The following is a 55,319-nucleotide window of genomic DNA, read 5'->3' on the forward strand; positions in this document are numbered from 1 at the left end:
TCGAGGTCGAAGTCCGTGCCGGTGGTCGTGCGGACGTCCCAGCCGAGACCCACGGTGACGGCGGACAGGCCCGGAGCCTCCTTGGTGAGCGAGACGTTGCCACCCTTGGACAGGCTTACAGCCATTGTTGGGAGTCCCTTCCCTCGTGTACGTACGGCTACGAAGCTACAGCTACCCCCTTGAACGCGAGAGGGGGACGCGAGGTTCCAGGTCGCTTTACTTTCTTTACCGAGATGACCGGGGTGGCCGGAGCGATCGGGGTGACCGGGATAACCGGGATAACCGGGTGACGTGGACCGGTCAGAGGCGGGAACATGTACGGCATGTCCGGTCCCTATGTCATCCGTGGCTCCGTCTCCCTGCCCGAGGCCGAGCTGATGTGGCGTTTCTCCAGGTCCTCGGGGCCGGGCGGGCAGCATGTGAACACCAGTGACTCGCAGGTGGAGCTCCGCTTCGACCTCGCCGCCACCGACGTGCTGCCCGAGGTGTGGAAGCAGCGGGCACTGGAGCGGCTGGCGGGGCGGCTGTCCGGCGGCGTCGTCACCGTCCGCGCGTCCGAGCACCGCTCCCAGTGGCGCAACCGGGAGGCCGCCGCCGTGCGCCTCGCCGCGCTCCTCGCCGAGGCCACCGCGCCCCCGCCCAGGCCCCGCAAACCGACCCGCGTCCCGCGCGGCATCAACGAACGCCGACTGCGGGAGAAGAAGCAGCGCTCGGAGACGAAACGGGGGCGCTCCGCGCGGGACTGGGGGTGATCCGCGGAACGGGGCCGGGGCCGTCGGCCGTCAGGCCAGGTCCAGTACCCCGACCGTCTCGTCCTCGACGACCTCCCCGTTCTCACGGAAGCCCAGGCCGAGGTAGAAGCCCTCCGGGCCGTGCTCGCCGGGATGCCAGGTGACGTAGAGGTCCTTGCCGCCCCGGGCGCGGATCTCCGCGGCCACCGACTCCACGGCGAAGCGGCCGTAGCCCTTGCCCTGTTCCTCGGCGGCGATGTTCAGCCGCCACAGGCCCGAACGGACGACGCTGCCACCGTCCTCGTGCCAGTCGATGTCGAGGAAGGCCATCAGGAAGCCGACCGCGCGGTCACCGTCCATGATCAGGCGGGGCCAGGCGGAGCCGGAGTGGACGTATGCCTCGGCAAGGGACTTCACGACCGGGGCGACCGCGAACTCCTGGTCGGAACGGACGCGTATGCCGAGGGCGGCGTCGAAATTTTTCGGGGTGATCTCTTCGAGGCGGGGATCTGTGGTCTTCGTCACCCGGGCAGGGTAGGTGCGCGGTTTCCGTTCGGTAAAAGGAGTTTCCGGTCCGGAAAGCGTCCGGGGCGCGCTCAGGCCAGGTGGCGGTAGCGGCCTCGGAAGTAGGTCAGGGGGCCGCCGTCCGCGCTGGGCAGGTTCGCCGCGAGGACGCGGCCGATCACCAAGGTGTGGTCGCCGGCCGGCACCCGCTGTTCGGTGCGGCACTCCAGGGTCGCGAGGGCGCCGCCCACCAACGGGGCCCCGCTGTGCTCGCCCCGTATGTACGGGATGTCGGCGAAGAGGAGGCGGTCGCTGATCCGGCCCTTCATCGAGAAGCGGCCCGCGATGTGCCGCTGGCTCTCGGACAGCACGGAGACCGACCACAGCGGCTGCTCGTCGAGCAGGTCGTCCATGCGGGAGCCCTCGCGCAGGCTGACCAGCACCAGGGGCGGGTCCAGGGACACCGACAGGAACGCCGTCGCCGTCATGCCCACGTCCTCGCCGGCCGGTGCCCGCGGGTCGTCCGGGTCCAGCGACGGCTCCTGCGCGGTCACCAGGACCACACCGGCGGCCAGACGGGACATGGCGGCACGGAACTCGTCGTTGCTCACCCCCTCAGCATGCAGGGCGGCGGGCGGAGCGGCGGGCACGGGCAGGGGCGGCAGGGGTGAGGGGGGTACAGAAGTGTTCGTCACACCGGGAACGCTAATCTCCGCTCCGTACGCGCCGCATCGGGCCCCGGCCCGAGCAGGGGCCTAGGACCAGCGGCGGAGCGGAGTGCGGGTCACGCACAGAGCGAGCCGGGGAAACCCTGTGAAAAGGGTGTGGAATTCGCACTCGGCACCTTCGGTGAATTCGCGGGGAAACTCCGGAAAGGCCTCCCAATTGTTCACGTTTGGTTGTGACTTGAGTCACAAGGGGAGGTAATTGTTGACCCTGTGTACCGAGTGGGCAGCGCGCTGTGATTCAGTGGCGGGGATACTGCCAGGACGATACGTCGATGAGATCGCTTGATCCGCCGCGAGGTCCCGGGGGGAGGGTGAGCATGGAGACCGATTCGGAGCCCTACGTCCGTCTTGCCTCCCTGCGGCAACTGCACCAGGCCATGGCCGCCATGAACACGGCCCGCAGTCTGGCCGACACCCTGCAGACCGTCGCCGACGGCGTCGTCGACGCCCTCGGCTACGAACTGGCCTGCGTCAACCTCGTGCGCCCCGACAACAACCTGGTCGTGGCCGCCTTCTCGGGCAACGCCGCCGCCGAAGCCCTCGTCATCGGCCGGGTCGGCTCACGCGAGTCCTGGGAGCGCCGCCTCGCCATGGGCGAGGCCTGGGGCGACCTGATCTTCATACCGCACACCGAGGGCTGGGTCCTCGACGACGACGACGTCCCGCAGTGGTACACCGACGGCCCCGCCCCCCGCTTCGAGGACGAGTGGCACCCCTCCGACCGGCTCTTCGCCCCGATGTACGCGCCCGCCCCGCAGGGCGGCGGGGGCTGCGGCGAGCTGATCGGCGTGCTCTCCGTGGACCGCCCGCGCAACGGCCGGCTGCCCGGCGCCTGGGGCCGCGAAGCGCTCCAGATGTACGCCTTCCAGGCCGCCATCGCGATCAGCAACGCCCGGCTGCGCTCCAACATGCAGCGCGCCCTGGTCCGCCTGGAGCGCGAGCAGCAGGCCCTGCGCGCCAGTGAGGAAAGCTTCCGGCAGGCCTTCGAGTACGCCCCTTCCGGCATGGCCGTCGCGGAGCTGGGCGGCGACCAGCACGGCCGCATCCTGCGCACCAACGACGCGCTGTGCCGACTGCTCGGCCGCCCCGCCTCCGCGATGCGCCGCTACTCCTTCTCCGACCTCGTGCACCCCGAGGACATCGGCACGCTGCTGCGGACCTCCGCCGAGGGCGGCCGCGCCGAACTGCGGCTGGCCCGCAGGGACGGCACCTACCTCTGGGTGTCCCTGCGCAACTCCGTCGTCGCCGACGCCGCCGACGGGCCGCGATTCCTGCTCACCCACGTCGAGGACATCGAGGAGCGCAAGCGCCGCGAGCTGCACCTCGCCCACCGCGCCTCCCACGACTCCCTCACCGGCCTGCCGAACTCCGCCGAGCTGCGTGCCCGGCTCTCCGCCCGCCTGTGCCGGCAGCGCCCGCAGGGCGCACTGCCCGCCGCCGTCGCCGACTCCCTGGCCGCTTTCGAGTCCTTCGCCCCCTTCGACTCCCAGGACGCCGCCCACGGCCCGCCCGCCTTCGACCGCGGCCACGACTTCGACTTCCCGCCCGAGGCCGGCGCGTTCGAGGGCTACGACCACCACGTGCACGCCGTCGCCCCCGACGAGGACCGCGACGACGGAACCAAGGGCCTCGCCGTGCTCTTCTGCGACCTCGACGGTTTCAAGTCGATCAACGACCGGTTCGGGCACAACGCGGGTGACGCGGTCCTCATCGAGGTCGCCCGCCGGCTCAGCGACGGTGTCCGGGACGGCGACACCGTGGCCCGGCTCGGCGGCGACGAGTTCGTGATCCTCGCCAACGGGCTCGGCCGGGCCGACGCCCAGGACCTCGCCGTACGGCTGCGCAACGAGATCATCCAGCCCATCCGGGCCGAGGGGCGGGCCGTGCGGGTGGGTGCCAGCTTCGGCATCGGATGGGCACACTGCGGCCTGACCGCGGACGAAGTGTTGAAATCCGCTGACGAGCGGATGTACGTCGAGAAACGATCTCGTCCCAAACAGCACCGGCGCGCGGGATGAACCGCAGGTCAGTGAGTTGATGCGGTCGGAGTCACCCGTTCGGGTCACCGGGTGGGGGTAGGCTCGCCTATCTCACCACTCGTACCGCATCCGATCCGCAGCTAGGAGCACCAAGGGATGACGCCCGGCAACAACGGCGCGAGCACGCCCGAGGACGACGACCCGTTCGGCTACCTCTACGCCGACGGGCAGGCCAACGGAGCCCAGCCGCCGTCCGGGGGCTACGGCTACCCCAACTCGGTCAACCGGGTGCGGCCGGTCGGAACCCGCCAGTACGGCCAGCAGGCCCCCGCTCCGCAGGCACCGCCGCAGCAGGGCACCTACGGCCAGTCGGCCGCGCACTACGCGGCACCGGAGACGCTGCCGGGCGGCTCCGGCGCCCAGCAGCCCCGCGGCGGGCACGGCGGGGGCGGCCGGGGCCGCGGACCGAACACCAAGGGCCTGCTCATCGGCGCCGTCGCGGTGGTCGCCGCGGTGGTCGTCGGCATCAGCATCGCCATGATCAGTGGCGACGACGAGGACGGCAAGGACGGCAACCAGGCCGACTCGACGCCGACCCAGTCCCAGGAAAGCTCCGAGCCGAGCCCGTCGGCGAGCAGCGGCGGCGACGAGGAGGAGGAAGCGGCCGAACTGCCGACCATCGACGCGAAGGCGCTCCGCCTGGGCGAGGGGATGGCCACGGCCTCCGACATCAAGGGCGCGAAGGCCGACGGCGGCGTCTATGTGGCGGGCTTCGACAAGGTGGGCGCGAAGGTCACCTGGACCGTCAACGGCATCAAGGAAGGCACCTACCGGTTCTACGTGGGCTACGCCACGCCGGGTGAGGACACCAACGCGACCGTGGTGGTCAACGGCGAGGCCGCGACCCGTCCGCTGAACATGGAGAACTTCGGCGGAACACCCAAGGGTGACTGGGAAAAGGGCTGGAAGGACACCTGGGCCAACGTGAACCTGGCCGACGGCACGAACACCATCGAGCTCGTCTGCAACGAGGGCAACCAGTGCAACGCCATCCTCGACCAGTTCTGGCTGACGGAGGAACCGCCGAGCTGACCACATGGAACAGCTGTGGCCAGCCCGTGGTGGAGAGGGCTGAAAAGGGTGGCGCCGCCGCTTCGCCCGGCATGCCTCAGGCCGCGCTGACCTCCCCTGTGATGGTCACCCGCCCGAGCAGTTCCTCGTAAGCCTCCCGGTCGAACTCGCCCGCAGCCGGCGCCAGTACCGTCGCCGCCGACAACGCGACCGCCCGGGCCAGGCGGTCCGGCCAGGGGAGGCCGGTGACCAGGCCCGAGAGCAGGCCCGCGACGGCCGAGTCGCCGGCACCGGTGGGGTTGCCGTGCAGGGCGGCCGGCGGTGCGGCGCGCCAGTGGCCCTCCGGGGTCACCGCGAGCAGCCCCTGCGGGCCCAGGGAGGTGATCACCGCGCCGGCGCCGCGGCGGCGGGCGTCCCGGGTGGCGCGCGACGGCTCGTGGGAGCCGGTGAGTTCGGCCAGTTCGTCGGCGTTGGGCTTGAGGACGTCGGGGCGGCCGGCGACCCCGCGGCGCAGTGCCGCGCCGCTGGTGTCGAGGAGGGCCGGGACCCCGGCCGCGCGGGCGGTACGGATCAGGCCCGCGTACGCGCCCACCGGGACGCCCGGGGGCAGGCTGCCGCACAGGGCCACCGCCGAGGCGCCGGCCAGCAGGTCCTCGTAGACCTCCTGGAAGGCATTCCACTCGGCGGCGGAGACGGTGGGGCCGGGCTCGTTGAGCTGGGTGGTGGCGCCGGAGCGTTCGTCGACCACGGCGACGGTGCGCCGGGTCGTGCCGGACACCGGGACCAGCGCGTCCACCAGGCCCGGTACGGGGGTGAGCCGGTCCCGCAGGAGCCGTCCGGTGAGGCCGCCCGCGAAGCCGGTGACCGTCACCTCGTGGCCGAGGGCGGCGAGCACCCGGGCCACGTTGACGCCTTTGCCGCCGGGGCGTTCGATCACCTCGGTGACCCGGTGGGAGGCGTGCGGGCGCAGGGCCGGTACGCGGTAGGTGATGTCGAGAGCGGTGTTCAGCGTGACCGTGAGGATCACCGGACCGACCTCCCCCTTGGCTGCGCCTGCCGTCTGCCGTGCGTTCCGGGATTCCGGAACTCCGAAGTCCTGATCATGCCAAACAGACGGCGGCCGGCCCACCCCCGAGACCGTCCGCCGGGTCCTGACCGGCGGACGGATCAGCCCAGTCGGGGATCGACCACCCACTCGCCCCGGCGCATCACGCCCTTGAGGGTGAACTCCGCGTCGAAAACCACCAGGTCGGCGTCCTTGCCGGGTTCCAGGGAGCCGATCCTGTCGTCCATGCCCAGCAGCCGGGCCGGATTGGCGGACAGGGCCGCCACCGCGTGCTCGACGGGCAGTCCGTCGACCGTCACCGCGCGCTTCAGCGCACGGTCCAGGGTGAGCGTCGACCCCGCGATGGAGCCGCCCTCCACCAGGCGGGCCACGCCGTCCGCGACGTCCACCTCCAGCGGGCCGAGCATGTAGCGGCCGTCGCCGAAACCGGCCGCGTCCATCGCGTCGGTGATGAACGCCACCCGTCCGGGGCCCACGTGACGGAACGCCAGCTGAAGGGCGGCCGGGTGCAGATGCGTACCGTCGTTGATCAGCTCGACCGTGACCCGCTCGTCCTCCAGAAGGGCGGCGACCGGGCCGGGGGCGCGGTGGCCGAGCGCCGGCATCGCGTTGAACAGGTGGGTGGCGACCGTGGCGCCCGCGTCGACGGCCGCCACGGTCTGCTCGTACGTCGCGTCGGTGTGGCCGACGGCCGCGATCACGCCGTGCTCGGCCAGCAGGCGTACGGAGTCGAGGCCGCCGGGCAGCTCGGTGGCGAGGGTGACCATCTTCGCGTGGCCGTGCGCCGCGTCGATCAGTTTGCGGACCTCCGCCGGGTCGGGGTCGCGCAGCAGCTCCTCGGAGTGCGCGCCCTTGCGGCACGGTGAGATGAACGGCCCCTCGAAGTGGATGCCGGCGATGTCGCCCTGCGCGGCCAGTTCCGCCAGCAGGCCCGCGCGCCGGGCGAGGAAGTCCAGGTCACCGGTGACGGTCGAGGCGACCAGGGTGGTGGTGCCGTGCAGGCGGTGGGTGTGGATGCCCTTGAGGACGTCGTCGACCGTGCCGGAGGTGAAGGACGCGCCGCCGCCGCCGTGATTGTGGAGGTCGACGAAGCCGGGGACCAGCCAGTGACCGGTCAGGTCGAGCGTCTCGGCGGCGTTCTCAGGGGTTTCGGTGTCGGAGGGGGCGTTCGCGGGGCCCGTGGCGACGATGCGCGTGCCGTCGACGATCACGCGGCCGTCGTCCACGGTCCCGGTGGGCAGTACCACCCGGGCACCGGTGAGAACCTTCGTGGGGGCCATCAGGCGGTTACCTCCGAGGAGTCGTCCGAGGGGGCTGTGGTGGCAGCGGTGGTGGCGGTGGTCTCGAGGAGATCCCAGGCGAGGAGTCCCGCGCCCAGGCATCCGGCGGTGTCCCCGAGGGCGGCCGGGACCAGGGACGGCAGTTTCTGGAAGGTGACCCGTCGCCGGACCGCCTCCCGCAGCGGCGCGAACAAGGTTTCCCCTGCCTCCGCCAGCCCGCCACCGATGATCAGGGTGCGCGGGTCCAGCAGGGTGAGCGCGGTGACCAGCCCGTCGGCGAGGGCGTCGACGGCCTCCTGCCAGACCTCCCGGGCCCGTGCGTCGCCGGACTCCACGGCCTTGGCGCAGTCGGCCGCGTCCGCCCCCGGGTCGCCGCAGGCCGCCGCCCAGGCCTCGCTGACCGCCGCCGCGGACGCGAACCGCTCCAGGCAGCCGCGCTGACCGCACGGGCAGGGGGCGCCCCCGGGCCGTACGACGATGTGGCCGATCTCTCCGGCGAAGCCGTGCGCGCCCGCCTCCACCCGGCCGTCGATGCCGATGGCGCCCGCGATGCCGGTGCCCAGCGGGACGAACAGGAACCGGTCGGCGCCCCGGCCCGCCCCGATGCGGCCCTCGGCGAGCCCGCCGGTGCGGACGTCGTGGCCGAGGGCGACGGGGAGACCGCCGAGCCGCTGGGCGAGCAGTGCGCGCAGCGGGACGTCGCGCCAGCCGAGGTTGGCGGAGTAGACGGCAATGCCCTCCGCCTCGTCGACGATGCCGGGGACGGCGAGGCCTGCGGCGGAGGCGGGCTCGCCGTAGCGCTCGACGCCGTGGGCGCGGAGTTCGGCGGCGAAGCCGAGGACGCCGGTGACGACCGCGTCCGGGCCGCGGTCCCGGCCGGTGGCGCGGCGGGCCTGGTGCAGCAGCTCGCCGTCCGCTCCGACCAGGGCGGCCTTCATCCCGGTGCCGCCCACATCGAGGGCGATGACGTGTTTCACGTGGAACAGTGTGGCCCCGGGACCCGCAAGAGGTCTAGTCCACTTACGTGGTGTAGACCTTGTTCCGACTATCGGACTACCAGAAAACTTTCGAACGGATGGCGCGGGGCGCCGGGTTGGGGAAAGAAGCAGTGCAGCGGCGGGGCTTGGCAAGGACGATCGCGGCGGTGTCCGCACTGGGGCTGACGGGAGTCCTCAGCGGATGCGGTGTCGGCGAAGACTCCTCCGACGTGACGCTGAAACTGGTCGCCGCCGACTACGGCACCGGCGAGGCCGACAGCTCCGAGAAGTACTGGGCCGCCCTGACGAAGCAGTACGAGGCCGAGCACCCGGGCGTGAAGATCGACGTCAGCATCCACTCCTGGAACGACGTCGACCGCGAGGTCAAGAAGATGGTCGACGCGGGCGACCCGCCGGACATGGCCCAGATCGGCGCCTACGCCGACTACGCCGCCGAAGGCCTGCTCTACAAGGCCGACGACGTGCTCTCCATCCCCGTCCAGGCCGACTTCGTCTCGCAGTTGGCCAACGCGGGCCAGGTCAACGGCGTGCAGTACGGCATGCCGTTCGCCTCCTCCACGCGCGTGCTGTTCTACAACAAGACCCTGTTCGAGGACGCGGGCCTCACCCCGCCGAAGACCTGGGACGATCTCGCCGCGAACGCCGAGGCGCTCAAGGCGGAGGGCGTGAAGTACCCCTACGCGCTGCCCCTCGGCCCGGAGGAGGCACAGGCCGAGACCATGCAGTGGCTGCTCAGCGGCAAGGGCGGTTACATCGACTCCCTGGGCTCCTACAGCTTCGACTCCGCGGAGAACACCGCGACCGTCACCTGGCTGAAGGACGAGCTGGTCGGCAAGGGCCTGACCGGCCCGGTGGCGCCCGGCAAGCTCGACCGCGCCGAAGCGTTCGCCGCCTTCGCCGACGGCGACGTCGGCATGCTGAACGGCCACCCCTCGCTGATCGAGATGGCCGAGAAGAAGGGCGTGGAGTTCGGCACCGTGCCGACGCCGGGGATCGACGGCGAGAGCCGGGCCACGCTCGGGGTCGCCGACTGGATGATGGCCTTCAACAAGAACGGCCACGGCGACGAGATCGGCGAGTTCCTCGACTTCGTCTACAGCGAGGAGAACGTGCTCGACTTCTCCCGCGACTACAGCCTGCTGCCGGTCACCAGCTCCGCGTCCCGGGTGATGGAGGGGTCCGAGCGGGACAAGGACCTCAAGCCCTTCCTCGACGAGCTGGCCACCTCGGAGCTCTACCCGGTCGGCAACACCTCCTGGGCCGCGGTCAACGTGGCCATCAAGGAGCAGATCGGCAAGGCGGTCGCCCCGGGCGGCAGCCCCAAGGGCGTGCTGGACGGCCTCCAGGCGACCGCGACGCGCGCGGAGAGCTCACGCTAGGACTCTCCCCGCAGCCCCTGCCGGTGACCGGATGTCCATGGCAGGGGCTACCGTCGGGGCATGGATGAGGAACGGCTGGCCCGGCGCGAGCAGGACATCATCGCGTTGGAGCGCCGCGGCTTCCTCGGCCCCGGCGTGAAGGAACGGGCGATACGCGAGGAGCTGGGCCTGCCCCCGGTGCGCTACTACCAGCTCCTCAACGCCCTGCTCGACGACCCCCGCGCCCTGGCCCACGACCCGGTCACGGTGAACCGGCTCAGACGCATCCGCGAGTCCCGCCGCACGGAACGCTGAACGCGGCCGACCGGGGCACCGGAACGGCACGGGGGCCGGGACGCCGAGGGACGCGCCCATGGGGGGCGGGGTGGGTCAGGCGGCGTGCAGGGACGACGCCAGTGCCCGGAGCAGGCGTACGACTCCGGCGGGGCCGTCGACCACCAGGTCCGCGCGTTCCCTCAGCTCCGGGACCTCGTCGCTGCCGCTGCACACCAGCAGGCCGGGGACGCCGTCGGAGCGGAGCTCCTCGACGGCGGCGTAGGCGGGAAGGTCACCCAGGTCGTCCCCCGCGTAGAGGACGGACCCGGCGCCGATCTCGCGGGCGTACTCCAGCAGCGCCACGCCCTTGTCCGTCCCCGGCGGACGCAGCTCCAGGACCATGCGGCCGGGCTCCACGACCAGGCCGTGCCGGGCCGCCAGATCGGACAGCGGCCCGCGCAGCGCCTCGAACGCGGCCTGGGGGTCGGCGGCCCTGCGGGTGTGGACGGCCACCGCGCGGCCCTTCTCCTCGGTCCGGACGCCCTGGCCGGCACCGACCCGGTCGAGCAGCCCCGGCAGTTCCGCGCGGACGCCGGCGACACCGGGGTGCGGGGCGGGCGCGGTGATGTCGCCGGTGGCGGCGTCCCAGCGTTCGGCGCCGTAGTGGCCGAGGACGACCAGGTGCTCCAGACCGGGGACGCCCGCGAAGCCGCCGTGGTGCACCGCGACCTCGGGCGGCCGGCCCGTGATCACCGCCACGGAGGCCACCTCCGGGGCGAGCGCGGTGAGCGCGGGCACCGCCTCCGGGTGGGCGCGGGCCTGCTCCGGGTCGGGCACGATCGGCGAGAGCGTGCCGTCGAAGTCGAGGCCGATCAGCGCCCTCCCCGGCCGCGCGAGCAACGCGTCGAGCCCCTCCCGCCCGGCCCGCGTGGCGGGCGTCGGCAGGGGCTCCGCGGCGGCCGGGCCGACGGTGTTCGAGTGCGTGGCATTCGGGTCCGTGGAATCCGTATGACTGCCCATACCGCCAACCTATCCACGCCCACCCCGTCGCACGCCACCCCGACCGGCCGTCCAGGGCCGGGCCCCGCCGGGCCTACGACTCCTCGCGGAGGGCGTTCAACTGGTCCAGGAACCACTGCTCCGGTGGCAGCGCGGTCGCCGCCGCGGTCAGGCGCTTGGCGGCTTCGGTCCGTTCCGCCGGGCCCATCGTGAGGGCCTCGTGCAGGGCGCGCGCCGTGCCGACCACGTCGTACGGGTTGACGGTGATCGCGTCCTCGCCCAGCTCCTCGTGCGCGCCCGCCTCCCGGGACAGCACCAGCGCACAGCCCCCCTCGGCGAGGATCGGGATCTCCTTGGCGACCAGGTTCATACCGTCCCGGATGGGGTTGACCAGCGCCACGTCGGCCAGCCGGTACGCGGCCAGCGAGCGCGCGAAGTCGTCCCTGACGTGCAGCACGACCGGACGCCAGCCGGGTGTCCCGTACCGCTCGTTGATCTCCTCGGCGACCCGCCCCACTTCGGCGGTGTAGTCGCGGTACACGGCGAGGTCCTGCCGGGACGGGTAGGCGAAGGCGAGGTGCACCACCCGTTCGCGCCACTCGGGGTGGTCCTCGAGGAGCTGCCGGTACGCCAGCAGACCGCGCACGATGTTCTTCGACAGCTCGGTCCGGTCGACCCGGACGACCGTCCGCCGCGCGGTGCCGTCGGGAGCCGTGCCGATCTCCTTGCGCAGCACGCCGAGCCGCTCCTCGACGTCCGCCTCCCGCGCGCGCCCGCGCAGGAAGTCCGCGTCGGCACCCAGCCCGTGCACACCGATCCGGGTGTCGCCGAGCCCGCCCGCGAACCGTTCGCAGCACGCGGTGAACGCGTCCGCCCAGCGGTGGGTGAGGAAGCCGAGCCGGTCCGCGCCCAGCATGCCGCGCAGCACCTGCCCGGCGATGTCGTCGGGCAGCATCCCGAAGTACTCCGGCGGCGCCCACGGCGTGTGCGAGAAGTGGCCGATGTGCAGGTCGGGGCGGAGCTCCCGGAGCAGCCCCGGGACCAGCGTCAGGTGGTAGTCCTGCACCACCACCGCGGCCCCCTGCGCCGCCTCCTCGGCCAGCGCCTCGGCGAAGGCCCGGTTGTAGGCCTCGTAGGAGGCCCACTGCCGCCGGAACTCCGTGTCGAAGACGGGCTCCACCGGCGTCTGGTACAGCATGTGGTGCACGAACCACAGCACCGAGTTGGCGATGCCGTTGTACGCGTCGGCGTGCACGTCCGCCGGGATGTCCAGCATCTGCACGCCGTCCTCGCCGACCCCGCGCCGCACGGCCTCGCGGTCGCCGTCGGACAGCGCCGAGCACACCCACAGCGACCCCGCGTCCGGCCCGATCGCCGACAGCCCGGACACCAGCCCGCCGCCACCGCGACTGGCCCGCAGCGAACCGTCCTCCTCCACCGTGTACGAAACGGGGCCGCGATTCGACGCGACCAGCACCCGAGCACCCTGCATGGAAGCCATACGCCTCACTCGATCTCCTCGCCCATGCTATTTTTCCCTTTGTCCCATAAGGGATCGGTTCGGGCTGGACCGCAATCCTTGGATTGGAAGCCCCTTCCTTCGGGCAGGGAGCGGAGTCACACGCCTCAACCTAGCCCGTCGCTGATGCGCTCAAACGCACGATGCGACGGTATGAGAGGCGCCCTGGCGTCACGGGCCCTGTGCGGCGTGGCGCACACGTTGACGCCGCGTGGCGGAAGTTCTTGCCACGCGGCGAGTGTGCTCAGGCCACCCGACGGGACCGGTACTCGGCCATCTCCGCCATCGGGGGGCGTTCCTCCGTGTCCACCGAGTAGGTGCGGGGCTCGAAGGTGCCCCCGATCCGTTCGAACTGGGTGAGCGCGGGGCGGATCAGGTGGCCGCGGGCCAGGCGCAGCTGGGCGGTGCGGTAGATCGCGGCGGCCATGCGGCCGAGGGCCTGGCCGTCCTGGTGGCGGTGCCGGCGGACGCCGACGTCGACCTGGGCGAGGGCGTCCAGCCCCACCAGGTGCAGGGCGTCGACCAGCATGCCCAGCTCCACGCCGTAGCCGACGGGGAAGGGCAGCTGCTCCAGGAGCGAGCGCCGGGCCGCGTACTCGCCGCCGAGCGGCTGGACGAAGCCGGCCAGCTGCGGCCAGTGCATGTTGAGCAGCGGGCGCGCCATCAGCTCCGTGACCCTGCCGCCCTGACCGGCCGTGGCGGCGGTGGCTGCGGTGGTGGAGGTGGCTGCGGTGTCGGGGGTACTCCCGTCGGACAGCGTGAAGGGGCGGTCGTACATCGCCTTCACCAGGTGGACGTCCGGCTCGGTGAGCAGCGGGCCGACGATGCCGGAGACGAAGTCGGCGGAGAACTCCCTGAGGTCCGCGTCGACGAAGCAGACGATGTCCCCCCGGGTGACGAGCAGGGAGCGCCACAGCACCTCGCCCTTGCCGGGCACGGCGGGGAGGCGGGGCAGGATCGTGTCCCGGTGCACCACCGTCGCGCCCGCCGCCGCGGCCACCTCGGACGTGCGGTCGGTCGAGCCGGAGTCCACGACCACGATCTCGTCGACCAGCGGGGCCCGGAGCATCAGCTCGTGCCGGACGACCCCGACGATGTCACCGACCGTCGCCTCCTCGTTGAGCGCGGGCAGTACCACGCTCACCGTCCGGCCCGTGGCGCGCTTCGCGGCCAGGACGCGGTGCAGCGGGCGGTCGGCCACGGACCAGGAGCGGTCGGCCAGCCAGCGCTCGACTTCTTCCAGCACGGTCTGCGGCTCCTCGCCTCTGTGATCCATACACCTGACACCCGTTGATCCATCTCGCGGTTCGGACGCGCACTCTCGGTCGTCCTGGCCGTCGGTTACAGTCTTGAGCAACGCGGACGCCCCTTGCACACCGGGGGTCACGACCCTCCTTGCGTCCGCGGTGCACGATCGCACCACCGCATGACACACAACCGAATACAGCTCATCCAGAGGGGCAGAGGGACACGGCCCGATGAAGCCCCGGCAACCCTCCAGCCGGTTCTCGTGGATCACCGTCGATCGACGATCACAGCGGAACACCGAACGCTGATCGCTGATCGTCCACGCGAGGCTCCCGGCTAGGGAAGGTGCCAAATCCGTCTCACGGCGAAACACGTCGTGAGGAAGATGAGGAGAAAGGGCCTCGCCTCACATGGCTGTGCAGACTGTCGCAAGCACCACCGTATCCGCCGCCGGATCCGCCGAGCCCTCCGTCGATCTCGGTCCCGCCGCCGCGCTGTCCTGCCGCGAATGCGGCCACCGCGTCCCCCTCGGCCCCGTCTTCGCGTGCGAGGAGTGTTTCGGTCCGCTGGAGATCGCCTACGACTTCTCGGCCTACGACACCGAGGAACTCCGCCGGCGCATCGAGGCGGGCCCCGCGAACATCTGGCGCTACGCGCCCCTGCTGCCCGTCCCCGCCGACGTGGCGACCAGGCCGAACATCAACCCCGGCTGGACCCAGCTCGTCCAGGCCGACAACCTGGCCCGCGAACTCGGCGTCACCGGCGGCCTGTTCGTGAAGGACGACTCCGGCAACCCGACCCACTCCTTCAAGGACCGGGTCGTCGCCCAGGCCTTGGAGGCCGCCCGCGCCTTCGGCTTCACCACCCTGTCCTGCTCCTCCACGGGCAACCTCGCCGGTGCCGTCGGCGCCGCCGCCGCCCGCGCCGGCCTGCGCTCCTGCGTGTTCATCCCGCACGACCTGGAGCAGGGCAAGGTCGTCATGGCCGCCGTCTACGGCGGTGAACTCGTCGGCATCGAGGGCAACTACGACGACGTGAACCGCTTCTGCTCCGAGCTGATCGGCGACCCGGCCGGCGAGGGCTGGGGCTTCGTCAACGTCAACCTGCGGCCGTACTACGCCGAGGGCTCCAAGACCCTCGCGTACGAGATCTGCGAGCAGCTCGGCTGGCGGCTGCCCGACCAGATCGTCGTCCCCATAGCCTCCGGCTCGCAGCTCACGAAGATCGACAAGGGGCTGCAGGAGCTGATCCGGCTCGGCCTCGTCGAGGACAAGCCGTACAGGATCTTCGGCGCGCAGGCCGAGGGCTGCTCGCCGGTGTCGACCGCGTACAAGGCGGGCCACGACGTCGTCCGGCCGCAGAAGCCGAAGACCATCGCCAAGTCGCTCGCCATCGGCAACCCGGCCGACGGCCCGTACGTCCTGGACATCGCGCGCCGCACCGGCGGCGCGGTGGAGGACGTGACGGACGAGCAGGTCGTGGAGGCCATCCGGCTGCTCGCCCGGACCGAGGGCATCTTCGCCGAGACCGCGGGCGGTGTGACCGTCGGCGTCACGAAGAAGCTGATCGAGAACGGCGTCCTGGACCCGTCCCTGACCACCGTCGTACTCAACACCGGCGACGGTCTCAAGACGCTGGACGCGGTGGCCGACAGCGGCCTCACCGCGACCATCCGTCCCAACCTCGAGTCGTTCCGAGAGGCTGGCCTCGCCTGACCTCCTCCTCGCCGGTCCCGAGGGGGCCGGCGGGCACCCGCCGGGCGTCCTGCTGCACGGCCGGTCGTCCCCGGGACGCACCCGAGTCGAGGTCCTTCACCGGCTCCACGGGCCGAGACCGTCGGCCTGGTGACCGACACGCAAAGTATTCCCATCGTCACTGGAGGTCAAGTCGCATGAGCGTGACCGTTCGCATCCCGACCATCCTGCGCACCTACACCGGCGGCAAGGCCGAGGTGAACGCCGAGGGGGCGACCCTCGGCGACGTCATCGCCGACCTGGAGAAGAACCACACCGGGATCTCCGCCCGGGTCCTGGACGACCAGGGCAAGCTGCGCCGTTTCGTCAACGTCTACGTCAACGACGACGACGTCCGCTTCGAGCAGGGTCTGGAGACGGTGACCCCGGACGGTGCCGGTGTGTCGATCATCCCGGCCGTCGCCGGCGGCTGATCATTACCCTCGGTAATCGATATTGCCGAATGTTTACCGCGTTGCCCCCTCCGTGAGAGAAGCGGAGGGGGCAATTCCATGGGGTTGAGCGCGGTAGGGTTGGGGAACACGGTCCCGACTCCCCGTTCTGGAACCGTCAATTCCTGCCGCACGCCCGACTGGATACAGCCAAACTCTGGGCCACTTCTGCGGCATTTGCGAGCTTTGTCCGGCCTGACTTGACCTGAAATCAGGTGAATTCCCGTCATATTCCGGACCGGTGCCGTCCAGATTTCTCGTCCGATTGACCTGTTGCAGAGGGCAGTTGGACGGATACATTCGGCCGCGGTCGACGCGTTCCGGCGCACGCCCCCGATCGTCGGGGGGTGAGGTCTGACCCGGATCCGCGAAGTGTGGATCTGTGCAAGGGCCAGTAATAGGGGAGTTAGGCATGGCTCAGGGCACCGTCAAGTGGTTCAACGCGGAGAAGGGGTACGGCTTCATCGCGGTCGACGGTGGTGCGGATGTTTTCGTCCACTACAGCGCGATCCAGATGGACGGCTACCGCACCCTTGAAGAGGGTCAGCGGGTCGAGTTCGAGATCTCGCAGGGCCAGAAGGGCCCGCAGGCCGACATGGTTCGCGTCACCGCCTGAACGCGCTACCAACCGCAAGAATTTCCTGCTGGCGAAGGGTCCGCACCCCCGGGGTGCGGGCCCTTCGCCGTGCCGGGGCCCGGGTGGTGGCCGGTGCCCGGGGGTGTTCGCGCGCGGCTGACTCCTCCGGCGATCCCCCGGGGGCGCTTGCACTCGCATGGGTCGAGTGCTAATCATTGGCGTTAGCACTCTGAAGGTGAGAGTGACAACGTAAGGACCGGGTCGGTGAGGCCCGCAGGCCGGTGGGGCAAGGAACCACCGGTTCTGTGAGCCGTCCGTCGCGGGCGCGGGCGCGGTCCGAAGTAATCACCCCCAGTCCTGGAGGGACCACTTCACATGGCCAAGATCATCGCGTTCGACGAGGAGGCGCGGCGCGGCCTCGAGCGCGGCATGAACCAGCTCGCGGACGCCGTCAAGGTGACGCTCGGCCCCAAGGGCCGCAACGTCGTCCTCGAGAAGAAGTGGGGCGCTCCCACGATCACCAACGATGGTGTGTCCATCGCCAAGGAGATCGAGCTCGAGGACCCGTACGAGAAGATCGGCGCCGAGCTGGTCAAGGAAGTCGCCAAGAAGACGGACGACGTCGCCGGTGACGGTACGACCACCGCGACCGTCCTCGCCCAGGCCCTGGTCAAGGAGGGCCTGCGCAACGTAGCCGCCGGCGCCAACCCGATGGCCCTCAAGCGCGGTATCGAGAAGGCCGTCGAGGCCGTCTCCGGTGCCCTGCTGGAGCAGGCGAAGGACGTCGAGACCAAGGAGCAGATCGCCTCCACGGCCTCCATCTCCGCCGCCGACACCCAGATCGGCGAGCTCATCGCCGAGGCCATGGACAAGGTCGGCAAGGAAGGCGTCATCACCGTCGAGGAGTCCCAGACCTTCGGTCTGGAGCTGGAGCTCACCGAGGGTATGCGCTTCGACAAGGGCTACATCTCGGCGTACTTCGCCACCGACATGGAGCGTATGGAGGCGTCGCTCGACGACCCGTACATCCTGATCGCCAACTCCAAGATCGGCAATGTCAAGGACCTGCTGCCGCTCCTGGAGAAGGTCATGCAGTCGGGCAAGCCGCTGCTGATCATCGCCGAGGACGTCGAGGGCGAGGCCCTGTCGACCCTGGTCGTCAACAAGATCCGCGGCACCTTCAAGTCCGTCGCCGTCAAGGCCCCGGGCTTCGGCGACCGCCGCAAGGCCATGCTCAACGACATCGCCATCCTCACGGGCGGCGAGGTCATCTCCGAGGAGGTCGGCCTCAAGCTGGAGAACACCAGCCTCGACCTGCTCGGCAAGGCCCGCAAGGTCGTCATCACCAAGGACGAGACCACCATCGTCGACGGTGCCGGCTCCTCGGAGCAGGTCCAGGGCCGCGTGAACCAGATCCGCGCCGAGATCGAGAACAGCGACTCGGACTACGACCGCGAGAAGCTGCAGGAGCGCCTGGCGAAGCTCGCCGGCGGTGTCGCGGTCATCAAGGCCGGTGCCGCCACCGAGGTCGAGCTCAAGGAGCGCAAGCACCGCATCGAGGACGCCGTTCGCAACGCGAAGGCGGCCGTCGAGGAGGGCATCGTCGCCGGTGGTGGCGTGGCCCTGCTCCAGGCCTCCCAGGTGTTCGAGAAGCTGGAGCTCGAGGGTGACGAGGCGACCGGCGCCAACGCCGTGAAGCTCGCGCTCGAGGCCCCGCTGAAGCAGATCGCCGTCAACGCCGGCCTCGAGGGCGGCGTCGTGGTGGAGAAGGTGCGCAACCTGACCCCGGGTCACGGCCTGAACGCCGCGACCGGCGACTACGTCGACCTGGTCAAGGAAGGCATCATCGACCCGGCCAAGGTGACGCGCTCCGCGCTGCAGAACGCCGCGTCGATCGCCGCGCTGTTCCTCACCACCGAGGCCGTCATCGCCGACAAGCCGGAGAAGGCCGCCGCGGCCGCTCCGGGCGGCATGCCGGGCGGTGACATGGACTTCTGAGCCTGACTCACCTCAGGTTCGGACCCGGTCCGTCAGTACCGAGGGCGGCACCCCCTGTTTCCGACAGGGGGTGCCGCCCTCGGGCGTTTCCGGGTTTCAAAGTTTCCGGGTTTCCGTGTTCCTCGTGTGCGGGATCGGCCCGGTGCCTGAGCTTCAGTGCGGGTGTGGCCGGGGTCACAGGCGGGTGTGCCGGTGGATGGAATGCCCTTCGGGGCTTGGTGGTTGGGGGTGGAGTGCGATTGATGCACGCGCACATACCGACTGGTACATCCAACGAGGAGCCCCCCCATGACCGTCACCGCCTCCACCGCCGCCGCCCGAGCCTCGGGGATCCTGTCCCGCCCGGTCTCCATCAACGGCCTCACCGTGCCGAACCGCATCGCGATGGCGCCGATGACCCGGATGTTCTCGCCGGGCGGTGTTCCCGGTGAGGACGTGGTGTCGTACTACGCCCGGCGGGCCGCCGCCGGTGTCGGACTGATCGTCACCGAGGGCACCTACGTGGGGCACGAGTCGGCCGGGCTGAGCGACCGGGTGCCGCGGTTCCACGGCGAGGAGCAGCTGGCCGGCTGGACGAAGGTCGCCGAGGCGGTGCACGCGGCGGGCGGCACGATCGTGCCGCAGCTGTGGCACATCGGGATGGTCCGCAAGCAGGGGCAGGCGCCGTATCCGCAGGCCCCGGCGGTCGGTCCGTCCGGCGTGCGCACCGACGGCACCGAGGGCACCGGCAAGGCCATGACGCAGGCCGACATCGACGCGGTGGTCGAGGCGTTCGCGCAGGCCGCGGCGGACGCCGAGCGCATCGGCTTCGACGGCGTGGAGCTGCACGGCGCCCATGGCTACCTGATCGACCAGTTCCTGTGGGCGGGCACCAACCGCCGTACCGACGCCTACGGCGGCGACCCGGTGGCGCGGGCGAGGTTCGCGACGGAGATCGTCGCGGCGGTCCGCGAGCGGGTCTCGCCCGGGTTCCCGGTCATCTTCCGGTACTCCCAGTGGAAGCAGGACGCCTACGACTCCCGTCTCGCCGAGACCCCCGAGGAGCTGGAGGCGATCCTCGCCCCGCTCGCGGCGGCCGGTGTCGACGCCTTCCACGCCTCCACCCGCCGTTACTGGCTCCCGGAGTTCGAGGGCTCGGACCTGAACCTGGCCGGCTGGACGAAGAAGCTGACCGGCAGGCCCGCCATCACGGTCGGTTCGGTCGGCCTGAACGGGGACTTCCAGGACGCGTTCCGGGGGAAGGGCGCCGAACTGGGCAGCCTCGACAACCTGCTCGACCGGCTGGAGCGTGACGAGTTCGATCTCGTCGCCGTGGGGCGTGCGGTGCTCCAGGACCCGGACTGGGCGGCGAAGGTCCTCGGCGGACGCTTCGACGAGCTCGAGCCGTACGACGCGGCGTCGCTGCAGACACTGAGCTGAGCTGCGGGCCCCGTCGGCTACGGGCCGCCCAACGGCTCGATGTCGGCCCGGACCGGCGTCCCCCACACGCGCAGCACCTCGTAGTCGGTGAACTCGTGCACGACCCGGTACGCCATGGCGGGCCGGGGCCCGCGCCGCTGCGCCGCGATGTACAGCTCGGCCTCGCGCCGGTCCCGGCGCGGGGTGCCGCACAGCTGCCACGCCTGACCGTTCCACAGCTCCGGCAGCCAGCGCTGCTGCGGCTGGGGGCGGTCGCCGTGCATCCCGTACCGGGACGGGACGGGTTCGGTGGGCGGGTGGTGGGGCGCCGGTCCGTTGAACTCGGCGCGGCGAGCGGTCCGGCGCCGGGTCTCGCACAACAGGCACAGGTCGGGGGCGCTCTCGTCGACCGGCCCGGTCGGGTGCTCGGGGCAGCGGGTGCTGGGCGCGGCCGTCTCGACGCTCTCCTCCAGCCGGTCCAGCGCGCGTTTCAGGTCGGCCCGCACCTCGTGCAGCTTGGCGTCCGGCGTGTCGGCGGCCAGCGCCTCGCCGTGCTCGCCGAGGACGCGCAGGGCGCGGCCCAGGGCGGTGAGCTGCGCGTGGTTCATGTGCTTCGTCTCCGTGTGGGGGTGGGGCCAGTATCCCAGTGTTCACCGGGGACGGTCGCCGTCTTGCGGAGTGGTCGCTCCGGGCGTTCGCGGCCTGGACGAACCGCGGGGATGGTATGGATCCAGCCGTCCGCCGCGTACGCGTTCCGGCATCCGAGGAGCTGGGATATTGCCGGGATCCGGCATGTCGAACGCCTGTGGCCCCCGCTTACCATGCCCGAACACATCCGATGTCGGCACTGGCCGAGACGGATGTCAGGCGAGGGGAGTGGCGCGATGTTCTTGGTGGCCTGGGGGTGTTCGCGACCGCCTTCGGCTGGATCGTCGCGACGGATTTCCGGGGGGCGGCCCGCCGCTTCCACGCGATGTCCCGCGCGGCCACGCCGTTCGGCGGCGCCGGCGCGTCGGTCGTGGGCGTCGGCTTCGTGCGCGCCGTGGCGGGGGTGTTCGGCCTGATCGGTCCGTTCGTCCTGGGGGCAGGGCTCCTGGAACTGTGGCGTGGTGAGGCGGGGCTGGACGGGCTGCCCCCGGTGCCCGCCTGGTTCGTCGTGTGTCAGGCGCTGGTCGCCGGTGTCGCCTTGTGGACGATGTGGCGGCGTTCCGGCGTGCTGCGCCGTGAGTGGGACGCCGGCACCGGACTGCGGCGTGCTGCCGTCGCCGTTCTCACGGCGTCGCTCGTCGCGTTCGTCGTGACGCTGGGCCTCGGCCAGGGCGGATGGGCGGTGGTGAGCTGGCTGGTCGGCGGCCTGTGCGGCCTCACCCTGCTCCCGGGCGGCCGAACCGATCAGCCTTCCGCCGCCGGTCCGGCCTCCGCGGATTCCTGACCGCCCGCCTTCGCCAGCGCCGCGCGCAGGTGACCGTTCGCCTCGGTCAGCAGGCGGGCGGCCGTCGGGCCGTCCACGTCGGCGAGCAGGACCAGGATGGCGTGCTTGACCTCGCCGTCCGTGGCGGCCAGGGCGCGTTCGATGTCGGCGTCCGCCGCGCCGGTGGCGAGGGCGACGATGCGGCGGGAGCGGGCGCGCAGCTTCTCGTTGGAGGCGCGGACGTCGACCATCAGGTTCCCGTACGTCTTGCCCAGTCGGATCATCGTGATCGTCGAGACCATGTTCAGGACGAGTTTCTGGGCGGTGCCGGCCTTGAGGCGGGTGGAGCCGGTGAGGAGTTCCGGGCCGACGACCACCTCGACGCCGTGCTCGGCCGCCGCGGCGAGCGGGCTGCCCGGGTTGCAGGCGAGGCCCACGGTCAGCGCGCCCCGCGCGCGGGCGTGGGTGACGGCGCCGACGGCGTACGGGGTGCGCCCGGAGGCGGAGACGCCGACCACCGAGTCGTCGGGGGTCAGCCCCAGCGCGGCCAGGTCGGACGCGGCCAGCTCCGCCGAGTCCTCGGCGCCCTCGACCGAGGTCACCACGGCGCCGGGGCCGCCCGCGATCAGGCCGACGACCCTGGCGGGGTCGGTGTTGAAGGTCGGCGGGCACTCGGAGGCGTCCAGGATGCCGAGCCGACCGGCGGTGCCCGCGCCCGCGTAGACCAGCCGGCCGCCCCGGGCCATCCGGTCGGCGATGGCGTCGATCGCGGCGGCGATCCGCGGCAGCTGCTCGGCCACGGCACCGGCCACGGTGGCGTCCTCGCCGTTCATCAGCCGGGCGATGTCGAGGGTGGGCAGCCGGTCGACGTCCGCCAGCTCTGGACGGAACGCCTCGGTGGTCAGAGTCTCCAACTCGGCGCGGAGACCACGGGGTTCGGACGTGTGGGTCATGGAACGGTTCTCTCCGGTGGTCTGTGTCCGGTGGTCTGTGTCCGGTGGTCTGTGTCCGGTGGTCTGTGTGCGGTGTCCGTGTCCGGTGTCTCCGGCCGGTGCCGGAACCGTGGTGGGGCGTGCTCGGCCCCGCCGTGTCCCCCGAGCCCCCGTCCGCTACCGCGGACCGCTCCGGTGCCGGTGGGCCAGGGCCTCGTACGACGCGGACAGAGCCGGGGCCGCCGACTCGTAGGTGCGCTGGGCGATGCCGACGAACAGGCAGTCCACCACCAGGAGTTGACTGGTCCGGGACGACATCGCGGCCGGGCGCAGTTCGCTCTCGCGGGCCGTGGACGTGGTCAGTACGTGGTCGGCGTACTGGGTGACGGGACCGTTCGGGCGGCCGGTCACCGCGATCGTCGTCGCCCCGCGCTCGAAGGCCACCCGCAGCGGTTCGATGACGTCCCCCGTCGACCCGGAGTGCGTGATCGCGACGGCCACGTCACCGGCGCGCAGCTGCACCGCGTTGGTGACGGCGAGGTGTGGGTCGCCGGGGGCGTGGGCTATCAGGCCTATGCGCAGCAGCTTCTGGGTGAGGTCCTGGGCGACCAGGCCGGAGGCGCCGATGCCGTACACGTCCGTCCGGCGGGCGCCGGCCAGCGCCGCGACGGCCGCGCCGAGCTGGACGGTGTCCAGTCCGGCCGCGGTGTCGGCGAGGGTCTGCTGTTCGTCGTAGGCGAGCTTGGCGACGACGTCGGCGATGGGGTCGTCCACCGCGATGTCGGTCGTGATGGAGGGCGCGCGGCCGGACTGCTGCTGGGCGGCGAGCCCGGCGAGGGCGAGCCGCAGGTCGCGGTAGCCGGGGTAGCCGAGCAGGCGGGCGGTGCGGACGACGGTGGCCTCGCTGGTGCCGGTGAGCTCGGCGAGGCCGGTGACCGTGAGGGCCGCGCAGCCGGCCGGGTCGCCCGCGACGGCCTCGGCGACCCGTTGCATGGAACGGGTCATCGAGGGAGCCAGCGTGCGCACCTTGGCCGCGAGGGCGGCGGGGGCGGGCGGAGCGAAAATTTCCTTCACGTCCTGGGTCACCCTTGAAAGATATTTTCGTTTCGGTGGTGCGGTCAAGGGTGCGCACAATGGGGGCATGGCCTCCCATGACGATCCCGGCGATCCCGACGACACCCCCGTCGGCCCTGTCAGCTCCCTGGAGCAGGCGTTGCACGCGGCCCGCGCGCTCGTGCTCGCGGACCTGGTCGCGCAGGAGGTCGCCGAGGCGGACGTCGTCTCGCTCGTCGAGGAGTCCGTCGCGCACCGACGCTGGTGGGTCGAGCAGTGGCCGGAGGGCGCCGGGTTCGTCGCCGGTCTGGTCGCCCAGGACGTGCAGGACGCCCTGCTGGAGCGGTACGGCCGCTGGCCGCTGTGCCCGGTGTGCGGCTCCGGCGACCCGCACGCGCTGGAGGTGGAGCCGGAACTCGGCCCCGATCCGCACTGGGTGTGCCACCTGGCGGGCGTGAAGGTCGCGGCGGTCGGCTCGCTGGGCGGGGCGGCCTCGACGTGACCCTGTACATCGACCCGCCCACCTGGCCGGGACACGGCCGACTCTGGTCCCACCTGGTCAGCGACGTCTCCTACGACGAACTGCACGCCTTCGCCGCCGCCCTCGGCGTCCCCCGCCGCGCCTTCGAACGCGACCACTACGACATCCCCCAGCACCGGTACCCGGACGTCGTGCTCGCCGGGGCGGTGGAGGTCAGCAGCCGTGAGGTGGTGCGGCTGCTGTACGGGGCGGGGCTGCGGGTGCGCAAGAGCACGGTGCGTGACGGCGCGGTTCAGCGGCGGATTTCGTAGACGTACTCGCCCGCGTACTCGCCCGCGTTCTCGGTGACCCGGGTGAATCCGGCGCGGGTGACGACGTTCTGCGAGGGCACGTTGGCGCGGTCGATGACGGCGGTGACGGTCCGTGCACCGTCCTGCGCGAGCGCCCACGCCGACAGCGCGCGCAGCGCCTCGGTGGCGTAGCCGTGGCCGCGGGCGCCCTCGACGAGGTCGTAGCCGATCTCCACGCGGCCGTCCCCGTCCGGAGCACGGTGGAACCCCATGGCGCCCAGCGCGAGGTCGTCCTCCCGCCGGACCAGCACGTACATGGTCCACTCCGGGTGGAAGGTCCCTTCCTCGTACTGCTTGACCATCAACCCGGCACCGACCCGGGTCCCGTCGGCGGGAGCGGAGCCGACCCACTCGTAGCCGCCGTCACCGCCCGTACTCAGGTCGGCGACGGTCGCGGGCGTGACGCCCTCCAGGTCGAGCCGCTCGCTGCGGAGCACCGGATTGTTGCTCCAGCGCCACTGGCCGACGGGCTCGCGCCCCGGCAGGTCGCCGCGGCCGGTCGCCCACAGCAGGGTCTGCCAGGGGGTGGGTCCCGGGCGGACGTGGGGGAAGATCCGAGTGAGGACGAACGAGGCAAGTTCGGTGGGTGGTTCGTACCGTACGCCCAGACCTTCGGTGATGTCGTGGGTGTGCAGCAGCACCTCGGCCACGCCCATCGCGGCGAAGCCCTCGCGGTTCGCGTGCCGGAAGGGGTACGGGTGGAAGGCGCGGACCGCGCGTGGGGTGGTGCGGATCGCGGCGGCGAGCAGGGTGCCGGTCGTTCCGATCACGGTCAGGAGACCGGCGTTGTCGGTGCCGTCGTCCGGAGTGATCTCGAAGGGCACGTACGCGTCCTGCGCCCGGCCGGCCAACTGGCCGGCGTACGCGATGAGGTCGGAGGCGATGTGCACCGCCGTCGCACGGCAGTCCCACTCCAGTCGCCCGGCCCGTACCCCCTCCCACTCCCGGACCGCTGCCAGCGCCGCCACGCAGTCCGCGACGGCTTCCTCCACCTGTTCCGCTCCCGAGGCACGCATGCGGGGCAGGCTATGAGGGCGGCGGTGCCGGGGTCGACAGCATTTCCAGCTCGCCGCCGATGTTGTATCGGGCGGTGGCCTCCCAGTGCTCCTGCCCGTAAGAGGTGCGGAACAGGCGGGGAAGAGCCAGGAGTTGACGCAGTACGGCGGCCCGGCCCTCGCGGAAGGCGTCGCCCGGCACGAAGTGGTATTCCGCGCGGACGGCGGCGGTGTAGACGGCGTACGCCGACGGGGGCGAGGCGAGGATCGCCAGGTCGGCGTCGCACAGCACCTGACCGTCCCGGTCGTCATCGGCCGGGTCGTGCGTGACGGTGAGCCGCACCAGCCGCGCCACCTCGGCGACCTTCGCCTCCGGAACCCCGGCCTCGGGCAGTGCCCGCTCGGCGAGCCGGGCCGACCGCTCCTCGTTCTCGGAGCGGTCGGGCAGATACACGGCGTCGTGGAACCAGGCCGCGAGCCGCACGACGTCCGGGTCGTCCGCGTACGCCTCCAGCTCGTCGACGTGATCGAGTACGGCGGTGAGGTGGGCGAGCGTGTGGTAGTGCCGCTGCGGCTCCTGCCAGCGGGCGAGCAGGTTGTCGGCGTAGGGCGCCGGATCGGGCCCGCCCCCGGAACCCCGAGCCCCCTCCAGAGCACGGGCGAAACGGGCGCGCAGGACGTCGGTGTCGGCCATACGGCCATTCTTCCCGACCTCACGGATCGCGGGAACTTTGCCACAGAGCTCCAGCTCGGCCCGTACCGTTTTGCCCGGTCCTCCTTCTTTGCGTGGCTCGACGGACAGCCGGCTCGTCAGGCAGGACACCAGCCAGAGACCGCGGCCCTCCTCCGCCTCAGGATCCTGAGGAGCGCAGGGCCGGGCCGGGAGGAAGCCGTCGTCTCGAGTGTCGGTGACCTCGACGCGAACGAGATCACGCGCGGCGGCCAGTGTCAGGCTCAGACGGAAGTCGCGGCCGGAGACGCGGCCGTGGGTCACCGCGTTGGCGCTGAGCTCGGCCACGACGAGCGTCACGGTCTCGTTCACCTCGGACTCGTACGGGAAGCCCCAGGCATCCAGGCGGTGGGAAGCGAGCCGACGGGCCAGACGGGCGCCTCGCGGGGTGGAGGTGAAGCACATAGAGAACTCTTCGGCGTGTGCGGAGGATTGGCCGGTGCGCTCGATGGGGGGAGTTTCTGTCGTCATGGAAGTGAGCGTGCCGCTGTGTGCATACCGTGACCAGCAACGAATCCCTTACACAGCGTTGCTGTAGGGATGCCGAGAGTGCCTGTCGGTGAGGGAGAGGGGCAGCCCATGGTGCAGGTCGCGGAGCAGGCAGCGCGGAATGAGGATCCTGCCGACGAGTTGCTGCGTTCCTTCGGCAGGCAGGTCAAGATCCTCCGCGAGCGGGCCGGGCTCACTCAGGCCGCACTCGCCCCACGGCTCGGATACAGCGAGGCGCAGATCGCCGCGATCGAGCAGGGGCGCCGGATTCCACGGCCGGAGACCATCGACAACCTCGACAGTCTGCTGGAGGGCGGTGGGTTGCTGCTCGCCATGAAGCGGGCCGTGGCGCTCACGCGGTACCCGGCGTTCTTCCGTGACGCGGCGCGGATCGAGGAGGAGGCCGTCGAGTTCCACGCGTATGCGGTGCTGGCCGTGCCCGGTCTGCTCCAGACGGAGGAGTACGCGCGGACCATGTTCACCGTGTGGAGGCCTCGGCGGCGCGAGGACGAGATCGAGCAGATGGTGGCGGCTCGGATGGCACGCCACAAGCTCTATGAGCGGAAGCCCGCGCCGACGCTCAGCTTCGTCATCGAGGAGTCCGTGCTGGAGCGGCCGTTCGGCGGGGTGGACGTGCTGCGTGGTCAGTTGGAGCACGTGCTGCTCGTCGCCGAGAACCCCCATGTCGAGATTCAGGTCATGCCGACCCGGGTCACCGATCACGCGGGGGCGGACGGGCCGTTCACGATGATGACCCCGGAGGGTGGTGAGCAAGTGGCGTATGTGGAGAGCCAGGCCAACGGGCGCGTGATCACCAAGCGGGAAAGCGTACGTGGGTTCGCCGTGCGGTATGGAATCCTGCGGGCGCAGGCGTTGTCCCCTGACGAATCCGTGCGTCACATCGAGAAGTTGCTGCAAGGAGACCTATGAACACCGAGCAGTCCCAGGCACAGGCGCTCCACTGGTTCAAGTCCAGCTACAGCGGTGGCGCGGGCGGCGAGTGCGTCGAGGTCGCTGCCCTCCCCGCCTCCGTCCACGTCCGAGACTCCAAGGACACCGGCCGGGGCACCCTCACGGTGAACCCCGCCACTTGGTCCGCCTTCGTCGCGCACGCGAGCCACGCTCACTGACCGAAAAGCGACGTCAACATGGCGTGACGTCGGCTTGGCCCGCTTCCGTCGGCCTTGGCAGCATCGGCGGTAGCAAACAAAACACGGTGCATATGGCTGCACCAGGTCCTGGGGCCGTTCCTTCGGGAGCGGCCCGAGTGCTTTCCGGAAAAGATCGCGGGTGCCGCGAGGAAGCAGAAAGTGAGCCGCCAGGTGCAACCGACGTTCGTACTGGTCCACGGAGCCTTCGCGAACTCCTTCTCCTTCGCGCCGCTCCAGGCCGAACTCGGCCTGCTCGGGCACCGTTCGGTCGCCGTCGACCTGCCCGGCCACGGCTTCGCGGCGACCTACACCCGCGCCTACCAGGCGCCGTAGGATCCCGAAGGGCTCGCCACCGCGCCCGGTGCGATCAAGGGCGTCACGCTCGCCGACAACGCCGCGCACCTGATCGGGGTCCTGGAGCGGGCCAAGCGGAACGGCCCGGTGATCCTCGTCGCCCACAGCCGCGGCGGCGTCACGGCCACGGCCGCGGCCAACGCGCGGCCCGACCTGATCGACCGCGTCGTCTACGTCGCGGCCTGGTGCCCGGTCGCGCTCGACGTCGGCGACTACTACGCCGAGCCGGAGATGGCCGCGGTCGACGCCGCCTCCCTGGGCCTGGCGATGGCCGGGAACCCCGCCGAGCTCGGCCTGCTCCGCGTCAACTTCCGCACCGCGGACCCGGCCGCCCTCGCGGCGCTCAAGGCGGCTTTCCTCGCCGACGGCACCGACGAGGAGTTCCTGACCTTCCTGAACACCTTCCAGCCCGACGAGAACCTGGACGTCGGCACCTCCGCCGACCGGGCGCAGGCGGCGACCTGGGGGCGTGTCCCGAAGACCTTCGTCCGCCTGGCCGACGACGCGAGCATGCCGCTCGCCCTGCAGGACCGGCTGATCCGCGAGGGCGACGAGCTGACGCCGGACAACCCGTACGACGTCCGCACGCTCGCGGGCAGCCACCTGAAGTGGCTGGTCGATCCGGCGCCGGCGGCCCGGACCCTGGGCGAACTCGCCGCGCTCCCGGCCCCGGCCCCGGCCACGGAGTGACTCCCGTGCCCGCCCCGCAACGGTTCCCCTCCTGGGGGCGCAGCCGCCACTAGCGTGGGTGGCATGACGACTCCTGCGGATGTGCAGAACGTACGAGACCCGGAGCTGCCCGGACGGCTGCTGACCGTCGAGCGGGACGCGCTGATCCCGTTGCTGCGGAGGAGGCCCGACGCGGACTTCGCGTTGCCGGTGGCGGCGTGTCCGGGGTGGACGGTGCGGGATGTGCTGGCGCACTGCTCGGCCGCGTTCACGCGGGTGCTGGAGCGCCGGTTCGAGGAAGGGGTGTTCTCGCCCGCGTCCAACGACCGGGACATCGCCGAGCGGGCCGAGTGGACCAACGCCCAGGTCGTCGACGAGCTCGAGCGCGGGATGACCGAGGCCGGGCCGGTGATCGCGAAGGCGGACGGAGCGCTGGACGTCCTCGCGCTGGGCGAGTGGGTGCACGCGGGGGACGTGCGCGAGGCGTTCGGGGAGCCCGGCGCGTACGCGGGTGCGGGGCTGCCGTCCGCGTTCTCCCTGCTGGCCTACGTGACCGGTCGGAAGGGGCACCTTCCGCTGCACGCCGACCTCGACGACGTGGACGAGCCCCTGCGGCTGGGCGACACCTCGGGCCGGCGGCCCCCGGCGCGGTACATCGGGGACGGGCCGACGCTCGTACGGCTCTACGCGGGACGGCCGGTGGACGGCGCCGCGTACGAGCTGGCCGGAGCGGAGGCGGCGGAGCTGAACATCTTCGACGAGTGAGGCGCGGCGAGGGCTCCAGGGGCGCGGATCTTCGGGTGGCGGGCGTAGGGTGGATTGGACTAGACCTCTAGTCGCCGCCGATCGATGCCGAGGAATGGGGTCCCATGAGCAAGCGTGCAGTCCTGGAGGTGATCGCCCTCGACGTCGAGGACGCCGTCGCCGCGCAGGCCGGGGGCGCGGACCGGCTCGAGCTGGTCACCGACATGGCCGCCGACGGGCTCACCCCGTCCGCCCGCACCGTCGCCGCCGTGCGCGCGGCCGTCGACATCCCGCCGCGGGTGATGCTGCGGTTGGCGGACGGGTTCGCCGCGGGTGACCTCGGCCGGCTGGTGGACACGGCACGGGAGATGCGGGACGCGGGGGCGGAGGAGTTCGTCCTCGGGTTCCTGGACGCGGACGGCGGTGTGGATCTGGGCGCGGTGGAGCGGGTGGTCGACGCGCTGGACGGCTGCCGCTGGACCTTCCACCGCGCCATCGACCGCGCCGCCGACCGCGCCGCCCTGCGCAAGCAGCTCGACGGACTGCCGGGCCTCGACGCCTACCTCACGGCCGGCGCGCCCGGCGGTGTGGCCGACGGGCTGCCGACGCTGCTCGCCGAGGCCCGGCGAGGGGGACAGGGCGAACCCGGGTACGAGCAGCAGCTGCTCGTGGGCGGCGGGCTGCGGCTGGAGCAGGTGCCCACGCTGCTCGGCGCCGGGATCCGTGCCTTCCACATCGGTGGCGCGGCCCGGCCGGACGGGTGGAACGGGCCCGTCTCGGCGGAGGCCGTGGCCGAGTGGCGTCGGGTGGTGGACGGGGGCTGACACCGGCTCCACGGACCGGATCAGTTCAGCAACTGCTCCGGCAGTGGGGCCGCGTGGGTCACGATCAGGCCCGAGACCGCTCGGGTCAGGGCGACGTACAGGCGGCGCAGGCCGGTGCGTTCGTCGGGCTCGGCGTCGACGACCGCGCGTGGCTCGTCCAGGACCACGTAGTCGTACTCCAGGCCCTTCGCCAGTGACGCCGGGACCAGGGTGAGCCGGGTGTCGTACGTCGTCTCCTGGCCGGGCGCGACGTGCCCGAGGCCCGCCGCGGTGAGTTCCCGGGCCAGTTCCGGGACGCGGGCGTCCGCGGCGATCAGGCCGACCGAGCCCTCGTGGCCCAGCAACTCGCGGCAGGCCGAAACCACTTCGCCGCTCCCGGTGATCGGGCGGACCTCGAAGAAGCCCGGGTTGTCACGGATCGACGCCACCGGCTTCAGCCCGGGCGCGATGTGCGGGAGCAGCCGGGAGGCGTACGCGATCACGTCCGTCGGGACGCGGAAACCCGCGGTCAACTCCTCGACCACCGCCTCCCGTTTGCCCAGGTGGGCCAGTGCCTCCTGCCAACTCCGGGTCGCCCACGGCGTGGTGCCCTGTGCCAGGTCGCCGAGGACGGTCGCCGAGCCGGTGGTGCAGCGCCGGCCCACCGCCCGGTACTGCATGGGGGAGAGGTCCTGCGCCTCGTCGAGCACCACGTGCCCGAGGGAGGGGGTGCGCCGGATCAGGTCGGTGGCCTCGTCGATCAGGACCGCGTCGGCCGCCGACCACTTCGCGGACCGCACCGACCGCGCCGGCTTCGTCCACAGGACCGCCTTCTGCTCGTCCTCGTCCAGCAGTCCGGCCGCGTGCTCGGCCAGGAAGTCCGGGTCCGCCAGCAGGCGCAGGACGAGTTTCGCCGGGTCGACGGCCGGCCAGACCGTCTTCACCGCCGCCTTCACCGCGCTGTTGCGGGCCACCGTGTCCTGCACCCTGTCGTCCGGCGCCTCCCCGGCACGCTCCATCCGCACCAGCACGGCGTGCGCGACGCGCTGCGGCAGGGCCTCGCGGGCGGCGCCGTAGCGGATGTCGCGGTCGAGCAACTGGCGGACGATCTCCTCCAGTTCGTACGCCGGTACCCGCCAGTGACGTGAGCCGCGTACGACGACGACCGGTTCGGTGGGCATCGTCACGTGCGCGTAGAGGGCCCGGCGCAGGACCTCGGCCATCCTCGCGTCGCCCTTGACGAGCGCGGCCCGCGCGTCGTCCGTCCCGCGCACCTCGACATGGGCCACCAGGTCGTCCACCGTCGCCTGCCCGACCGCCAGTTCGCCCAGCGCGGGCAGCACCTGCTCGATGTAGTGCAGGAAGGACCGGTTCGGCCCGACGACCAGCGTGCCCGTGCGGGCCAGCCGCTCGCGGTGGGCGTACAGGAGGTACGCCACCCGGTGCAGGCCGACGGCGGTCTTCCCGGTGCCGGGGCCGCCCTGCACGCAGACGCTGCCCGACAGGCCGGACCGCACGATCTCGTCCTGCTCGGGCTGGATGGTGGCGACGATGTCCCGCATCGGGCCGACGCGCGGGCGCTCGATCTCCTGCTGAAGCAGCTTGCTGGTGACGGCCCCCTCGGTCGGGTCGGACAGGTGCTCGTCCTCGTACGCCGTGAGGTCGCCACCGGTGTAGCCGAAACGGCGGCGCAGCGCGATGTCCATCGGGTCCTTCCTGGACGCCCGGTAGAACGGCTGCGAGACCGGCGCCCGCCAGTCGATCACCATCGGGTCGCCGTCGGCGTCGTGCACATGGCGGCGACCCACGTAGAAGACCTCGCCCTCGGCCCCCTCCGCCCCTTCGGCGCCCGGGGCGTGCAGGTAGTCGAGCCGGCCGAAGAACAGCGGGGTGTCGCTGAGGTCGGCCAGTGCCTTGACGCGCTCCGCCATCTGGCGTTCCAGGATCTGCGCGTTGACCCAGTTCGCGGTGACGTCGCGGAGGTCGAGGGCCTCGACGTCCGCGCGCATGGCCCGCAGGGCGGTACGGGACGCGGCGAGGTGCGCACGTTCGCGGTCCAGTGGGCCGGCATCGGCGGGCGAGGGCGCGGACGCGGGCGTGGGGGCGGGTTCGGGGACGTGCGCGGGCACGGGGCTGCCTCCGGCTGGTGCTGACGGTGATGCCGTGTGATCACGGCATGGCTGACCGGCCGGTTTCCGTCCGGGCGGTGGCGCTCCGGCGAGGGAGGCGGGACCCCCGGACGACGCGGACGACGCGGACAGCGCGGACAGCGCGGCCGGGGCGAGCGGGAGATTCTAGTCGGCCGCAGGCCCCGGGAGCGAACGGTTTCCCTCCCGGCCGTGCCCCTCAGGGATTCTCGGGGTTCCGGGTCCTCCTCGCAGGGGAGGCCGGCCGCCTCAGGGGGGACCGGGTGGGGACCCGAAGTCGGGCCCGAGGGCTGACGCTCCGAACGGGTGATCCGGCGCACTCTGGACACATGAGCGCAGCGACCTTCATCCCGGGCGACCGGGCCGGTGACCAGGGCCCTCCGCGCCGCGGTGCCACTGCCACCCGCTCCGTCCACCACCCCCCGCACCGTGTCGGCAACGCCTTGCGCGCCGTCAGGGTCTTCGCCGAGGCATTCTTCTCGGTCACCGTCCTCGGCGAGTACGAGGAGGAGGCCGGCGTCCGCCGCCGCTGATCACGTACGCGGCGGAAGCAGGCCCTCGACGACCTCCAGGGGCCAGGCGCCGTACGACGACGGCAGTGGCCCGCCCGGGGTCGCGGCCCGCGGCAGGCCTCCGGCAGGCGTCCCGGGCTGCGCCCGCACCGTTTCCGACACCGACGGCGCCTCGGCCGGCGGGGCGAACGGCGGGAGGTCCTGCGTGCACCGCGCGCCCTTCGGCGGCAGCGCGCCGGTGAGGAAGTACCGCACCACGTGCCGTCCCACGCACGCACTCGGGTTGTCCAGCGCGGTGTGCCCGTAACCGTCCAGGGTCAGCAGCCGCGCGTCACCCAGTTCCTCGACCATGTCCTGGGCCGCCCGGTACGGGGTGGAGGGGTCGTGGGTCGTGTTCACCACCAGCACCGGGTGGGCGGTCGCCCGGTCCCACGGGCCGGTGTACGGGTCGGCCGCCCGGGCCGGCCACGTGGCGCACGGCTCGTTGGCCCACACCCACCAGCGGGCCAGCTCCCCGGACTCCGCCACCGCCCGCCGCTCCAGCTCGGGGTAGCGCAGCGGTGACCGCGGGTTGGGGCTCTCCGCGCACAGCACCGCGAGCGGCTGCTCGAAGCCCGGGTAGCGCGCCGGGCCACCCGGCGGGACGCCCGGTGCCAGGAGGGGCCGGCCGGACCACAGCGCCTCCAGCAGGTCCGCGACACCGGTCCAGCCGGGGTGCACGGTGTAGAGCCCGCCGCGCACCTCGCTCACGGCCCTCGCGTACGTCCAGTCACCGGCCGGCCGTGCGGCGAGGCGCCGCATCAGAGTGTCGTACTTTTCGCGGGTGGCCGCCGGGGTGCCCGCCGAGAAGACGCAACCGGTCACGGGTGCGCGCCCGCAGTGGTCGAGGAACTGTGCCAGCGTGTCGGCCGAACCGAGGTGGGAGCCGAGCCGCAGGAACGTGTTCACCTCTTCGGCCTCGCCCGTCGTGCCGCCCTCGCCCAGCCAGGCGAGCGGGTCCACGTTCCCGTCCAGGACGAGCCGCCCGACCCGCTCGGGGAACAGGTTCGCGTAGGTCGCGCCGAGCAGTGTTCCGTACGAGACGCCCCAGTACCGCAGTTGCTCCTCGCCCACCGCGGCGCGCAGCAGGTCCAGATCGCGGGCGGTGTCGGCGGTCGAGACATGGCGCAGCAGTTGCGGATCGCGCTGCTCGCACTGCTTCGCGAGGTCGGCGTACGCGGCGGCGAACGCCTGCTGCTCGCGCACGCCCACCGGGAACGGCGGGACCTTCGTCTGCCAGGCGGCGGCCTCCTCGGCGGTGTCGAAGCAGCGTACGGCCGTGCTCTCGCCGACCCCGCGCGGATCCCAGCTGACGATGTCGTAGCGGTCCCGCAGTTCCTCCGGGAACCTGTCGTACAGCTGCGGCAGTCCCACGGTGCCGGGGCTGCCCGGGCCGCCGGGGTTGAAGAACAGCGTGCCGACCCGCCGGTCCGGCGCGGCGGCGCGGTGCCTGATCACCGCCAGCTCGATGGTGCGGTCCCCGGGGCGGGTGTGGTCCAGGGGCACGTTCGCCGTCGCGCACTCGAACCCGGTCTGCGTGATGTCCGGGCAGTCCCGCCACCGCAGCACCACGCCGTCGCCGCCGCCCGGTCCGCCCGCGGACGCCGGGCCGACCGCCCCGAGCAGCAGCGCCAGTGCTCCGGCCGCCGCGCCGGCGGCTCGGGTGAGGGGTATCCGTGTGGCGGTGGCGGTCCGTGGCATGGGCAGGCCCTTCCCTCGCGGCGACCGGGAGTCGGGCCCGCGGCAGCGGACCCGCTGTCATACCATCGGCGGTCCGCCGGCCGGGCAACCGACACGCGTCCGTTCGGGTGTTGAAGTGGGTGACCCGCCCCCGTCCGTCCGAGTACGTACGCCGATGCGCGGGCACCGGCCACGCGGCTTGACCGCCCTCATGAGCCACGACCCCTTCGCCCCCTGAGGCGCCCGGTGCCCCGCCCGGCCGACCGGGACCGCTGGGCCTGGACGGCGTCCACCGTCGCGGCCGTGCTCCCGGCGGTCCCGGGACCGGTGGTGCTGCCGGTGGGAGCGATGTCCCCCAGGCGACCGACGGTTGCGGCCCCGACGACTGCTCGCAGGCCCTGACGACCGCCCTGGACGGGGCCCTCCGGGCGATGCTCCTCGGCGGCGTCCTCACCTTCGGCGCCTGGCCCACGCCCTGGCCGCCGCCGCTGTTCGTCATCCTGCTGGTGTTCGGCCTTCCCGGGGGATGACGACCCGAGGGACGACGATCCGAGGGACGACGGTCCCGGGAACGACGCCCCGGAGGCGCACGCTCAGCTCTCCGCGAGGAGTTCGTCCGCGTCGACGATGCGGTAGGCGTAGCCCTGTTCCGCCAGGAAGCGCTGGCGGTGGGCCGCGAAGTCCTGGTCGATGGTGTCGCGGGCGACCACGGAGTAGAAGTGGGCCTGGTGGCCGTCCGCCTTGGGCCGCAGGACCCGGCCCAGCCGCTGGGCCTCCTCCTGCCGGGACCCGAAGGTGCCCGACACCTGGACGGCGACCGTGGCCTCCGGGAGGTCGACCGAGAAGTTCGCGACCTTGGACACGACCAGCACGCCGATCTCGCCCTGCCGGAACGCCTCGAACAGCTTCTCCCGCTGCGCGTTCGACGTCTCGCCCTTGATCACGGGGGCGTTCAGGTGTTCGCCCAGCTCGTCCAGCTGGTCGATGTACTGCCCGATGACGAGGATCTGCTGACCGGCGAAGCGGCGCACGATCGCCTCCGTCACCTTCCGCTTGGTGGCGGTCGTCGCGCAGAAGCGGTACTTCTCCTCGGTCTCCGCCGTCGCGTACGCGATCCGTTCGGAGTCGGTGAGGTTGACCCGGACCTCCACGCAGTCGGCGGGCGCGATGTAGCCCTGCGCCTCGATCTCCTTCCACGGCGCGTCGAACCGCTTCGGCCCGATCAGCGAGAACACGTCCGACTCGCGGCCGTCCTCACGCACGAGGGTCGCCGTCAGGCCGAGCCGCCGCCGGGCCTGCAGATCGGCCGTGAACTTGAAGACGGGGGCGGGCAGCAGGTGCACCTCGTCGTAGAGGATCAGGCCCCAGTCCCGGGAGTCGAAGAGTTCCAGGTGGGGGTAGACGCCCTTCCGACGGGTCGTCAGCACCTGGTAGGTGGCGATGGTGACGGGGCGGATCTCCTTCTTCGTCCCGCTGTACTCGCCGATCTCGTCCTCGGTCAGCGAGGTCCGCTTCACCAGCTCGTGCTTCCACTGCCGGGCCGAGACGGTGTTGGTGACCAGGATCAGCGTGGTCGACTTCGCCTGGGCCATCGAACCGGCGCCGACCAGCGTCTTGCCCGCGCCGCAGGGGAGGACGACCACGCCGGAGCCGCCGTGCCAGAAGTTCTCCACGGCCTGCTTCTGGTACGGGCGCAGCGCCCACCCGTCCTCGACCAGCTCGATGGGGTGCGCCTCGCCGTCCACGTACCCGGCGAGGTCCTCGGCGGGCCAGCCCAGCTTCAGCAGCGTCTGCTTGATCTGCCCGCGCTCCGAGGGGTGCACGGCGACGGTGTCCGGGTCGATGCGGGCGCCGACCAGCGGGGCGATCCGCTTGGAGCGCAGCACCTCCTCCAGTACGGGCCGGTCGGTGCTGGTGAGGACGAGACCGTGCGCCGGGTGCTTGAGCAGGCTGAGCCGGCCGTAGCGGTCCATCGTCTCGGCGACGTCGACGAGCAGCGCGTGCGGCACCGGGTAGCGGCTGTACTGCACCAGCGCGTCCACCACCTGCTCGGCGTCATGGCCGGCGGCCCGCGCGTTCCACAGGCCGAGCGGGGTCACCCGGTAGGTGTGGATGTGCTCCGGGGCCCGCTCCAGTTCGGCGAAGGGCGCGATGGCGCGACGGCAGTCGTCCGCCTGCTCGTGGTCGACTTCCAGGAGAAGCGTCTTGTCGGACTGGACGATGAGCGGACCATTCACGCGCGGCTGCCTTTCTGCGACGGACTCGGCACGGGCACTGCACGGGCACAGCTCGGCCAAACGCCCAGTTTGCCTGATCGCCCGCCCTCCGGGATCCGGAGTGACGCCCGCCACTTCGGGTCCGGAGGGCGGGAGCTCGTCAGCAGATCGCCGGTGTACGTCAGCAGATCGGGCCCGGCTCGGCCGCTGTGGCCCGGAGCAGGGCGCGCACCAGGTCGAAGTCGATGGTCGCCGGATCCTCCGGCTTGCGGAACCGCAGACAGCCCTTGCCCATGTCCTGCCCGGCCAGCCGGTTCTCGAAGGCCGCACGGACGTCGCCACGCAGGAGGTAGAAGGACAGGTACTGCTTCTGGGAGGCGAAGGCGATCTCGGCCGTGCCGTCCCGTTCGTAGGCGGGCATGCCGTACGCCATCACCTCGGTGAAGCCCGTGAGCTCCGCCCTGCACAACCGCCGCAGTTCGGCCAGCGCGGCCCTGCGTGGCTCCGGGACCTCCGCGAGGTAGCTTTCGACGTCCTGCACCGTGCTCCGCACCATGGGTGGAGCCTACGCCGCGCCGCGGAGCGGGCTCAGCTTTCGTCGTCCGCCGGTTCTGCCAGTTCCGCGACGCCCGTGATCCGGTGCAGCGGATAGGTACGGACCTCGTCGGCGGTGTGGTCGTACGCCGTGACGAAGCCGCCCTCGACGCGGACCGGGGCGATGACCCGCTGGCTGGCCGCGCCCTCGGCGTTGACGTAGCCGATCCACAGCGTCTCGCCGGTGAGGACGGCGGCCTGCACGGTGGCGAGGGTCTCGGCGGACCCGGTGCGCGGCAGCTCACCGCCCCCGCCCCCCGCTCCGGCCGCCTCCCCTGCCCCGTCCCGGGGCTTGCGGGGGGCGGTGGAGGCGAGGTCACCCGCCCGTACGGCCCGGATCGCCGCCGTGAGCAGGGTGTCGTCGGGCACCGGCGGCCCCTCCGGAACCGGCTCGGGCGGGGTGCGCGGCGGGGTGCGGCGGGCATGGGCGCGGGTGATCAGGACGTCGCCCTCGGCGGACTCGGCGGCCGGCGCGAACCCCATCTGACGCAGCCCCTCCAGCAGGCCGGCCGGATCGGCCCGCGCGGCCAGTACGGTCGGCGCGAGACGGCGCAGCCCCAGCCCCGCGGCCCGCTTGTCGGCGAGGATCTCGTTCAGTACCGCTTCGTCGTCGCAGCGCACGTACGCGGAGGCCGCGCCCACCCGCAGATGCCCGTGCCTGCGGGCCACGTCGTCGATCAGATACGCCAGCGGCTGCGGAACCGGTGTGCGGGAGTGCGCCGCGAGGAAGGCGTGCAGGTCCGCGGCGGTCTGCCCGGCGTCCAGGGCACGGCGTACCGAGCCCGGCGTGAACCGGTAGACGGTCGCCCCGCCCTTCGACTCCACGTCCGCGAGCACGTCCAGCATGTCCGCGAGCGGCCGTTGCAGCGGGCCCGGCGCGACGGCCGTCAGGTCGGCCTGGAGCAGGACGTGGTCCAGCGGTTCGGGCAGCAGCGGTGCCAGCAGCCGGGCGGCGGCGGCGATGTTCCTCGGCTCGGCGGGGGAGAGGGGGGCCGGCGGCGGGGCCGGCCGGTGGTGGACCGGCAACCGGGCGCCCGGCCCCCGGGGCTCCGGTTCCGCCGTGGGAGCCGGTTTCGGCGCGGGCAGGCCGAGCAGCGCCCGCCCGTGGGCCGACAGCGCCCCCCGGCCGGTGATCCCCAGCATCTCCGCCTCGGTGAGCGTCCACCGGGCGAGCCGGGAGCGCAGGTCCTCGCCGTCGCCCCCGCCGGCGCGCGGCGGGCGTTCCCACCGCAGCCGCGCCCACACCGACTCGGCCATCGGAGCCGCTCCCTCCGGCAGCCCCGCCAGCAGCGCCAGCACCCGGTGCCGCACCTCGGGCGCCGCCGACCGGTCGAGCCCCGGGCCGAGCGCCGCCACCGCGTGGTCCTTCGCGTCCCGCCCGCCGACCAGCCCCGGGGTCCGGGTCGCCGCCAGCCACGCCGTGGCCAGCACCGTCCAGCGCTCGGCGGCGGGCCGCTCCAGCCAGGTGTCGTACGCCGGGGTCGCCGCGTACCGTTCGTCGGCCTCCCCGTCGGAGGCCAACAAGCCCGCCGCATAGGCCAGTTCGACCCAGAACGCGGCGACCGGCTCGGGCACGTCCAGGGCGACGGCGGTCCGCTTCAGGTCCCGCACGCTCAGCCCGCCGGACCGCAGCACCGCCGGGCCGCCCTCGTCCCAGTCCTTCAGCAGCTCCTCGACGGTCGCCAGCGCCGTGTACGCCTGCCCGGCCGCCGCCGCGTCCACAGCCTGTGGACGGTGCGCGGCCGCGGTCGCGGGCACGGGTTCGACAGGTGGCGCCACCGGCTCGGTCACCCGGTGCGCCCGCCCGCCCCGCAGATGCAGCGCCACCTCACGCGGCAGGACGACCGTCCCGGGCCCCGTCGGCAGCAGCAGCCCCCGGTCCAGCAGCAGGCGCAGCCGGGGCGCCGGATCGGCGGTGACCTGGCCGTAGGGCGGTCCCCACACCAGCCGCTCCAGCACCTCCGACGACTCGGACGGCACCTCGGTGAGCAACGCCGACATCCGCGTCCGGTCCGTGAACAGCCCGGTCAGGGCGGTCACCGCAGAGACCGAGTCATGGGTGGACGGCAGTCCGGCCGCCGTGACGATCTCCTGGATCCGCCCCGGGGACATCCCGGCCGTCGCCTCCCGCACGCTCGGGCCGAGACCGGTCGGCGAGGGGTGCTGTGCGGAGGGGGAGAGCAGCTCACGGGCCGTACGGACCAGCCGCATCCGGTCGTCGCCGCCCCACACCAGTGCCTGTTCGCGCAGCGTCCGCACGGCGTGCGGCAGCGCGGCGGACACCGCGGGGTCGCCCTCGTCGCCCGCCAGCAGCCCGAGCAGCTCGTCGTACGACGCCGGATCGGCCGCCACGGCCAGCGCCTGCGCGGTCTGCAGCGCGAACCGGTCCAGCCGCTCCAGGGCCCGCACGACCGAGGCACGGGTCCCGGCCCGGGTGGCGAGCTGGGTGAGGTCGGTGGGCACGGGCGTGATGAGGTCCGGCCTGCTGCGCAGGAGCGCGGCAAGCCCGGCGTCGTCCCGTCCCCGGAGCGCCTCCGCGAGGGATCGGGGGGCCGCCGCGGGCTTCTCCTCGGTGCTCATCCGCCTCACGGTAGCGGGTGGGTACGCCGGTGGGGTGCGCGGAGTTGGGCCGGTCGACCGGACTCGCGGTACCGTCGTCCGACGTCGTGTACCAACGCATCCGCCCCGGAGGGGACTTCGTGGGTATCGAGAGTGACCAGGTCGTCTACGAGTACCTGAGCCGCGTCGGCGACGTGGCGCAGCAGCGGCAGCTGCCGTCGGCGACCCGGATGGGTCTGGTCGCCCGGCTGCGTGACGAGATCGACCGGCGCCGGGCGAGGTCCGCGGTCGACTCCCCGGCCGCCGTGCGCCGCATCATCTCCCGCATGGGCACCCCGGACGAGGTCGTGGCGGCGGCCGCGGACCCCTCCGGGACGGCCGGGGCGGCAGGGGCGGCCGGGACCGACGGCTCGGATCTCCGACCGGAGGGGCCCACCGCGAACAGACCCGCACCGCCGCCCGCCGCGGTTCCCACCCAGCGGAGCGGGGACCGCGTCGGGCGCGCGAGGGACGTCCTGCGCCGCGCCGTTCCCCGCCCCCGTCCGGCCGGGAACCCGCACCCCGCGCCTTCCTCCACCGGCGTACCGTCCCCGCCGCACCAGGCCGGTACGGACGAACTCGGGGACAGCGCCACCCAGCCCGACTGGTGGCGGGTGGACGACAGCCCCTTCGGCGTCGGCGACGAGGTCACCGGTTTCGTCGGCGGCGTGGAGATCCCCGAACTGCTCAAGCCCCCGCCGTCGAAGGAACCGGACGGGGCGACGGGCCTGGAAGGGAAGACGCCCGCGCCGGCCGTGGTCGAAGCCGGAACCGAGGCCGAGACCGGCACCGGCTCCGCCGGGCGCCGGTTCCTACGCCTCCCGTCCGGCCGCTGGAGCAACCCCCTGCTCCTGGTCGCCGCGGGCCTGCTGGTCGTGGGCGCCGTCCTGGGCAACTGGTTCGCCCTGCTCCTCGGCTGGGTCATCGCCTACGCCTCCCGCCGCCTCACCCAGGCCGAGATCAAGTGGGCGGTCGTCGTCCTGCCGGGCCTCGCGATCGCGGGCGGAATCGTCTGGCTCTGGGGCCGGACCGAGGAACGCTGGGGCACCCCCATCGCCGACGGCACCATGAACGACGCCGTCTCCGAAACCTGGCCCTGGGTGGTCCGGGCCGCTGCGGTGACCTCGGCCCTGTTCCTCACCTGGCGCTCCCAACGCCCCCGCTGACCTCGCACGAGTCGCAGGCACAATGGCGGGTATGGCCTTTATGACCCCGCTCCCGTCCGCCCCGTTTCCGTCCGCGCCGCTCACCGTCGGCTTCGACCTCGACATGACGCTCATCGACTCCCGGCCGGGCATCCGCGCCTGCTACCTGGCGCTGGCCGAGCGGACCGGCACCCACGTGGACGCCGATCTCGTCGTCACCCGGCTGGGGCCGCCCCTGGAGGACGAACTGGTCAACTGGTTCCCGGCCGAGCGGGTCGAGGAGGCGGCGGACCTGTACCGGGCGATGTACCCGACGTACGCCATAGCCCCCACGCCGGCGCTGCCCGGCGCCCGCGACGCCATGGCGGCCGTACGGGAGGCGGGCGGACGCGCGATCGTCGTCACCGCGAAGCACGAGCCCAACGCCAAGCTGCACCTCGCCCACCTCGGCATCGAACCGGACGCGGTGATCGGCGATCTGTGGGCCGAGCAGAAGGCGCTGGCGCTGCGCGAGCACGACGCGGGTGTGTACGTCGGCGACCATGTGGGTGATGTGCGCGGCGCGCGGACCGCCGGAGCGCTGGCGGTCGCGGTCGCCACCGGCCCGTGCGACCCGGCGGAACTGCGCGCGGCGGGTGCGGACGTCGTCCTCGCCGACCTGACCGAGTTCCCCCGCTGGCTCTCGGACCACTGCTCGGCACGCCCCTGACGGCTCACCGCCCGGGGCGCGTGACGGCCTACTGCCCGGCGCGTGCCTGACGGCGGCCCGCTGCGGCCGAGCGGAGCACTCCCGCGCCGGCCATCAGGAATCCGACCCCCATGAGCATGCTCAGTACGAACATGTACGTCGGAAAGGGCTCCCTACCGAAAAACAACGGGGCCACCGTGACCAGAGTGGCCACGGCACCGATGATGAAGACGACGCCGCCGGCCCGGACCAGGCCGTCGCCGGGCGCCGTGGAATTCGCTTGGGTTTTGTCAGCCACCGGACCAGGGTAGTTCCTGGCCGGAGGGAACTACCGGGCGACGTCTTGTCACCTGCCCGAAGACCATTAGCCTTGGTTGCGGCGGGTCACCAGGACTCGCCCGAGCGTTATCAAGAGCAGTTTTCAGAAGCGGTTTCCCGACGAGTACGAGGACGAGGACGGACGTGCCCACCGGCAAAGTCAAGTGGTTCAACAGTGAGAAGGGCTTCGGCTTCCTCTCCCGCGACGACGGCGGTGACGTCTTCGTCCATTCCTCGGTCCTCCCCGCCGGAGTCGAGACACTGAAGCCGGGTCAGCGGGTGGAGTTCGGCGTGGTCGCCGGGCAGCGAGGTGACCAGGCCCTGTCCCTGACCGTCATCGACCCGGCCCCGTCGGTCGCGGCGGCCCAGCGCAAGAAGCCCGACGAGCTGGCCTCCATCGTCCAGGACCTGACGACCCTGCTGGAGAACCTCACGCCGAACCTGGAGAAGGGCCGCTACCCGGACCGCACCTCCGGGAAGCAGATCGCGGGGCTCCTGCGCGCCGTCGCCGACCAGCTGGACGTCTGATCCGGCCGGACGTCCGGCACCGGCACCGGTACCGACACCCGCACCGGTACGGGTCAGGGGAACCGCAGTGCGTCCGGGCCGAGGGGCGGTACCAGTCCCTCGGCCGCCGCACGCGTCAACAGGCCCCGTACGGCCGCGTAGCCGTCCTCGCCGAGGTCGGCGGTGAACTCGTTGACGTACAGCCCGATGTGCTGGTCGGCGACGGCCGGGTCCATCTCCTGGGCGTGCGCCATGACGTACGGCCGCGCCGCCTCGGGGTCGTCCCAGGCGGCCCGTACGGAGCCGCGGATCGAGTCGGCGAGCAGGGTCAGCGTCCGCGCTCCGAGGGACCGCTTGGCGATGATCGCGCCCAGCGGGATCGGCAGCCCGGTGGTCCGCTCCCAGTGCTCCCCCATGTCCGCGAGCCGGTGCAGCCCGTAGTCCTGGTACGTGAAGCGCGCCTCGTGGATGACGAGCCCGGCGTCCACCTTTCCGTCCCGTACGGCGGGCATGATCTCGTGGAACGGCATCACCACGATCTCCCCGACCTCACCGGGCACCACGTCCGCCGCCCACAGCCGGAACAGCAGGTACGCCGTCGACTTCTCGCTGGGCACGGCGACCGTGCGCCCGGTGAGTTCCCCGGGCTCCCTGGTCAGCACCAGCGGTCCGCAGCCCCGGCCCAGCGCGCCCCCGCAGGGCAGCAGCGCGTACTCGTCGAGGACGTGGGGGAGGACCGCGTACGACACCTTCAGCACGTCCGACTCGCCGCGCTCGGCCATGCCGTTGGTGATGTCGATGTCGGCGAAGGTGACGTCGAGGGCCGGCGCGCCGGGGACGCGGCCGTGCGCGAGGGCGTCGAAGACGAAGGTGTCGTTCGGGCAGGGGGAGTACACGATCCCCAGTCGCTGCTGCTCAACTGTCATACCGGTTCCAACTCTCCAGGACGGGCGCGATCTTCCCGAAGCCCTCGGTGAGGGCGTTCAGGGCGTCACCGATGCGCCAGGCGGCGCGGTCGCGCGGGCCGACGGGATTCGACACCGCCCGTATCTCCAGCACGGGTACGCCGTGCGCGGCGGCGGCCTCGGCGACGCCGAAGCCCTCCATGGCCTCGGCGAGCGCGCCGGGGTGGCGGTCGCGGAGCAGGGCGGCGCGGGCCGCGGTGCCGGTCACCGTCGACACGGTGAGCACGGCACCGGTGAGCGCGCCGGACGCGGCGGCCACCTCCCGGACCAGGGCGGCGGGGGGACGGTGGGTGACGGTGCCGAAGCCGAGGTCGGTCACCGGCAGGAAGCCGTCGGCCGTCTCGGCGCCCAGGTCGGCGGCGGTGATCTCGTCGGCGACGACGAGCGAGGCGAGGGGCGCGTGCGGCGGGAAACCGCCGGCGATCCCGGCCGAGACGACCAGGCCGTAGGGGCGGCCGTCCAGAGCGGCGGCGGTGAGCGCGGTGGCCGTGGAGGCGGCGGCGAGGGCCGGGCCGACACCGGCGGCGATCAGATCGGGGCCGTCGGCGATCTCGACGACATTCGCCCCGGGCAGGGCCCTCTCGTGCGCGGCACCCGGGAAGGCCCGAGCCACCGCGTCCCGTTCGGCGGGGACGGCGGTGGCCACGAGGACGCCTCCCCGCGCTCCAGGGCTCCTGGGAGCGGGGGGCGTCCCGGCGGACGACGCGATCAGGCTTCCTTCTTCAGCCGGAAGGACCACAGGCCCGTGGCCTCGTTCTCGCCCTGCTTGATCGACACCAGGGTCGAGTTGCCCTGCGCGCCGTACTGGGCGTTGAAGAACACGCTGCCGGGGATGGTGCGGTAGGTCTTGGTGCTGGAGTCGGTCAGCGGCTGACCGTTCATCAGGATCGTCCAGCCCTTGTCGGCGAGGTCCGGGTCGACACCGAAGCGCACGGTCTCGTCCGGGTCGACCGAGATCTCCTTGATGTCCTTGTCCTTCAGGCACGACGTCAGGTCGGCGGCCTTCAGGGCCTGACCCTTACCGCCGCAGGTGGCCTCGGAGGACACCGAGTCACTGCCCACGGTGATCGTGGACATCGCCGTCGGCTTCTCACAGGCCGACAGGACGAGCAGTCCGGCGGATACGGCACCGGCGGCGACGACGGCACGGCGCCGTCGCACAGCGCGGTCACTTCGAGCGGCTGTGCCGCGGGGCAACGTGGTCATGGGCGAAGGTTATCGGGCACGTCCGGTCAACCTCCCACGTGGGGGTACGGCGTGGCCGGAGCGTTACGCCACTCGCGCGCGTCCGTGGCCCCCGTGCCGGGCGGAGCCGATCAGCGCGCGGACGGTGGTCAGCCAGCCCGTGGCGACGATCGCGGCGCCCACCGCGAGTCCCAGCGACCCGATCAGCGGCATCGCGATACCGATCGCCCCGCCCAGCACCCACGACATCTGCAGCAGCGTCTCGGAGCGTGCGAACGCCGACGCGCGGACCGTCTCGGGCACGTCCCGCTGGATCAGCGCGTCCAGGGACAGCTTGGCCAGCGCCTGCGCGAAGCCGGCGACCCCGGCGAGGCAGGCCACCACGACCGCGCCGAACAGCGCCGCCGCCGCGATCGCCGCGGTCACCACGCAGGCCACCACCGTCACGATGATGATCTCCGGCGCGCGGGACCTGAGCGACGCGCCGACGGCCGTACCGAGCGCGTTGCCCGTGCCCGCCGCCACCCCCACGATGCCCAGGGACACGGCGGCACTCTGGCCGGTCATCGGATGCTCGCGCAGCAGGAACGCGAGGAAGAAGATCAGGAAGCCGGTCAGGCAGCGGATGGAGGCGTTGGCGGCCAGCGCGTGGGTGACGGCCGGGCCGACCGTGCGCAGGCCGGGCCGCTTGACGGGCTTGCGGTGCGGGCCGTGCAGATGGGTCTCGTCCGCCGCGAGCAGCGCCGTGTGCTCGCCCTTGGCGGAGTCCACCTTCGCCGGCAGCCGGAAGGACAGGAACATGCCCGTGACGAAGAGCACGAACGCGCCGTACAGCGGCCAGCGCGGTCCGATCTGGTGGAGCCCCGCGCCGATCGGTGCCGCGATGCCGGTGGCCAGCAGCCCGCCGAGGGTGACCCGCGAGTTGGCTTTCACCAGGGAGAACGCGGGCGGCAGCAGCCGGGGCACGACGGCGCTTCTGACCACCCCGTACGCCTTCGAGGAGACCAGTACGCCGAGCGCGGCCGGATACAGCTCGATGCCGCCGGTGACCACCGCGCCGGACAGCACCAGGGCGAGCAGCGCGCGGGCGAGCATCGCGCCCGCCATCGCGGCCCGGCGGCCGTGCGGGAGGCGGTCCAGGAGCGGGCCGATCACCGGGGCCAGGAGGGTGAACGGCGCCATCGTGATGGCGAGGTAGAGCGCGACCCGGCCGCGTGCCTCGTCCGTCGGCACGGAGAAGAAGACGGTGGACGCGAGCGCGACGGTGATCATGACGTCGCCGGCGCCGTTCACACCGTGCAGCTCGATCAGTTTGCCGAGCCCGGACTCCCCGGCGCCGTGCGCGTGGGTGGCCCGGCGGATTCCGCGTGCGGTTCCGGTCACCGGGAAGCGCAGGACGCGGCCGACCGCGCGCAGACGGCCGCCCGGCCTGTCCGCTGTGAGGCGTCGGGCCTTCCCTTTGACTCTGGCCCCGTTCGGCCCACCGGTCCCGGTGGCGCCCTGGGGTGTCCTCGCGGTAGCCACGACGTTCATAGTGCCCTGATACGGCGGTCCGTAGTGCCTCAACCGCCTCGACGGCCCCGCGGTGTGCGGCTTCCGGCGGAACGCGGCACCGGCGCGCGGTGCCCGGGAACACCTGAGAACACTCGAGAACAACCGTCGGTGTAGGCCCAGCGCACGCGAACAGGTAGCGTGCGTATCTCAGCCATCCCGCAGAATGGATGGAGGCGCGCCCGAGCACGATCAGGCGTGGACGTCGACGCGGTCCTCCGGTCCGCTCCGTCCGCCCTCGCGCTGGGAGTGGCGCACTCGTGAGACGGCGTAGGAGAGAAGCGATACCTGTGAAGGCAGCGACAAGGCGAAGCCGCACCCCCGACCGGCTGTGCGCCGAGGCCGTCGACCTCGCCCGCGCAGCAGCCGAGGAGGCCGCCGCGCCCGGGGTCGTCGGCGAACACGAAGGAATGCTCTCCGAGGGCGACCGGGTCGTCACCCACTACTTCGCGTGCGGTGAGCTCGGCTACCGCGGCTGGCGCTGGGCCGTCACCGTCGCCCGCGCCTCCCGCGCCAAGATCGTCACGGTGGACGAGGCGGTCCTGCTGCCCGGCCCCGACGCGATCCTCGCGCCGGAGTGGGTGCCGTGGAGCGAGCGGCTGCGTCCCGGCGACATGGGCCCCGGCGATCTGCTGCCCACCGACGCCGAGGACCTGCGGCTGGAGCCCGGCTTCTCCGGTGAGGACGCGCCACCGCCGAACTCGCCGGTCTCCGGGGAGTTCGCCGAACTGGCGGAGGCCGAGGACGCGGACGTCACCGAGGGCACCCCGGCGCACCAGGCGACCGCCCCGGCCCGCGGTTCGATCGCGGCGGTCGCCGAGGAACTCGGCATGCGGCGCGCCCGGGTCCTGTCCCGCTACGGTCTGCACACCGCCGCCGACCGCTGGGAGGAGGCCTTCGGCGCCAAGACCCCGATGGCGCAGGCGGCCCCCGCGTCCTGTGTGTCCTGCGGCTTCCTCACCCCGATCGGCGGATCGCTCGGCCAGGCCTTCGGCGTGTGCGCCAACGAGTTCTCCCCGGCCGACGGCCGCGTCGTCTCCCTGTCCTACGGCTGCGGCGGCCACTCGGAGGCCGCGGTCATGCCCAGGCCGCCCCAGCCCGCCCCGCCCCGGATCGACGAGACCCGTGTCGACCCGTTCCCGCTGCGCCCGGCGCCGGACTCCGGCTCGGTCCCGGCGACGGAGGACGCGTCCTCGGCGGACCTGGGGCATTCCTAGACCCCCCGGTGCGGGACCCCGCCTCACCGGCGGGCCCGGCGTCCTCGGGGGCACCGGCCTCGGGTCCGAGGGGGCGGCCTTCCCGGTGCAGCGCCCGCCAGCCCCGGTCGGGGGGGCCGGAGAGGACGACGACACCGGTGTTCCGCAGCTGGTGCTCGGCCGCGTACGACACGCCGACGTTCTCCGCCCGGGCGGCCACCCGCATGCGGATCGCGGCGCTGTGGCTGACCATCGCCACCGTCGCCGCCCCCGGTCCCGGCGACCTCCTCGACGACGGCGTCGAAGCGCCTGAGGGCCTCCACGCCGTTCTCCCCTCCCGGCGTGCGCAGCTCGGTGCTCTCCGCCGACCGGGCGAGGGCGGTGCTGAGGTACGTCCGGGCGGCCTCGTCGTTGCCGCGCATTTCCAGATCCCCGGCGGACACCTCCCGGATCCCGTCCCGGACCCGGACCTCCAGCCCCTCGCGGCGGCCAGTGGCGCGGCGGTGAGCTGGGTGCGCACCAGCGTCGACGAGTGGAGGACGTCGATCTCCTCCTCCGCCGGCGCCTCCGGCAGGGCGGCCGCCTGCTGCTCCCCCGAGGGGGTCAGCCCGGGGCCCGGCTCCGCGGTGTCCAGGAGGTGCTTGAGGTTGGAGGGGGTCTGGCCGTGGCGGATGAGCAGCAGACGCATGTAAGGGTCTACCTCCCGGACAGCTGATGACGTCCCCCCGCTCTGCCACTCGACGGCGCCCTCCACGGCGGCGGGTGGTTCCCGGCCGGCGCCGGCCGGGCCTACAGGTTGTCCCCCCAGCCGCTCTGGAGCATGGTCTGGAACGCCCACCTCCCGTCCCGCCTGATCAGGACGTCGGCGTACCGGAGCCGCTGGGAGTGGCCTTCCGCCGTCATGGTCGAGTCCGTGAAGATCACGGCCATCGAGGGGGACAGGAACACCGGGGTCCGGGTGGACTCGAAGGTGATGTCCTGGCTGCCGTCCCCCATCACCTGGGTCATGGTCGCGACGAACCGCTCCCGGTCCCACTGCGCCGACCGGCCGTCGCCCGCGGAGTCGTCGCTGACGAGGTTCAGTGGGAACACCGCCAGGTCCGCCATCCGCTCGACGTCGCGCCGACCGCTCGCCGCGTCGTACTCCGCGAACCAGGCGTCCAGACTCGCGCGGTCCTCGGGGGTCGGGGTGTATCCGGTGTCGGGGAGGAAGGGCATATGGGCTCCTTCGGGAGGGGGCGGGATCGAGGCTGCCGACTGGACAAGTTTGACTAGCTGGCCACGAGGGGAAACGTATACCTCTCCGGTGGTCTAGTAAAACTTGACGAGAGATCTCTTCGTGCATGATCTGGAACACGCAGGCAGGTGAGGTTTCCTCTCCCGGGCGTCCGGCCGCCACTCCGGCAGGCCGGACGTCCGGGGAGCCCGGTCACTCGTCCTCGAAGATCTCTTCGGCTTTCGGTGCGGTGACGGCGCGGGTGAGCCAGTGGCGGAGGAGTTCGGGGTCGGTGCAGTCCGTGACCCGCCTGCGGACGTCGTCGGAGACGTCGAGGCCGCGCCGCCGAGGACGAGCAGGATGTCCTCGGCGGCGCATCGCGCCTCCCCCTCCGCACGGCCTTCGTCGCGGATCTCTTCAGAGATGTAGGACTTGTAGAAGGAGAGGTCCACGGCCACCAGGTTCCTCCAGAGGTGCTTGGCCGGGCGGTTGCCCAGACCCTGTGCGGTGGATTCGATGAAGGGACTCGCGATGTCTTCGAGTGCGTCCCGATTCAGAAGCCCAGATAGGTGATCTGGACGACGTAGACGCGCTCGCTGCGTAGGACGACCTGGTACCTGAACATTCCGCCGGGAACGGTGATGTCTTCGCCCTTCGGGTCGCTCCCGACATGCGCGCGGCCGTGCAGGTACTGTGCCTCGGCTGCTCTGGCCAGTTCGGCGGCCTTGCGTTCCACTTCGGCGAGGAAGGCGGTCGGTGCGGTGCGAGCGGCTTCCTCGGCGCTGAAGACGTACTCCCAGGCCCAGCTCAAGCATGTACGGCCTTCATGGCCTCGTCCTCACCGGATGATGTGGACCGCATGGTGGCCGCTCGCATGGAGCGGCAATCCGTCTTCGAGCGAGACCCGGCACCCGCGATCCATTTCGTGCTGGAAGAGGCACCGCTGCGGCGCGAGATCGGGGGCACAGTGGTGTGGAACCGACAGCTCGAACGACTGTTGAAGCTAGGTCGGTTGTGGAACGTCACGCTTCAGGTGATGCCGACCAAGAGTGACGCCCACCCGGGACTGGACGGCAGGATCGAACTGCTGAAGTTCGCAGACGGTACAGCCGTAGGGCGTGGCGATGGCACGTTCAATGGACGCCCTGTCTCGGATCCCCGGCAGTTCCGGATTCTCGAGCTGCAGTTCAGCGCCATCCGGGCACAGGTTCTCACCCCCCGGGAGTCACTGGCCTTCCTCGAGCAGCTTCTGGGAGAAAAATGATCCGCAAGATCAACGCCAGGGACGCCTCCGAACCGACATGGTTCAAGAGCAGCTACAGCAGCGGCACCAATGGTGAGTCCTGCGTCGAACTCGCCCTCACCCCCAGCACCGTCCACGTCCGCGACTCCAAGGACGTCACGGGCCCCCGCCTCGCCTTCGCCCCGGACGCGTGGGCGCGCTTCGTGCCGTACGCGTCCGAGGGCTGAGCGCACCGCCCGGCCCGCCCGGGCCCGGTCCGGGGCGTGCCCGAGGCCCCGGTGGCGGGTGCCATCGGGGCCTCGGGCGTGCGTGCGGGTGCGGCTCCCCGGGCGGGGTGTCGGCGGCCCGGGGGCGTCAGCGGTTGGCGCGCAGGAACTGGGCCGGGTCGATCGCCGAGCCGTAGTTCGGGGTGGTGCGGATCTCGAAGTGCAGGTGAGGACCGCTGGAGTTGCCGGTGTTGCCGGACAGGGCGATCTGCTGGCCGGTCTCGACGGCCTGGCCGACCTGGACGTTGACCGACGACAGGTGGGCGTACTGGGAGTACATGCCGTTGCCGTGCTTGATCACGACGGCGTTGCCGTACGCGGAACCGTCACCGGCGCCGTTGCCGCCGGCCTTGACGACGGTGCCGCTGTTGGTGGCGTGGACCGGGGTGCCGGTCGGCACGGCGTAGTCCTGGCCGCTGTGCTTGGAGGCCCACATGCCGCCGCTCTGGGCGAAGCTCGCGGAGAGCTTGTAGTTCTTCACCGGGTCCACCCAGGACGCCTGCTTCGCGGCCGAGACCTGGACGACCTGGGTCTGCGTGGCCTTGGCCTGCGTCTGGACAGCGGTGGCGGCGCCGGTCGCGGCCGGGGCATCGGCGGCGACCGCGACCCCGGCTCCCAGCACGACCGAGGCGCCCAGGCCGGCGGTCAGCACGGCCGCACGGGTGCGGGTCAGGGACGTACGGGAGGAACGGGACGTGGCGCGCTGGAACATCGAAGACCTCATGGGGGGAGGGGCAGAGGGAAACCACCGGCGGAGCGGGTCCGTGCCGCGGTGGCCATTCCTTGGTAGCCCGATCCGGGCAAAAGCCGCAAAGGTGTGACCTACGACGGAACGCCGTAGGTCAGGCGTGAGACGTACGTCTCTTGACGAAGGGTGCCGACTAGGCGGAAGCCCCTATTTCAATCCGATCCGTCAGGTATTAGGAGTAAATGTCCGCTTTGGTTTTCGGTGTTTTCCCCCTATTTCGCTTAGTACCAGTCAGGTGGCTTGTGTGGCTTGTCACGGCGAGGCTGGTTCGGGCGTTCCGCGCATGTGACGCGCGTCTCCGGCCGCCCCTCGCCCGGGAGCGCGTGCTTCGCCCAGGCGGTCACCCCGGGCCCGGCTCCGGAACCCCGCCCTCCCGTCCGCCCGGGCCTCCAGGACGCCCGCGCTCACCCGCCCAGGACCTCCAGCGAGACCCGCGGCGCGGTGAGCATGGCGACGTACAGGGACTCCAGCGGCACGGCCACGATCATTTCGGCGGAACGGCGGAACGGCGGAACGGCGGAACGGCGGAACGGCGGAACCCGCCCGCCGCCCGGCCGGAGGAACGGCCGCGTTCCGCCCCGTACGCGACCGGCACCGGCGTCCCGTGCCCGGCCCGCGCCGGGACTGCGCCGGGACCGCCCTCCTCGCCGGGATGCCGCGGAGGGGTACCTTCGGTCTCACGCCGATGTGGGCGGATGAGGGCCGATGAGGAGAGTCAACGTGAGCAAGTTCGTGCGGCCCGCCGTCGAGGGCACTGACCCGTTCGGGACGGCGCGGCTGCGGCGTGGGGTGCTGGACGCCTGGGCCGCCAGTCCCGCCCGGTTCCGTGAGGACGCCAACGCTGAGGAGGATCTCGTCCTCGGCGGGTACCGGGACCGTCTCGTCGTCGAGCTGGCGCAGAACGCCGCCGACGCCGCCGCCCGCGCGGGGGTGCCGGGGCGGCTCCGGCTCACGCTGCGCGACGGGGTGCTCGTCGCCGCCAACACCGGTGCTCCGCTGGACGCGGACGGCGTCGAGTCACTGTCCACCCTGCGGGCGTCCGCGAAGCGGGACGAGCCCGCCGGGGCCGTGGGCCGGTTCGGTGTCGGGTTCGCCGCCGTCCTCGCCGTCACCGACGAGCCCGCCCTCGTCGGCCGGCAGGGCGGGGTGCGGTGGTCGCTGGCCGAGGCCCGGGAGCTCGCCGGTGACAGCGCGGGGCACAGCGCCGGGCTCGGTGACGAGATCCGCCGCCGCGACGGGCACGTGCCGCTGCTGCGCCTGCCCTTCGCCGCCGAGGGCACCGCCCCCGACCCGTACGACACCGCCGTCATCCTGCCGCTGCGCGACACGGCCGCCGCCGACCTGGCCGAGCGGCTGCTGCACGCGGTCGACGACGCCCTGCTGCTCGCCCTGCCCGGCCTGGAGGAGGTCGTCGTGGAGATCGGCGACGCCGAGCCCCGTACCGTGCGTCGCGCCACCGACGGCCCCTTCACCGTCGTCGCGGACTCACGCGACGGCACCACCCGCTGGCGCACCTCCGCCGCGCACGGGCCGCTCACCCCGGACCTGCTCGCCGACCGTCCCGTCGAGGAGCGGCTGCGGCCCCACTGGTCGGTCACCTGGGCCGTCCCCGTCGACCCCGACGGCAGTCCCGCCCGGCCCCGCACCAGCCCCGTCGTGCACGCCCCCACCCCCAGCGACGAGCCGCTCGGCGTCCCCGCCCTGCTCATCGCCTCCTTCCCGCTGGACTCCACCCGCCGGCACGCCGCCCCCGGCCCGCTCACCGACTTCCTGGTGGAGCGCGCGGCCGACGCCTACGCCGGTCTCCTCGCGGAGTGGCATCCGGTGACCGCCGGGATCATCGACCTCGTGCCCGGCCCGTTCGGCAAGGGCGAACTGGACGGCGCCCTGCGCCGGGCGGTCCTCGGGCGGCTGCCCCGCACCTCCTTCCTGCCCCCCGCCGTCCCGCCGCGCGAGCAGGACGACGACTCCGGTCTGCCCGAGTCCCTGCGGCCCCGGGACGCCGAGATCGTCGAGGGCGCCGGGACCGACACCGTGCGGGTGCTCGCCGAGGTGCTGCCCACCCTGCTGCCCGCCGGGCTCGAGCGGCGGACGGAACTGCGCACCCTGGGTGTGGCCCGGGTCCCGCTGGCCGACGCGATCGACCGGCTCGCCGGGCTGGAGAAGGCGCCCGACTGGTGGCGGCGGCTGTACGAGAGCCTTGCCGGGGTCGACCCGGACCGGCTCTCCGGGTTGCCCGTGCCGCTCGCCGACCGGCGTACCACCATCGGCCCCCGGCAGGTGCTGCTGCCCGGCGCGGAGGCCGCCCGGATCGACCCCGAGGTGCTGGCCCGGCTCGGCCTCAAGGTCGCCCATCCGGACGCCGCGCACCCCCTGCTGGAGAAGCTCGGCGCCCTCCCGGCCACCCCGCGCGCGGTGCTCACCACCCCGCAGGTGCGGGCCGCCGTCGCCGCCTCCCTCGACGACGAGGGCGGCATCACCGCCATGGGCTGGGAGGAGGAGGCGCCCGACGCCGAGGAACTCGCCGACACCGTGCTCGGCCTGGTGCGCGACGCCGGTCTCGAACCCGGTGACGAGCCCTGGCTGGGCGCCCTCGCCCTGCCCGACGAGGACGGCGAACTCTCCCCGGCCTGCGAACTGGTCTTCCCCGGCGGCCCCTTCGCCCGCGTCATGCGCGAAGGCGAACTCGCCTCCGTGGAAACCGAGTTGGCGCAGAAGTGGGGCGAGGTCCCGCTGGCCGCCTGCGGCGTGCTGGTCGACTTCGCCCTCGTCCGCGCCACCGATGTCGTCCTCGATCCGGACGAACTCGAGCCGCGAGAAGGGGACTTCACCGAACCCGACGACGCGGGCCTGCTCGACGCCGTGGACGTGTGGAGCGAGGACATCCTCGACCGCTTCCCCGACAGCCCGGTGCCGCCGGTCGCCACCGAGATCGTCGCCGTGCGCGACCTCGACCTCGTCGACGACGACCAGTGGCCCCGGGCCCTCGCCCTGCTCGCCCGCCCGCCGCTGCGCGACGCGCTCACCCAGCCGGTGCGCGTCCTGCTGCCCGACGGCACCCACGAGGTCGTCCGCCCGTACACCGCCTGGTGGCTGCGCGGGCACCCGGTGCTCGGCGGCCGCCGCCCGGCCGGTCTGCGCGCCGCGGGGAGCGACCCGCTGCTGCGCGGCCTGTACGACGAGGCCGACGCCACCGGCTTCGAGGACGAACAGGTGCTGCGGGCACTCGGCGTGCGCACCTCCGTGTCCGCGCTGCTCGACGAACCGGGCGGCGCGGCCGAACTCCTCGACCGCCTCGCCGACCCCGACCGTGTGGTCACCGCCGCCCAGCTGCACGCCCTCTACGGGGCGCTGGCCGACCTGGAGCCGGAACAGGTGACCCTGCCGGATGAGCTGCGCGTGGTGGTCGACGGCCGGGTCGAGGTGGTGGACGCCGCCGACGCGGTGGTCGTCGACTCGCCCGACCTGCTGCCGTTCACCGCGGGGGTGGCCCTGCTGCCCGTCCGCCCCTCGCGGGCGGCCGAGCTGGCCGAACTGTTCCAGGTGCGGCGGCTGAGCGAGTCCGTCACCGGGGAGGTCGGCTCCCAGGGCACCGAGTACGACGTGCCGGAGTCCGTGCGGGTACTGCTCGGGTCGCGCACCCCGGCCACGTACGTCGAGCACGAGGAGCTCGTCGTGGACGGCGTGGAGATCGACTGGCGCCTGACCGGCGACGGCGTGCTGCACGCCGCCACCCTGGAGGGCGTCGCCGCCGGACTGGCCTGGGCGGCCGGTGAGTGGCCGCGCCGCTTCGAGGTCGCGGCCCTGCTGGAGGACCCGTCCAGGACGGAGGAACTGGCGCGGGACCGCTGGTTCGACTGAACGCGTGAGGGGTGGGCCGGGGTCGCCCCCGGCCCACCCCTCACGGGCGGACCTTTCGCTCGCTTCTGCTTCTACTTCTGCTCGGTGGGCGCCTGGGCGCCGGACTCCTGCGCGTACGCCTCGAGCTCGCGGGCGAGCGTCGCCGCGTCGTACGGGCCGGTGTGCCGGCGGTTGCCGATGAAGAACGTCGGGACCCCGCGGGCGCCGCTGGCCTCGGCGCTGGCGGCGTCCGCCCGTACCCGGTCGGCCGTCTTCTCGTCGTCGAGGTCGCGGAGGAACTTCTCGACGTCGAGTCCGAGGTCGGCGGCGTAGCCGGCGCTGTCCTCGTACTCGAGCTCGTCCTGGTGCTTGTAGAGCAGGTCGTGCATCTCCCAGAAGCGGCCCTGCAGACCGGCGGCCGTCGCCGCCCGTGCGGCGAGCTCGGCGTGCGGGTGCACGTCGGGCAGGGGAAGGTGCCGGAAGACGTAGCGGAACTGGTCACCGAAACGTTGCCGCAGTTCCTGGGTGACGCCGGTGGCGCGGGCGCAGAAGGGGCACTCGAAGTCGCCGTACTCCACCAGCGTGAGG

Annotated in this window: 52 protein-coding genes, 5 pseudogenes and 1 riboswitch (2 of these 58 only partly in view); of the genes and pseudogenes, 26 read left to right on the forward strand and 31 right to left on the reverse strand. The window is 72.5% G+C overall.

From position 1 onward, the window contains the following. On the reverse strand, nt 1-125 hold the 5' portion of the coding sequence (locus tag DIZ27_RS17160; protein WP_109379289.1) for a TerD family protein. It extends 451 nt beyond the left edge of the window; the window shows 125 of its 576 coding nt (coding positions 1-125); it begins with the start codon at nt 123-125; the stop codon falls past the left edge of the window. A gap of 189 nt (nt 126-314) precedes the next feature. On the opposite strand from DIZ27_RS17160, the gene arfB reads away from it, so the two are divergent. Beyond that, nucleotides 315-752: an alternative ribosome rescue aminoacyl-tRNA hydrolase ArfB gene (arfB, locus tag DIZ27_RS17165; protein WP_109379290.1), complete on the forward strand. Its 438-nt coding sequence runs from the start codon at nt 315-317 to the stop codon at nt 750-752. Nucleotides 753-782: 30 nt separating this feature from the next. Here arfB and DIZ27_RS17170 read toward each other — a convergent pair whose 3' ends face one another. Both DIZ27_RS17170 and DIZ27_RS17175 read right to left on the reverse strand, forming a co-directional pair. After that, complete coding sequence (locus tag DIZ27_RS17170; protein WP_109379291.1) at nt 783-1,256, reverse strand: GNAT family N-acetyltransferase; 474 nt, start codon at nt 1,254-1,256, stop codon at nt 783-785. 71 nt (nt 1,257-1,327) lie between these two features. Continuing rightward, nucleotides 1,328-1,819, reverse strand: a complete 492-nt coding sequence (locus tag DIZ27_RS17175; protein WP_309074870.1) for a flavin reductase family protein — start codon at nt 1,817-1,819, stop codon at nt 1,328-1,330. A gap of 461 nt (nt 1,820-2,280) precedes the next feature. On the opposite strand from DIZ27_RS17175, the gene cdgB reads away from it, so the two are divergent. Both cdgB and DIZ27_RS17185 read left to right on the forward strand, forming a co-directional pair. After that, nucleotides 2,281-3,981 (forward strand): diguanylate cyclase CdgB, encoded by a 1,701-nt coding sequence (gene cdgB / locus DIZ27_RS17180; protein WP_109379292.1) that lies wholly within the window; start codon nt 2,281-2,283, stop codon nt 3,979-3,981. Between the two features lie 117 nt (nt 3,982-4,098). Next, nucleotides 4,099-5,034 carry a CBM35 domain-containing protein gene (locus DIZ27_RS17185; RefSeq protein ID WP_109379293.1) on the forward strand — a complete coding sequence of 312 codons (936 nt, stop codon included), beginning with the start codon at nt 4,099-4,101 and terminating at the stop codon, nt 5,032-5,034. Nucleotides 5,035-5,110: 76 nt separating this feature from the next. Here DIZ27_RS17185 and DIZ27_RS17190 read toward each other — a convergent pair whose 3' ends face one another. The 3 genes from DIZ27_RS17190 to DIZ27_RS17200 all read right to left on the reverse strand — a co-directional run bounded on the left by DIZ27_RS17190 (nt 5,111) and on the right by DIZ27_RS17200 (nt 8,297). After that, nucleotides 5,111-6,040: a 1-phosphofructokinase family hexose kinase gene (locus DIZ27_RS17190; RefSeq protein ID WP_109379294.1), complete on the reverse strand. Its 930-nt coding sequence runs from the start codon at nt 6,038-6,040 to the stop codon at nt 5,111-5,113. A 140-nt stretch (nt 6,041-6,180) separates the two neighbouring features. Continuing rightward, the gene (nagA, locus tag DIZ27_RS17195; RefSeq protein ID WP_109379295.1) at nt 6,181-7,359 is read right to left on the reverse strand and encodes an N-acetylglucosamine-6-phosphate deacetylase; all 1,179 of its coding nucleotides are present in this window, start codon (nt 7,357-7,359) and stop codon (nt 6,181-6,183) included. Further along, a complete protein-coding gene (locus DIZ27_RS17200; protein ID WP_258308425.1) occupies nt 7,359-8,297 on the reverse strand; it encodes an ROK family protein in 939 nt (312 codons plus the stop codon). Before DIZ27_RS17200 ends, nagA begins: the two co-directional genes overlap by 1 nt. A gap of 170 nt (nt 8,298-8,467) precedes the next feature. Here DIZ27_RS17200 and DIZ27_RS17205 point away from each other — a divergent pair, with 170 nt between their 5' ends. Together DIZ27_RS17205 and DIZ27_RS17210 are read left to right on the forward strand one after the other, a co-directional pair. Then, complete coding sequence (locus DIZ27_RS17205) at nt 8,468-9,736, forward strand: ABC transporter substrate-binding protein (RefSeq protein WP_109379297.1); 1,269 nt, start codon at nt 8,468-8,470, stop codon at nt 9,734-9,736. A gap of 60 nt (nt 9,737-9,796) precedes the next feature. Further along, nucleotides 9,797-10,030, forward strand: a complete 234-nt coding sequence (locus DIZ27_RS17210; RefSeq protein ID WP_109379298.1) for a DUF3263 domain-containing protein — start codon at nt 9,797-9,799, stop codon at nt 10,028-10,030. Nucleotides 10,031-10,105: 75 nt separating this feature from the next. On the opposite strand, the gene otsB is transcribed toward DIZ27_RS17210, so the two are convergent. From otsB to DIZ27_RS17225, 3 genes are all read right to left on the reverse strand, one after another. Continuing rightward, on the reverse strand, nt 10,106-11,011 hold the full coding sequence (otsB, locus tag DIZ27_RS17215) for a trehalose-phosphatase (protein WP_109379299.1): 906 nt from the start codon (nt 11,009-11,011) through the stop codon (nt 10,106-10,108). 73 nt (nt 11,012-11,084) lie between these two features. Beyond that, nucleotides 11,085-12,491 carry a trehalose-6-phosphate synthase gene (locus tag DIZ27_RS17220; RefSeq protein ID WP_181383563.1) on the reverse strand — a complete coding sequence of 469 codons (1,407 nt, stop codon included), beginning with the start codon at nt 12,489-12,491 and terminating at the stop codon, nt 11,085-11,087. A gap of 262 nt (nt 12,492-12,753) precedes the next feature. Then, on the reverse strand, nt 12,754-13,755 hold the full coding sequence (locus DIZ27_RS17225; protein WP_109379374.1) for a glucosyl-3-phosphoglycerate synthase: 1,002 nt from the start codon (nt 13,753-13,755) through the stop codon (nt 12,754-12,756). A gap of 199 nt (nt 13,756-13,954) precedes the next feature. Beyond that, nucleotides 13,955-14,149, forward strand: a riboswitch (SAM riboswitch). A gap of 18 nt (nt 14,150-14,167) precedes the next feature. On the opposite strand from DIZ27_RS17225, the gene thrC reads away from it, so the two are divergent. The 5 genes from thrC to DIZ27_RS17250 all read left to right on the forward strand — a co-directional run bounded on the left by thrC (nt 14,168) and on the right by DIZ27_RS17250 (nt 19,936). Then, complete coding sequence (gene thrC, locus DIZ27_RS17230; protein WP_109379300.1) at nt 14,168-15,472, forward strand: threonine synthase; 1,305 nt, start codon at nt 14,168-14,170, stop codon at nt 15,470-15,472. Between the two features lie 176 nt (nt 15,473-15,648). Next, a complete protein-coding gene (locus DIZ27_RS17235; RefSeq protein WP_109379301.1) occupies nt 15,649-15,924 on the forward strand; it encodes a ubiquitin-like small modifier protein 1 in 276 nt (91 codons plus the stop codon). Nucleotides 15,925-16,354: 430 nt separating this feature from the next. Next, nucleotides 16,355-16,558, forward strand: a complete 204-nt coding sequence (locus DIZ27_RS17240) for a cold-shock protein (protein WP_004986573.1) — start codon at nt 16,355-16,357, stop codon at nt 16,556-16,558. A gap of 336 nt (nt 16,559-16,894) precedes the next feature. After that, nucleotides 16,895-18,517: a chaperonin GroEL gene (groL, locus tag DIZ27_RS17245; RefSeq protein ID WP_109379302.1), complete on the forward strand. Its 1,623-nt coding sequence runs from the start codon at nt 16,895-16,897 to the stop codon at nt 18,515-18,517. A gap of 288 nt (nt 18,518-18,805) precedes the next feature. Further along, nucleotides 18,806-19,936 carry an NADH:flavin oxidoreductase gene (locus tag DIZ27_RS17250; protein ID WP_109379303.1) on the forward strand — a complete coding sequence of 377 codons (1,131 nt, stop codon included), beginning with the start codon at nt 18,806-18,808 and terminating at the stop codon, nt 19,934-19,936. A 17-nt stretch (nt 19,937-19,953) separates the two neighbouring features. Here DIZ27_RS17250 and DIZ27_RS17255 read toward each other — a convergent pair whose 3' ends face one another. Then, complete coding sequence (locus DIZ27_RS17255; protein ID WP_109379304.1) at nt 19,954-20,523, reverse strand: hypothetical protein; 570 nt, start codon at nt 20,521-20,523, stop codon at nt 19,954-19,956. A 296-nt stretch (nt 20,524-20,819) separates the two neighbouring features. Here DIZ27_RS17255 and DIZ27_RS17260 point away from each other — a divergent pair, with 296 nt between their 5' ends. Beyond that, complete coding sequence (locus DIZ27_RS17260; RefSeq protein ID WP_258308416.1) at nt 20,820-21,347, forward strand: hypothetical protein; 528 nt, start codon at nt 20,820-20,822, stop codon at nt 21,345-21,347. On the opposite strand, the gene murQ is transcribed toward DIZ27_RS17260, so the two are convergent. Both murQ and DIZ27_RS17270 read right to left on the reverse strand, forming a co-directional pair. Further along, nucleotides 21,308-22,279, reverse strand: a complete 972-nt coding sequence (gene murQ / locus DIZ27_RS17265) for an N-acetylmuramic acid 6-phosphate etherase (protein ID WP_109379305.1) — start codon at nt 22,277-22,279, stop codon at nt 21,308-21,310. The two genes, DIZ27_RS17260 and murQ, sit on opposite strands and share 40 nt — an antisense overlap. Nucleotides 22,280-22,435: 156 nt before the next feature. Beyond that, nucleotides 22,436-23,344 carry a MurR/RpiR family transcriptional regulator gene (locus DIZ27_RS17270; protein ID WP_109379306.1) on the reverse strand — a complete coding sequence of 303 codons (909 nt, stop codon included), beginning with the start codon at nt 23,342-23,344 and terminating at the stop codon, nt 22,436-22,438. A gap of 55 nt (nt 23,345-23,399) precedes the next feature. Here DIZ27_RS17270 and DIZ27_RS17275 point away from each other — a divergent pair, with 55 nt between their 5' ends. Both DIZ27_RS17275 and DIZ27_RS17280 read left to right on the forward strand, forming a co-directional pair. Further along, nucleotides 23,400-23,813, forward strand: coding sequence for a hypothetical protein (locus DIZ27_RS17275; protein ID WP_109379307.1), 414 nt, complete (start codon nt 23,400-23,402; stop codon nt 23,811-23,813). After that, complete coding sequence (locus tag DIZ27_RS17280; protein ID WP_109379308.1) at nt 23,810-24,103, forward strand: DUF4031 domain-containing protein; 294 nt, start codon at nt 23,810-23,812, stop codon at nt 24,101-24,103. The genes DIZ27_RS17275 and DIZ27_RS17280 overlap by 4 nt, the downstream gene beginning before the upstream one ends. Here the strand turns inward: DIZ27_RS17280 and DIZ27_RS17285 are convergent. The 3 genes and pseudogenes from DIZ27_RS17285 to DIZ27_RS47125 all read right to left on the reverse strand — a co-directional run. Further along, nucleotides 24,085-25,158 carry a GNAT family N-acetyltransferase gene (locus DIZ27_RS17285; RefSeq protein WP_375231979.1) on the reverse strand — a complete coding sequence of 358 codons (1,074 nt, stop codon included), beginning with the start codon at nt 25,156-25,158 and terminating at the stop codon, nt 24,085-24,087. The two genes, DIZ27_RS17280 and DIZ27_RS17285, sit on opposite strands and share 19 nt — an antisense overlap. Nucleotides 25,159-25,168: 10 nt before the next feature. Then, nucleotides 25,169-25,831, reverse strand: a complete 663-nt coding sequence (locus DIZ27_RS47120) for a hypothetical protein (protein WP_258308426.1) — start codon at nt 25,829-25,831, stop codon at nt 25,169-25,171. Nucleotides 25,832-25,903: 72 nt separating this feature from the next. Continuing rightward, nucleotides 25,904-26,338, reverse strand: a pseudogene (locus tag DIZ27_RS47125) (ATP-binding protein); the annotation flags it as partial. Between the two features lie 108 nt (nt 26,339-26,446). On the opposite strand from DIZ27_RS47125, the gene DIZ27_RS17295 reads away from it, so the two are divergent. From DIZ27_RS17295 to DIZ27_RS17315, 5 genes and pseudogenes are all read left to right on the forward strand, one after another. Next, nucleotides 26,447-27,286, forward strand: coding sequence for a helix-turn-helix transcriptional regulator (locus tag DIZ27_RS17295; protein ID WP_109379311.1), 840 nt, complete (start codon nt 26,447-26,449; stop codon nt 27,284-27,286). After that, on the forward strand, nt 27,283-27,486 hold the full coding sequence (locus DIZ27_RS17300) for a DUF397 domain-containing protein (protein WP_109379312.1): 204 nt from the start codon (nt 27,283-27,285) through the stop codon (nt 27,484-27,486). Before DIZ27_RS17295 ends, DIZ27_RS17300 begins: the two co-directional genes overlap by 4 nt. A gap of 180 nt (nt 27,487-27,666) precedes the next feature. Continuing rightward, nucleotides 27,667-28,551: pseudogene (locus DIZ27_RS17305) on the forward strand (alpha/beta fold hydrolase). 63 nt (nt 28,552-28,614) lie between these two features. Then, nucleotides 28,615-29,295 (forward strand): maleylpyruvate isomerase family mycothiol-dependent enzyme, encoded by a 681-nt coding sequence (locus DIZ27_RS17310; protein ID WP_109379313.1) that lies wholly within the window; start codon nt 28,615-28,617, stop codon nt 29,293-29,295. 104 nt (nt 29,296-29,399) lie between these two features. Beyond that, nucleotides 29,400-30,098 carry a copper homeostasis protein CutC gene (locus tag DIZ27_RS17315; RefSeq protein WP_109379314.1) on the forward strand — a complete coding sequence of 233 codons (699 nt, stop codon included), beginning with the start codon at nt 29,400-29,402 and terminating at the stop codon, nt 30,096-30,098. 20 nt (nt 30,099-30,118) lie between these two features. On the opposite strand, the gene DIZ27_RS17320 is transcribed toward DIZ27_RS17315, so the two are convergent. Continuing rightward, on the reverse strand, nt 30,119-32,206 hold the full coding sequence (locus tag DIZ27_RS17320; RefSeq protein WP_181383564.1) for an ATP-binding domain-containing protein: 2,088 nt from the start codon (nt 32,204-32,206) through the stop codon (nt 30,119-30,121). Between the two features lie 347 nt (nt 32,207-32,553). Between DIZ27_RS17320 and DIZ27_RS17325 the strand changes: the two genes are divergently transcribed. Then, nucleotides 32,554-32,757: a hypothetical protein gene (locus tag DIZ27_RS17325; protein WP_109379315.1), complete on the forward strand. Its 204-nt coding sequence runs from the start codon at nt 32,554-32,556 to the stop codon at nt 32,755-32,757. On the opposite strand, the gene DIZ27_RS17330 is transcribed toward DIZ27_RS17325, so the two are convergent. The 4 genes from DIZ27_RS17330 to DIZ27_RS17345 all read right to left on the reverse strand — a co-directional run bounded on the left by DIZ27_RS17330 (nt 32,758) and on the right by DIZ27_RS17345 (nt 39,845). Continuing rightward, nucleotides 32,758-34,476 (reverse strand): alpha/beta hydrolase, encoded by a 1,719-nt coding sequence (locus tag DIZ27_RS17330; protein WP_181383565.1) that lies wholly within the window; start codon nt 34,474-34,476, stop codon nt 32,758-32,760. Between the two features lie 572 nt (nt 34,477-35,048). Beyond that, nucleotides 35,049-36,692 carry a DNA repair helicase XPB gene (locus tag DIZ27_RS17335; protein ID WP_109379316.1) on the reverse strand — a complete coding sequence of 548 codons (1,644 nt, stop codon included), beginning with the start codon at nt 36,690-36,692 and terminating at the stop codon, nt 35,049-35,051. A gap of 160 nt (nt 36,693-36,852) precedes the next feature. Then, nucleotides 36,853-37,227: an iron chaperone gene (locus tag DIZ27_RS17340; RefSeq protein ID WP_109379317.1), complete on the reverse strand. Its 375-nt coding sequence runs from the start codon at nt 37,225-37,227 to the stop codon at nt 36,853-36,855. 32 nt (nt 37,228-37,259) lie between these two features. Beyond that, the gene (locus tag DIZ27_RS17345; RefSeq protein ID WP_109379318.1) at nt 37,260-39,845 is read right to left on the reverse strand and encodes a helicase C-terminal domain-containing protein; all 2,586 of its coding nucleotides are present in this window, start codon (nt 39,843-39,845) and stop codon (nt 37,260-37,262) included. 119 nt (nt 39,846-39,964) lie between these two features. On the opposite strand from DIZ27_RS17345, the gene DIZ27_RS17350 reads away from it, so the two are divergent. Further along, nucleotides 39,965-41,029: a hypothetical protein gene (locus DIZ27_RS17350; RefSeq protein ID WP_109379377.1), complete on the forward strand. Its 1,065-nt coding sequence runs from the start codon at nt 39,965-39,967 to the stop codon at nt 41,027-41,029. 31 nt (nt 41,030-41,060) lie between these two features. Further along, nucleotides 41,061-41,717, forward strand: coding sequence for an HAD family hydrolase (locus DIZ27_RS17355; protein ID WP_109379319.1), 657 nt, complete (start codon nt 41,061-41,063; stop codon nt 41,715-41,717). Between the two features lie 28 nt (nt 41,718-41,745). Here DIZ27_RS17355 and DIZ27_RS17360 read toward each other — a convergent pair whose 3' ends face one another. Next, nucleotides 41,746-41,994: a hypothetical protein gene (locus tag DIZ27_RS17360; RefSeq protein WP_109379320.1), complete on the reverse strand. Its 249-nt coding sequence runs from the start codon at nt 41,992-41,994 to the stop codon at nt 41,746-41,748. A gap of 164 nt (nt 41,995-42,158) precedes the next feature. Here DIZ27_RS17360 and DIZ27_RS17365 point away from each other — a divergent pair, with 164 nt between their 5' ends. Next, nucleotides 42,159-42,542: a cold-shock protein gene (locus tag DIZ27_RS17365; RefSeq protein ID WP_109379321.1), complete on the forward strand. Its 384-nt coding sequence runs from the start codon at nt 42,159-42,161 to the stop codon at nt 42,540-42,542. 53 nt (nt 42,543-42,595) lie between these two features. Here the strand turns inward: DIZ27_RS17365 and DIZ27_RS17370 are convergent, their stop codons facing one another. The 4 genes from DIZ27_RS17370 to DIZ27_RS17385 all read right to left on the reverse strand — a co-directional run bounded on the left by DIZ27_RS17370 (nt 42,596) and on the right by DIZ27_RS17385 (nt 46,195). Further along, nucleotides 42,596-43,447, reverse strand: a complete 852-nt coding sequence (locus DIZ27_RS17370) for a 1,4-dihydroxy-6-naphthoate synthase (protein ID WP_109379322.1) — start codon at nt 43,445-43,447, stop codon at nt 42,596-42,598. Next, nucleotides 43,437-44,132 carry a futalosine hydrolase gene (locus DIZ27_RS17375; RefSeq protein WP_258308417.1) on the reverse strand — a complete coding sequence of 232 codons (696 nt, stop codon included), beginning with the start codon at nt 44,130-44,132 and terminating at the stop codon, nt 43,437-43,439. The genes DIZ27_RS17370 and DIZ27_RS17375 overlap by 11 nt, the downstream gene beginning before the upstream one ends. Nucleotides 44,133-44,194: 62 nt before the next feature. Beyond that, nucleotides 44,195-44,692 (reverse strand): DUF2771 domain-containing protein, encoded by a 498-nt coding sequence (locus DIZ27_RS17380; RefSeq protein WP_181383566.1) that lies wholly within the window; start codon nt 44,690-44,692, stop codon nt 44,195-44,197. A 63-nt stretch (nt 44,693-44,755) separates the two neighbouring features. After that, nucleotides 44,756-46,195 (reverse strand): MFS transporter, encoded by a 1,440-nt coding sequence (locus DIZ27_RS17385; RefSeq protein WP_109379378.1) that lies wholly within the window; start codon nt 46,193-46,195, stop codon nt 44,756-44,758. A gap of 317 nt (nt 46,196-46,512) precedes the next feature. Here DIZ27_RS17385 and DIZ27_RS17390 point away from each other — a divergent pair, with 317 nt between their 5' ends. Continuing rightward, nucleotides 46,513-47,439 carry a DUF3027 domain-containing protein gene (locus tag DIZ27_RS17390; protein WP_109379325.1) on the forward strand — a complete coding sequence of 309 codons (927 nt, stop codon included), beginning with the start codon at nt 46,513-46,515 and terminating at the stop codon, nt 47,437-47,439. Nucleotides 47,440-47,458: 19 nt separating this feature from the next. On the opposite strand, the pseudogene DIZ27_RS17395 reads toward DIZ27_RS17390, so the two are convergent. The 4 genes and pseudogenes from DIZ27_RS17395 to DIZ27_RS17410 all read right to left on the reverse strand — a co-directional run. Beyond that, a pseudogene (locus DIZ27_RS17395) lies at nt 47,459-48,106 on the reverse strand (histidine phosphatase family protein); the annotation flags it as partial. Between the two features lie 101 nt (nt 48,107-48,207). Beyond that, entirely contained in the window at nt 48,208-48,636 is a 429-nt protein-coding gene (locus DIZ27_RS17400) for a DUF4440 domain-containing protein (RefSeq protein ID WP_109379326.1), read from the reverse strand. A gap of 211 nt (nt 48,637-48,847) precedes the next feature. Next, a pseudogene (locus DIZ27_RS17405) lies at nt 48,848-49,185 on the reverse strand (hypothetical protein); the annotation flags it as partial. A gap of 2 nt (nt 49,186-49,187) precedes the next feature. Beyond that, nucleotides 49,188-49,445, reverse strand: coding sequence for a hypothetical protein (locus tag DIZ27_RS17410; protein WP_109379327.1), 258 nt, complete (start codon nt 49,443-49,445; stop codon nt 49,188-49,190). 27 nt (nt 49,446-49,472) lie between these two features. On the opposite strand from DIZ27_RS17410, the pseudogene DIZ27_RS17415 reads away from it, so the two are divergent. Continuing rightward, nucleotides 49,473-49,898 (forward strand): annotated as a pseudogene (locus DIZ27_RS17415) (DUF5753 domain-containing protein); the annotation flags it as partial. Then, the gene (locus DIZ27_RS17420) at nt 49,895-50,104 is read left to right on the forward strand and encodes a DUF397 domain-containing protein (RefSeq protein ID WP_109379328.1); all 210 of its coding nucleotides are present in this window, start codon (nt 49,895-49,897) and stop codon (nt 50,102-50,104) included. The pseudogene DIZ27_RS17415 and the gene DIZ27_RS17420, both read left to right, overlap by 4 nt. 127 nt (nt 50,105-50,231) lie before the next feature. Here DIZ27_RS17420 and DIZ27_RS17425 read toward each other — a convergent pair whose 3' ends face one another. Beyond that, nucleotides 50,232-50,855 (reverse strand): M23 family metallopeptidase, encoded by a 624-nt coding sequence (locus DIZ27_RS17425; RefSeq protein ID WP_109379329.1) that lies wholly within the window; start codon nt 50,853-50,855, stop codon nt 50,232-50,234. A 756-nt stretch (nt 50,856-51,611) separates the two neighbouring features. Between DIZ27_RS17425 and DIZ27_RS17430 the strand changes: the two genes are divergently transcribed. After that, complete coding sequence (locus DIZ27_RS17430) at nt 51,612-54,752, forward strand: sacsin N-terminal ATP-binding-like domain-containing protein (RefSeq protein ID WP_109379330.1); 3,141 nt, start codon at nt 51,612-51,614, stop codon at nt 54,750-54,752. A 71-nt stretch (nt 54,753-54,823) separates the two neighbouring features. Here the strand turns inward: DIZ27_RS17430 and nhaA are convergent, their stop codons facing one another. After that, a protein-coding gene (gene nhaA / locus DIZ27_RS17435; protein ID WP_109379331.1) for a Na+/H+ antiporter NhaA crosses the window boundary here: on the reverse strand, nt 54,824-55,319 show its end. It continues 1,400 nt past the right edge of the window; only the last 496 of its 1,896 coding nucleotides appear in the window; the start codon falls outside the window, past its right edge; its stop codon occupies nt 54,824-54,826.

Origin of the sequence: Streptomyces sp. NWU339 (assembly GCF_003143855.1) — a bacterium.
Taxonomy (GTDB): Bacteria; Actinomycetota; Actinomycetes; order Streptomycetales; family Streptomycetaceae; genus Streptomyces.

Coding starts and splice junctions, on each gene's coding strand:
- arfB (WP_109379290.1), top strand. CDS start 315: ATGTACGGCATGTCCGGTCCCTATGTCATCCGTGGCTCCGTCTCCCTG.
- DIZ27_RS17175 (WP_309074870.1), bottom strand. CDS start 1,819: ATGTCCCGTCTGGCCGCCGGTGTGGTCCTGGTGACCGCGCAGGAGCCG.
- cdgB (WP_109379292.1), top strand. CDS start 2,281: ATGGAGACCGATTCGGAGCCCTACGTCCGTCTTGCCTCCCTGCGGCAA.
- DIZ27_RS17185 (WP_109379293.1), top strand. CDS start 4,099: ATGACGCCCGGCAACAACGGCGCGAGCACGCCCGAGGACGACGACCCG.
- nagA (WP_109379295.1), bottom strand. CDS start 7,359: ATGGCCCCCACGAAGGTTCTCACCGGTGCCCGGGTGGTACTGCCCACC.
- DIZ27_RS17200 (WP_258308425.1), bottom strand. CDS start 8,297: ATGAAGGCCGCCCTGGTCGGAGCGGACGGCGAGCTGCTGCACCAGGCC.
- DIZ27_RS17210 (WP_109379298.1), top strand. CDS start 9,797: ATGGATGAGGAACGGCTGGCCCGGCGCGAGCAGGACATCATCGCGTTG.
- otsB (WP_109379299.1), bottom strand. CDS start 11,011: ATGGGCAGTCATACGGATTCCACGGACCCGAATGCCACGCACTCGAAC.
- DIZ27_RS17220 (WP_181383563.1), bottom strand. CDS start 12,491: ATGGCTTCCATGCAGGGTGCTCGGGTGCTGGTCGCGTCGAATCGCGGC.
- thrC (WP_109379300.1), top strand. CDS start 14,168: ATGGCTGTGCAGACTGTCGCAAGCACCACCGTATCCGCCGCCGGATCC.
- DIZ27_RS17235 (WP_109379301.1), top strand. CDS start 15,649: ATGAGCGTGACCGTTCGCATCCCGACCATCCTGCGCACCTACACCGGC.
- DIZ27_RS17240 (WP_004986573.1), top strand. CDS start 16,355: ATGGCTCAGGGCACCGTCAAGTGGTTCAACGCGGAGAAGGGGTACGGC.
- groL (WP_109379302.1), top strand. CDS start 16,895: ATGGCCAAGATCATCGCGTTCGACGAGGAGGCGCGGCGCGGCCTCGAG.
- DIZ27_RS17250 (WP_109379303.1), top strand. CDS start 18,806: ATGACCGTCACCGCCTCCACCGCCGCCGCCCGAGCCTCGGGGATCCTG.
- DIZ27_RS17255 (WP_109379304.1), bottom strand. CDS start 20,523: ATGAACCACGCGCAGCTCACCGCCCTGGGCCGCGCCCTGCGCGTCCTC.
- murQ (WP_109379305.1), bottom strand. CDS start 22,279: ATGACCCACACGTCCGAACCCCGTGGTCTCCGCGCCGAGTTGGAGACT.
- DIZ27_RS17275 (WP_109379307.1), top strand. CDS start 23,400: ATGGCCTCCCATGACGATCCCGGCGATCCCGACGACACCCCCGTCGGC.
- DIZ27_RS17285 (WP_375231979.1), bottom strand. CDS start 25,158: ATGCGTGCCTCGGGAGCGGAACAGGTGGAGGAAGCCGTCGCGGACTGC.
- DIZ27_RS47120 (WP_258308426.1), bottom strand. CDS start 25,831: ATGGCCGACACCGACGTCCTGCGCGCCCGTTTCGCCCGTGCTCTGGAG.
- DIZ27_RS17295 (WP_109379311.1), top strand. CDS start 26,447: ATGGTGCAGGTCGCGGAGCAGGCAGCGCGGAATGAGGATCCTGCCGAC.
- DIZ27_RS17300 (WP_109379312.1), top strand. CDS start 27,283: ATGAACACCGAGCAGTCCCAGGCACAGGCGCTCCACTGGTTCAAGTCC.
- DIZ27_RS17310 (WP_109379313.1), top strand. CDS start 28,615: ATGACGACTCCTGCGGATGTGCAGAACGTACGAGACCCGGAGCTGCCC.
- DIZ27_RS17315 (WP_109379314.1), top strand. CDS start 29,400: ATGAGCAAGCGTGCAGTCCTGGAGGTGATCGCCCTCGACGTCGAGGAC.
- DIZ27_RS17325 (WP_109379315.1), top strand. CDS start 32,554: ATGAGCGCAGCGACCTTCATCCCGGGCGACCGGGCCGGTGACCAGGGC.
- DIZ27_RS17330 (WP_181383565.1), bottom strand. CDS start 34,476: ATGCCACGGACCGCCACCGCCACACGGATACCCCTCACCCGAGCCGCC.
- DIZ27_RS17340 (WP_109379317.1), bottom strand. CDS start 37,227: ATGGTGCGGAGCACGGTGCAGGACGTCGAAAGCTACCTCGCGGAGGTC.
- DIZ27_RS17345 (WP_109379318.1), bottom strand. CDS start 39,845: ATGAGCACCGAGGAGAAGCCCGCGGCGGCCCCCCGATCCCTCGCGGAG.
- DIZ27_RS17355 (WP_109379319.1), top strand. CDS start 41,061: ATGGCCTTTATGACCCCGCTCCCGTCCGCCCCGTTTCCGTCCGCGCCG.
- DIZ27_RS17370 (WP_109379322.1), bottom strand. CDS start 43,447: ATGACAGTTGAGCAGCAGCGACTGGGGATCGTGTACTCCCCCTGCCCG.
- DIZ27_RS17380 (WP_181383566.1), bottom strand. CDS start 44,692: ATGACCACGTTGCCCCGCGGCACAGCCGCTCGAAGTGACCGCGCTGTG.
- DIZ27_RS17400 (WP_109379326.1), bottom strand. CDS start 48,636: ATGCCCTTCCTCCCCGACACCGGATACACCCCGACCCCCGAGGACCGC.
- DIZ27_RS17420 (WP_109379328.1), top strand. CDS start 49,895: ATGATCCGCAAGATCAACGCCAGGGACGCCTCCGAACCGACATGGTTC.
- DIZ27_RS17425 (WP_109379329.1), bottom strand. CDS start 50,855: ATGTTCCAGCGCGCCACGTCCCGTTCCTCCCGTACGTCCCTGACCCGC.